This window comes from Polyangiaceae bacterium (genome assembly GCA_016715885.1).
Classification (GTDB): Bacteria; Myxococcota_A; Polyangia; order Polyangiales; family Polyangiaceae; genus Polyangium.
The window spans coordinates 980,413-1,038,083 of the sequence record JADJXL010000025.1 but is presented as its reverse complement, the minus strand read 5'-3'; the positions used below and the strand labels follow the sequence as shown (position 1 = coordinate 1,038,083).

Sequence of the window (57,671 nt, the reverse complement as noted above, 5' to 3'; positions counted from 1 at the left end):
GCCGACACCGCTCCGCCAAAAGCAACGCGTGCTTGTGCTGAAACGTCTGCGGACATCGATCCGCCCAACCCTCGAAATCTTCAATCGCCTCGTCGAGCCCCTCGGGCAAACCCGACGACCGAATCGACGTTGCAGCAAGCATCGACCAAAATTGATATTCAGGAACGAGAATTTGCACGCCGACGTCGGCAATCGATGGGCCGATCTCCACGCTTTCGGCGAGCGCTGCGTCGTATTCTTGGGCAACCACGAGCGATACGAGATCGACCACCCGACACGCGACATGGCCGAGACGCATGTTGCCCGCCCGCGTCGAGCCATTCGTTTTGCGCTGCGCCGGGCGGCCCTTTTGCTGCCCCACGAATCGCTCGATGGCGTCACACAGATCGCCCATTCCCTCGTCATCGCAACCTTGGCTCCGTATCGCTCGCCTCCGTCGCAATGCCTCGTCTGATACCTCGTCAAGCGATGTGCCCCCGAGCAGCGTGAGAAACGCAATCATTGCCGCGAGCCTGCACCCAGCACGCGCATCCCCGCACGCGAGCGCGATCTCGTACGTGCGTGCGCATTGCTCGATGCTCGTTTGAAGCGGATGCGTCCATATCGACATCGCTGCGGCAAACTTCATGCTCACCGCCGCGTGGTGTCGATACGCTCCGCGTCGTTTGCATAGGTCGAGCGCCACCTTGCCCAAACGATAACCCGTGCGATGGTCCTTTTTTCGGCCAATCACCGTCGCGCCAAGTGCCGCATGACCTACGCTCGATGCATCGGCATTGCCGTGAACGAGCGCTAGCCGCGACAGGTGACATGCAACGAGGTCCGCAGGTCCCGCGCCAATCGCCTGCGCGCTGGGATGCACCGTGAAAAGCATCTCGGTCGCATCGAGCGCATTCCTGTCCGTCATCCTCTCGAGATCCGCAATCTCTTCAATCGCACGGTCGCCTAGCGCCCCCCATACGCCCTCGAACGCTCGATCCGCCACCTCGCGCGACGGCGATGCCTCGAGGTGAATACCTAGCGGCGCGAGCGCGCGCGCGGCCAGCTCCATGGCCTCCTCATGCTGCCCCGAACGCGTAGCAAGCTCCACCAGGCAGCGCTCCGCCGCCCGCATTTGCGGCGCGCTCGGCACCCGATGCCCCAGCACTTCGAACACGCCTTTCGCCCGCGCACCATCGCCCATCGCACATGCGCATTCCAAACGCGCGAAATCGATTCGCGCCGCGAGATCCTCACAACCGGAAGACCACACATCGCCGCTTGGCACGAGCACTCGAGCTGCGTCATCGAGATACCCATCCGCGACTTCGTGCGCAGCCATCCTCATGGCCCGCTCCGCCGCATCGACGAGCACGCCGGCAAGTTGCACCCGCTCGGCATCGTCGCAACCCTCAATAGCCTCGGCGTCGAGCGCAATTCCAAGGTGTGCTGCTGCGACAAACCCAGCGTCGGAAGCGCTCTTGCGACTCGTTTCGAACGCGAAGGATTTGCCAAGCAAAAGATGCATCCGCCCGAGCGTTTGCGCATCCATCGCATACCGACAAGCTCGAGCGCTGCGAGCATCGACGAAGGCGTAAGACGATCCGTGTCGCGCGACGATGCCCGCGTCGATTGCAGGTTGAAGTAGTTCCGTGACGTCACGTGATGATGCTTCGAGCGCCGTTGCGATCGCGCCCGCGTCCGCGGTTCGTCCGTTGCATGCTGCAGCCGCGAGCACACGTCGAGTGCCTGCAGGAAGCCGAGTGGTGTGCGTGCCCGACGTCGGTTCGCCATCACCGCTTGCGTCTTGCGTCACGCCGATGTCGAATCGTTCGACCACATACTTTCGCCCTGCACTGAATGCCTTCCAGGCCGCATCATTTCGAGGTTTGTCTCCCGGATCCACCAGCGCAACGACGACCAATTGTCGAGTTTCCGTGTGCGCGAGGATTCGCGACAGTATCCGCAGGGTGGCTGCATCGGCTCGATCCGCGTCGTGCAGAAAAAAAACAAGCGGTCGCTCGGGCGGCGCGAGCGCAGCAAATACGCGAGCCAGCAGCGTCTCCAAGCGATCCATTGCGAAGCCGAACGTGAGTGGTTCGGGATCACTCGACGCCGGCGCGAATGGAGCGAGATCGGGGCAAAAATGCCCGAGCAACCGTCCCATCGGAGCGGCCGAGTGCGACAAACGATGTCGAATGGAGTTACCGAGCGATCCAGGCTCGATGGCAATTCGGGGCGCATGCGTTGCAAGTGCTCGAGCGAGCGGCCCGTAAGGCGGGTCGAGACCGACGATGTTTGCCTCGGCGGACATCGCCCATGCGCCGGTTTCCGCTGCTGTGGACCGCAAGTGCTCGACTGCGAGCCGTTCGGCTTCCGGCTTTCCTGCGCGAACGAGCAAGAGCAGCGGTTCGGCCGTTGCCCATGCGCGCTGCATTGCTGCGTCGAGCAGGTGAATCGTCGCATCGTCTTTGGCGCTCATCGCCTGCTCGGCTGCCGTGCGTTGAGATGTCGTCGATTCCACTGCTTTTACCTCGCGCTAAGTTCGCTTCGTCCGTCCCGCCGGTTGGCATTCCGCTGTCAGCAGGTCAGAAAATCTAAATTGGCGTATGGTATCCAACGATTCGGACGCGCGTCAATGGTGCCGACCGCCCCGGGATCCTTCTTGATCAAGTGTTTGGAATTGCTGTGTTTTTCGGGCGTGACGATCACCCGGAAGAGAGGGCTTTGGGCGCCGTTTCAGCGAATGGCCGCGGCCGTGGCGTCTGCGGATTTCGCGCGATCTTCGGCGATCTTGCGGTGATTGGGATCCGTCAGCAGACTTGCTGCCGTCCGGTAACGCCCCGCAACGTCGCGGAAATACGCAGCATCGGCGCCAATGGGGGCCGTGATGTGTCGAACGAGCGCTGCGTCGAATGCGGCAAACCCTGCGAGCGGTCCTTTTTGCGCCGCAACGGCATCGAGCGCTTTGACGTCGCCCATGCCCAACATCGGGACGGGCGCGTTGCGCACCATCACCGCTGCGTCCTCCGGACCATTGCGCAAAGCTTCGACGAGCGCGCTCAGAAACTTGTCTTCGCCTGTGCGTTCGCCTTCCGGAATGCCGGCGAGCAAAGCCGCGGCTTGATCGAAATCGAGCGCCCGCAAGTGCGTCCGGCCAAACTCGAGCCGCCCGCGAGCGTACAGGCGCCGCACGTCGGCGGACAGCTCGCCGTCTCGCAGCGCGATGCGATGGCCGACCGGAACGCCACGTTCGAGCAGCGCCCGGAGAACCACCGGGTTTTTCGCGCCGTCCCGCGGCAGCAGCACTCCCGCGTAAAACGTTGGCAATTTCATCGCGAGTCGCCCGTGCACGTCGGTCGGTTCGGCCTTTGCCAAAGGCGGCACGAGCAGCGCGTCGAGCGCATCGATGCGGCGTCCGCCATACAGCCGCGACAACAGCGCGCGTGCTCGATCGATGCGAGCGTCGCGCAGCACGCCCGTGAGCGCCAAGTCGCGCATGCCCACGAGCGTTGCATCACGACCGCGTTCTTTGCGGGGATCGAGCACTTGATCGAGCTGCGCGTAATAAATGTTTGCGCGTTCCGGATCCTTGGCAAACTCGTCGGGAACCGGTGCTCCGCGCACCGCTTCGACGATGCGCAGCTCGCCCATGCCCGCTTCGATGGCGGCGATGCCTCGCGCGTACGAAGCCAGTTTCAGGCCTTCTTTCGACAGCGCGTCGATCGCCACCGCTTGCGCCGTCATCCATTCTTTCATGGGACCTGCAATGAACTCTTCGACACGCTTGCGTTCGAACGGACGCGCAAGCTTTGGCGGAGCGCTCCCGGTTCGCGCCAATCGAGCGGCCGTCGCGAGGCCGCGCAGCGTCGCGTACATCGCCCCATCGATCCCTGCAGGCGGTTTGTCCACGAGCGGCTGCACGATCACGTCGCCGCATTCGAGCGGAGCCATTTCGGCGCGCAGGGCGCGCGCCATTCCGGCGGGCAAACCAGCGCAGCTCTCGAGCCCCGCGAGCTGGGCATCGCGTTTGTCCGCGGCGGCTTCGGAAAACGCCTTGTCGAGCGCGTCGAGCGCTTCGTCACGCGTCGTGCATGCGGGAGCTTTTGCCGCTTTGCGCGACACGAAAGCCGCGCACGTCTTCGGCGCTTCGATCAGACCTTTCGGCGCGGCGGACAGCGGCGTGACCGTGACGTCCATCGGCGCAGGTTCGGCGAGCTGCTCTTCTCGGTAGAGCGGTTTGGCAGGACTGGGTTTGTCCTGCTTGCCTTCGGTGTCTTGCTTGGCTTCGCCGGAAGTTTCCCCGCCCTTGTCGGCGGTGGCGTTTTCCGTGGTGTTCGTTGGCGTTTTGGGGCCGACCGTCGACGTCCCTGCACTCGTGGTGCAGCCGGTCATCGCGACGAGAAAAAGAGCGGGCAGGAGCTTGCGCATGGGTTTCGTTCCTTGCTTAGGCTGGTCGGCCTCCGGCGACAACATCGTCCTTGCAAGTGTTCCCGGCTTTCCCATGGAATTTTGATACAATCAGTCCAATGCGACCGAACTGCCCGACGAGCGCCGCCGCCGCGGTCCTCGCATTCGCCTGCACTCTTGCCCCCGGGAGCATGGTTGTGGCTCAGCCCGTTGCTTCGTCTGCTTCTGCTGCACCCGCGAGCGGTCCTCGCATGACGCTTGCCTTCGAAAAATACGCCTTGCCGAATGGGCTCGAGGTGATCCTGCACGAGGATCACCGCACGCCCGTCGTGGCCGTCAACATTTGGTATCACGTCGGCGCCAAGGACGAAGGCCCCGGTCGAAGCGGCTTTGCGCACCTTTTCGAACACGTCATGTTTCAGGGCTCGCGCAACGTCGGGGAAGACAAGTTTTTTTATTATCTCGAGCGCGCTGGAGCGAGCGACCGGAACGGTTCGACGAACTTCGACCGCACGAACTATTACGAGACCGTACCGTCGGGCGAATTGGGGCTCGCGCTTTGGCTCGAGAGCGATCGCATGGGGTATTTGCTCGATCACGCCAACGAAAAGACGTTCACCGAGCAGCGCGAGGTCGTCAAGAACGAGCGTCGGCAGCGCGTCGAGAATGCGTCGTACGGGTTTGTCTCGCAGTTCATTTATGAAACGCTCTTTCCGCTTGGGCACCCATATCATCGTCCAGTCATTGGTTTGCCCGAGGATCTCGATGCAGCGAAAATCGACGACGTGCGCTCATTTTTCCGTCGATACTACGTCCCCAACAATGCCACGCTGGTCGTCGCGGGTGATTTCCAACCAGCAAAGGCCAAGGAGCTCGTTGCGAAATATTTCGGTGGTTTGCCCCGAGGCGCTGATCCCGGCGTCATTCGAGGTCCTTTGCCGCCGCCCCCGCTGACCGCGCAAAAACGCATCGATATCGAGGCGGACGTGACCCTCCCGCGCCTCGTGATCAGTTGGGTGACGCCGCCTCATTACGCTCCGGGCGATGCGGACCTCGACATTGCGTCCGATATCTTGTCGTCGGGCAAATCGAGCCGCCTTTACAAGCGGCTCGTGTACGATTTGCAGATTGCCCAGTCGGCCATTGCGTATCAAGCATCATACGAGCTGGCGAGCGTCTTCGAGATTTCGGTGACGCTGCAGAAAGGCCGGAGTTTGGACGAGGCACTGGGGCTCGTGGACTCGGAGCTCGACAAATTGCGCTTTGCATTGCCGCCCGAGGACGAAGTGGCGCGTGCGCGCACGCGATCGCTCACGGGTCTCGTCTTTGGTGCCGAAAGAGTCACCGGACGAGCGGACACGTTGAACACGTACAATCGCCGCACGGGTGATCCAGGGTTTTTCGACAAAGACTTGCGGCGATATGAAAGTATTACGGCCGCAGACGTGACCAAGGCAATTCAAACGTATTTGCGTAAAGACAATCGGATCGTCACGTACGTTCATCCGACCGAGGGCGCGCCGCGCGCGGGGCGGCTCGTGACCAGGGGGCAATGAAATGCGGGTGAATCGATCGATTGTTTTGGCGATTTTCGGACTTTTGGCAATGGGTTGTGGCAATGCACCCATCGTCGTACCTCCCCCACAAGCTCCTCCGCCCGATCCGGTAATCATGAACAATTCCGCTGCATTACCAATGGTCGAAGATCCTTCCTTTCGCAAGGAGCCGCCGCAGCCCGAAGCGGACGTGCGCTTCGTGCCGCCGAAAATCGAGGAAGCGCATCTCTCCAATGGACTGCGCGTACTCGTTGCCGAGCGTCGTGACATGCCCATCGTTGCCATGCAGATTGTCGTTGATCGAGGTCTCGATCTGCAGACGCTGCCAGGCGTCGCCACGATGACGGCGACGATGATGCTCACGGGGACGAAATCGCGTTCGGCGCTTGCATTGAGTGACGATCTGGCTGCGATTGGAGCGCGATACGGCGCGTGGGCCAATCATGACGGAATGGGCGTGCGTGGACAAGCGCTTCGGGAACGATTTCCCGAGCTTTTCGCGATTCTCGTGGATGTCGTACGAAACCCGGCTTTCGATGGCGTGGAGCTCGAACGTGAACGAGCCAAACGCCTGACCACGTTGGCGGCGCAGACGGACGTACCCGATGTATTGATGGAAAATGCCGTCGAGGAGAAGCTTTATCCACTCGGGCATCCGTACCATGCGCCTTTGAATGGTGACGAGGCATCGACGAAAGCGATCAAGGCGTCGGATTTGGTGCGTCTTCACGAGGCTGCATTTCGGCCCGAGCACGCGACGGTGGCCATTGCGGGAGACATTGACCGGGCGTCGGCCGTGGCGCTCGTGGAAAAGCATTTGGGGAATTGGGTAGGAAAGGCGTTGCCAAAAAGGCGTATCCCGATCCTCGGCCGCTCGGGAAAGACGAAAAGCGCGTATTGCTCATCGATCGGCCGGGCTCTTCGCAATCGAGCGTGTCGCTTGCGCTGGTTGGCATATCGCGCAAGCACCCGGATTTCGATGCGGTCATGGTGCTCAATACGCTCTTGGGTGGCCAATTTTCGAGCCGCCTCAACATGAACTTGCGTGAAAAAAATGCCTACACCTACGGTGCATATAGCTGGTTCGATACGCGTCGAGTTGCTGGGCCCTTTACGGCGAGCGGGGCGATCATGACGCCCGCGACGGCGCCGGCCATTCGGGAAATGTTTGCCGAAATGGAACGATTGCGCAAGGAGTTGCCTCCGGCGGTGGAGCTCGAGAATGCCAAGACGAACCTCATTCGCAAGCTACCTGCTCGATTCGAGACGGCCAACGGGACCGCGCAAACGCTTGGAGCGTTATCCGTCCTGGGTTTGCCGCTCGATGAATTTGCGACGCGTCAGTCGCGCGTGGCGAAAGTGACTGCCGAAGACGTGCGACGCGTTGCGAATACATATTTGCGCGCCGAAGCGATGCGCGTGATCATCGTTGGCGATGCGTCCGTCGTGCAAAAGGAATTGGAAGCGCTCGATCTTGGCGGGATAGAAGTGCGACATCTGGTCGAGCAGAATCCGCCGTCGTCGCGTAAAGCCAACAAGCACTGAAGGCCTGACGCAGGCGAGGTTTTGTAACGAGGCTCCAATTCGACCTTGGGGGGTATGGGGGGGCCGAGCCTCGCCGTGCTTTGGCGCAAGCCAAAGCACCGGGAGGCGAGCCTCGGCCCTCCCATCGTAAACAAACCTCGCGAAGCGCGCGTCCCACGCGCGCGAAGCGAGCGCACAACTCTTGGCCCGGCTCCGAAATAGCAACCCTCCAAGCCCAGGCCCGGCTCCGAAGTAGCAACCATCCAAGCCCAGGCCCGTCGCCCAAGAGCAGAGCCTTGACAAACAACCGCATGGCCCAAGGACGCTCGTCGGACCGGTCGCGTAACAACTGCCAATGAACGGTGGCATGGGCGTGAAGCGTAAAACCACCCTGGGCGATGATCCCACCTGGTACAAGGACGCCATCATTTATGAAGTGCATTTGCGTGCCTTCAAAGATTCGAATGGCGACGGAATCGGTGATTTGAATGGACTTACCGATTCTTTGGATTATTTGCAGGATCTTGGCGTAACTGCCATTTGGATTCTTCCATTTTACCCGTCTCCATTGCGCGACGGTGGATACGACATCGCGGAATACACGAACATTCATCCCGCGTACGGCACGCTTCGCGACTTTCGCAGGCTCATGCGTGAAGCGCATCGGCGCGGTTTGCGGGTCATTAACGAGCTCGTCATCAACCACACGTCCAGCGAGCATTCGTGGTTCCAGCGATCGCGCCAAGCGAAACCGGGGAGCATGTGGCGAAACTTCTACGTCTGGAGCGACACGCCAGACCGTTATCGGGACGCACGCATCATTTTCAAGGATTTTGAAACGTCGAATTGGGCGTGGGATCCGGTGGCAAAATCGTATTATTGGCACCGATTTTATTCGCATCAGCCGGACTTGAATTTCGACAGCGCGCATGTCCAGGCGGCTGTGCTCGGCGTCCTCGACTTCTGGATGGAGCTCGGGGTCGACGGAATGCGTCTCGACGCCGTGCCCTATTTGTTCGAGCGCGAAGGGACGAACTGCGAAAATCTCCCGGAAACGCATGAATTTCTCAAAAAATTGCGCGCCCACATCGATGCGAAATGGGGCGGCCGTATGCTCTTGGCCGAAGCCAATCAATGGCCCATCGATGCGGCGGCGTATTTCGGCCAAGGTGACGAATGTCACATGAATTTTCACTTCCCGCTCATGCCCCGTATGTTCATGGCCGTCGAGCTCGAGGACAGTTTTCCCATCGTCAATATCATGGCGCAAACCCCGAAGCTCATGGATAGCTGTCAATGGGCCACGTTTCTGCGAAACCACGACGAGCTCACGCTCGAAATGGTCACCGACGAAGATCGTGACTACATGTATCGCGCGTATGCTCAGGATCGCATCGCCCGTATCAACCTCGGGATCCGCCGAAGGCTCGCACCGCTGCTCAAAGTACGCAGCAAAATCGAGCTCATGAACGCCCTGCTTTTATCATTGCCAGGCACGCCGGTCATCTATTATGGCGACGAAATCGGTATGGGTGACAATATTTATCTAGGCGATCGTGACGGCGTACGAACGCCGATGCAATGGAGCGCCGATGCCAATGCTGGATTTTCTCGTGCCAAACCGCAGCAGCTCTATTTGCCCGTCATCATCGACGCAGAATACCATTATCAATCGGTCAACGTCGAAGCTCAGCAGTCGAATACGTCGTCACTGCTTTGGTGGATGAAGCGCATTCTCGCGCTCCGCAAACAATTCAACGTTTTTGGTCGCGGAGACATTGAATTTTTGCACCCCGACAACGGCCGCGTCATTGCGTTTTTGCGACAATACGAAGACACCACGATCCTCGTCATCGGCAATCTGTCTCGGTTCGCGCAATTCGTCGAGCTCGATCTCACGCGTTTCCGCGGGCGCACGCCGGTCGAGCTCTTTGGTCGAACCCGCTTTCCCGTCATTGGAGATGCGCCTTATGTGCTTTCCATGGGGCCGCACGGGTTTTTCTGGTTCCTCCTCGAAGTCCCCGCCGCGATGGCGCAAATTGCAGGTGAACCACAAACGCTTCGCACCCGCGGTTCATGGCTATCGCTCATCGACGAGCGAAAACCCGAAATTGCGCGCGCTCTCGGGAATTACGTCAAGGAACAACGTTGGTTCCGGGGCAAAGCGCGCATCGTAGAATCCGTGAATATCGTCGACGTCTTTCGAATTCCCGATACGCGTCTACCTACCGTTTGGAGTGGAGAAAATGCGTACGCGGCGCTCGTCTTGCGGATCGAATACGCCGAGGGCGCGGCCGACACGTACTTCTTTCCCGTTGGTTTCGCGTCCGGTGCGCGCGCGGACGACCTCGCCAAGCGCCATTCGGACAGCATCGCTGCTCGGGTGATCCTCGACAAGGGCGATGAATCCGAAGGGGTCACGGGCATTCTATTCGACGCGCTGCTCGAAAGTGGTTTTCCCGAGGTCCTGCTCAAAAAAATCGCCGCCCAAAGAACGTTCGTCAGCGACCATGGAAAACTCGTCGGCGTTACTTCGAGAGTGCTGAAGTCCGCGCCGAACGTCGTCGATCTCGCGGCCCGCCCACTCGATACCGAGCACAATGCGGCGCTCGTTCACGGCGACAAGTTCGTATCGAAGTTCTTCCGGCTCATCGAAGAGGGACAAAGCGCCGAACAAGAAGTGGGTCGGTATTTCATGCGATTTCCGACGAGCCTTGGCATCTCGCGCATGGCCGGGACTCTCGAATACCGTGCACGAGGGCGCGAAGCCGCAATCATCGGCATCATCCACCAACACGTTCCGAATTGGGGTGACGCGTGGCAACTCACCCTGGATGCCCTCGACCGATTCTTTGATCGCGTCGTTTCCGATAGCGTGCGGCCGCGTTCGGCACCCGTGCTCCCGCGCTCGCCACTCGAACCCGTCGACGAACAGGCCAAAGCGGAGCTTCTGGAGCTCATCGGGGCATATTACGAGCGTGTGGAGCGGTTGGCCGCGTGCACGGCCGAAGTCCATTTGGCGCTTGCGAGCGAACGCGAGGATCCCGCTTTCGTTCCCGAGCCTTATACGCCCATGCACCAGCAATCCCTTTATCAATCCGTGCAGAGCAATCTCGCGCGAACGACCGCCACCTTGCGACGACGCATGGGCAGTTTTACCGAACGCGAGCGAGCCATTGCAGTCGCAATTCTCGAGCAGCAAGATGCAATCGCGACACGCTTGGGTACCATTACGAGCCGCAAAATCGTCGTGGATCGAATTCGATGCCATGGTGACTTCCATCTCGGCCAAGTGCTCTGGACCGGCGAAGATTTCGTCATCATCGACTTCGAGGGTGATCGGACCCGACCGCTATCCGAGCGACGCTACAAGCGTTGTCCATTGCGTGATGTCGCGTGGATGCTCCGATCGTTTCATTACGCAGGAAGGTCGGCACTCCACCGCGGCCGAACGCGTCCCGAAGACGAACCCATACTCCAAAATTGGGTGGATGCATTCGTAAAACTGGCATCCGCCGCGTACGTTCAGACGTACCTGAACAAGGTCGGAACGGCATCGTTCATTCCGGCGGTACGCGAGGACATTGCGCTGCTTCTGGACTTCTTCGCAGCGGAAAAGTGCCTCCGCGAAGTTTCGAACGAATTGCGGCATCGATCGGATTTTTTCGAATTCGCCCTCGAAGCGCTGCTCGAATCGGCCCAGCCGCGCGAGTAAGCCCAAAGTCTCAACGCTTTGCCGACATGAACGACAGAAGCCCGGAACACTTTTTTCCCGGTTCGAGGCCAAATGACATTTGGAAATCGCACATTGTTTTCGCCCGTTCCATTTCGTCGGGCTTGCCAGACAATATCGCTTTTGCCGCAAGGGGCTCGGCACGACGCGTGAGCTCGTCGCGCCAAGCCGTCGTTCCCACGAGCTTTTTGCTCTTCAATGCTTCCCGCAAATCGTCCGATACCTGCGTCGCCGCGCTCCACGCCGGCCCCGAACCCGCCGCAGCCGTCACGAAAATATCGAAAAACTTGTCTTTTGCAGGAGTATCTGGGCACGGCATCGCTTTGCGCGTGACCATCAGATCATCGGTCGTGAGATCGAGTTTCGTTGCGCGCGACAATAGCGCAGCCGCATCCTTCGCCGCTGCCAAGTCATCCGGTGTGAGTTTCCCCGTCTCGAAGTTTTTCGCCAGCGCCTCGCATGCCGCCTCGCGAGCTGCAACCGCACGCGCAGCCGTACATGTACTCATCCGTTCGTCGCGACGGCGAAGCTGCTCAGGCGTCGCGTGTGCAGCATCGTTGGCGGTGATCGCTTCGACTTTGCACGAATCCGCATCCGCAAGGATGCCCTCGACGCGCGCGCGCGCATCGCTGATCTTTTTCTTTGACCACAAAACAATTCCACCCGCCGACGCGGCCACGAGCACCACCGCAAGGACCGCGAACTTCAGCAATTGTCGACGCTTCAGCCTTCGCGCAACGAGCGGGCTACCTTCGAGAACGTCACCGCATTTCGCGATGAGCGCTTCCCATGCGCCAACTTCCGCGGCAAGCGCTTCCAGCGGCTCGTACAGCGGCTTGTCCCGGACAAACCGTTTGGCGATATTGCCAAGCGCAAGCGCCCCGCTTTGCTTGTAAACGTCGACGGCGGTGTTACGCGACAAACCCGTGAGCAGTCCACCTACGCTGATCGCTTGTTCGCGCCAAGCACGCGTTGCCTCCGCGTGCGCCGCATCGAGCTTGTCGAGCGCCGGCATCAGCGTATCCCATGCCAAAAGCCGCTCCACCTCGCTCGGCGGGAAACCAACACGGGCAGCCGCGTTGTCAATTCCCGCGCGCAGCCCCGCCAAAAGCTCGGCTTTCGCAAACCCCGCGATTCCTTCGGCGATGGCACCATCCTTCAAACGGCCCGCTGCTTTGTGAATCGGTGCCAAAGCAGACTCGACCAAGGCATCCCCGACATCCTTGCCTTGCATCATCGAAGCGGACTCTACAGGAACACGCGCCGCCGTACAAACTGAATGGATCTCGTATCACGCGGGTCGTTCATCGACACCTCGCCCGTGAACGCGCGGACAAAAAAAAGAGAGCCTGCTCTACGGTGGGGGGGATTGACCGGAGCAAGCTCTCGAGAAGCGTATATTGCAACCGGCGGGCCAACCTGAAGCATTGACATTTCAAGGGGTTGCGCGGGTGATTGGTAAACGCGGATCGCAGATTTGCACGATCGCCCCATTCGGGTTTGCAAAATCGCGATGCGTTCGCCTACCGTCGAGCCGTTCGCGCATCCATGATTTTGGCAAACGATCGCAACTGCATTTCTTCTTCGGTGAGCCCCGTTGCCGCCAATTCTTCGACGCTCACGGCGCCGCACGCCAGCCCGCGCAGAAAGTAATTGAGCAACCCTTGGCCCGTCGCCGCGTCGTCGAAAACATTGCCCACGAGCGTCGCTTGCGCTGCTTTGTCAATGAAGTTTCCGAGGCGTTCGGCGGCCGCTGAAAAACCGCTCAAGAAAAATGCATACAATGCCGCGTAACGAACGGGCAATTGCGCGGGATGCAAGTCCCAACCCTGGTAAATCCCAAGGCGCAAGGAACGTTGAATGTGCCCGTACGCGGTGCGCCAAGCATGATGCACCGCGGCCATGTTTTCACGCGCCTCTTGCGCGCTCAGCGATTCTCCGGGACGAGCGCGATGCGGACCTACGGGCATCACGTTCGTCGCTCCGTCGGAGAGGAATACGCCGGTATTCGCCAAGGTATTTTTCATGAGATGCGCCGCGAAATCACACGCGGGATGATCCATCGTTTGATATGCGGCCGTAATGCTGCACGATGCCGTGTAGTCGTACGTCCCGAAATGCGCTCCCGTGCAGCGGCCATCCGCGGCTGCGAGGAGCAATGGCAAGTTGATGCGACCAAAACGATCGAAAAATGTCGCCGTCAGCTCCACCATCATCTCCATTTTCAACGTTCGTGGAGCAAGACCCAAGCGTGTTTCCAATTTCTCGAAGAGTTTTACCAATGCCGATACCTGCTCCGGCACCGGAATTTTGGGTAATGTTACGACAAACCCATCTGGAATTCCCCCCGCTTCTTGCACGAGCGTCGTGACGAACAAATCCAACGTCCTCACCGAACGCATTTTCAGCTCTTCGTTGAGCGGCTTGATGCGAATTCCGAAAAATGGCGGCGCGATCCCTTCGCGCACGGCACGCGCAAGCTCCTTCGCCGTACGCACCGCCGTTTCGTCCTCTTCCGCGTCCGGCCGGTTGCCAAATCCATCCTCGAAATCGATACGCAAATCTTCGACGGCTTCGCGTCCGAGTTTCGCGCGCACGCGTCCGTACACCGTGAGCGCCAGCCACGCGGCACGATTTTCATGCTCGAACGCCTTCGGATCCGCGCCAAATCGCGCCTCGAGCGGCAATTGCGCCGCGCGCGTCACCGGCAATTCGTCGGCGCCCTCCATTCCCACCGCGCGCGCAAAACTGAATGCATCCGGCGCGTATTCATCGAGCGCCCGCAAGGCAAGCTCGCCAAGACGTACCGCCGTCTCCGCCTTGTAAAGCTGTGCGCCGCCATATACGGTATGTACGGGCTGACGCGTCGGCAAATCGCCTGGGAATGCTCGCGCATAGGCCAAATTCGCTTCGGATAGAGCGGCAAGCTCCGTGCGGGCTTCGTCTGCTAGCGTGCTTTGATAAACGGACATGGTTTCTCTACTCATGCAAGGGGTCGAAATGGGAAAAGCAATTCAGCTACCGCGGTAGGTGCTGAATCCGAACGGAGCGAGGAGCAGCGGCACATGGTAATGCTCGTCTTCGGCTTCCACTCGAAAAACAATCGTCGCCTCCGGGTAAAAGCTCCGGCGCCCGGTCGATTCGAAGTACCTGTCCAATGCAAAGGACAACCGGTACACGCCACGCTCGAGCGAGCCTGGCGCGAGAAGCGTCGAGCAGCGGCCATCGGTATCCGTTTCGCCCGATGCAATGCGTGTCCAGTTGCTGTCACTCTGTCGCTCGAGCACCAATGCAACACCTTTTGCAGGCCGGCCAAGCGCAGTATCGAGCACGTGTGTCGTGATGGGTGATCTCGTCATGCCAATTTCTCCAAACGAATTCGCGTAATCTTTAGCTGCTCGCGCGCGGCATTGTCCAATTCTTTCGCGCGCGTATTGGGGAGCCTCGCTTCGAGCAATGACAGCATTTCATCGGCGCTCTTGCCCGTCGCGCACACGATGAAAATGAAGCCGAATTTCGCCTCGTATTCCAAATTCAGCGCAGACAACCGCTCGAGCACTTCCTGACTCGCGCTTGCTACTCCTGCTTGTTCCTTGCTCGACCAATCGGCGCTCTTCGTTTGGTTTGTCGCAGCGAACTTGCGTCGCAACGCCTCCACGTCGCCGCCTATCTTCGGGTGCGCCGCGAACGCTTCCAATCGATCCGCTTCGGTCGCGTTCGACCAAACCACCTCCGCCGCGTCCCACAAATCGTCACCATTGGCATACGGCGCCGCTCGATTCACGGCCATTGCCCAATTCGTCGCGTGGCAACAAGTGAGCAGCGCGTCGAATCTCGCTTGGGCATCCAGCAGATTGAGATGTTGGGCTGCTTTTTCGAGGCTCATGTGCGACTCGGCTCCAAAGGTTTGCCATACACGCGCAAGCGACTTACGCCACCATCGGGGAAGATTTGCAGTTTTACATGGCTGAACGGGCCACGCGCCTGGATTTGATCACGGAAAAAGTGACGGTGGCTCGCGCTGAGCTTGCTCTCCGGCAGAATGCATTCCCAGTCTTTGGTCAGCATCAAGTCCGTGATTTTGGCGTGAGGCGCGTGAATTCCCCAAAGCGCACAGCGATCCGGATAGTTGCCTTTGAAGTGATTCGTGTCCACTTCGACGAGGCCCACCTGACCCACCTGACCCAAACGAAGCAAAATCCAATCGGATCCCGGCGTGCGACGCCGCTTCGTTTCCCAGCCCTGACCCATGTTCTTCGCTCGACCAGGCGCTATCAAATTGTTCATCGGGCCGAAAAACGCATCGCTGCACGCGAGCGCCAAACCACCATTTCGCAGCGCTGCCAAGTCCATTTCGCCTGAAAGCAATCCCTCGACACCGGGCTCTACGAATGGCACGCCAAGGCTCGGGGCTGCGTTGCCCCACAAGCGCAATCGAGCCACGCCGCCATCGGGAAAAATCGACAACCGAACGTGCGTGAAGGCCCTGTCCGATTCCGAAGCAAAAAGATTTTGCCTGCCCGGACCGAGCGGCACCTGCGGCAAAATGGGAACCCAACCATCGCGCGGGTTGTCGCTCGACGGCAATCCATTCAATGTTTCGTACATCGCTGCGGGATCGGCAATCGTGCCTTCCAGCTCCGCGAACGGTGGATGATTCCCCAGGAAAAACGCCGTATCGATGTCCACGGCTCGAATGCGCCCAGGCACGCCCAGACGCAAAATGCAGCGATCAGCGCCGAAGTTGTCATGCCCTTCGCCGCGTTTTCGCCGGCTCTCCCAACCATCCATCCATTTGCCGCGATCGGTGTATTCATCGGGCAAAAAGACGGCCGGCGCGTCTTTGACGAGGTTCGTTGCTTCGGCGAAAAAATCGTCATTGGTGCCGACGATTTCGGTCCCCAACGATTCCGAGGCAAGGTTCAAGAGGCCGGTAAAACCCACTTGGTGATGTTGCACGATGAATCATCTCCTCGAATTGATGCTTTTGCCTGCGGTGGGCCCGAAGTTGGGTTTGCCTTCGCCAATATCAAAGATGCGTCTTCCGCGAAGCCACGTTTCCATCACGCGACCACGCGCTTTGCGACCGACGAACGGTGATTGCTTGTGTTTGAAAAAAAGGAGATCGGGGCCGATTTCCATTTCGGCATCCGGATCCCAAACGACGAAATCCGCGTCGGCTCCACGGGCAATGCTGCCTTTTTTGCCAGACAACCCCGCCAGCTTCGCCGTGCGCTCGCTCATCCAAAGGCCCATCGTCGCAGGCTCGAATCCGCGAGCAAACGCTTCGTGCCAAACCGTCCCGAGGCCCAACGAAAGCGATGCAATGCCGCCCCAAGCTTGCATGAAGTCGCCCACGTCGAGCTTTTTCAATGCTGGCGCGCACGGCGAATGATCCGAAACGACGGCGTCCAGAACGCCTTCGCGCAGCGCTTGCCAAAGTTTGTCGCAGTTGTCTCGGTCCCGAATCGGCGGAGCGCACTTGTAGTTCGTTGCGCCATCTGGAATGTCCTCGGCGTGCAAACACAAATAATGCGGACACGTTTCCGCAGTGAGTGGCAATCCACTGGCTTTTGCTGCCTGTATCAGCGGAATCGCTGCCGCTGCCGAAAGATGCACGATGTGCACGGGGCACCCCGTTTCTCGGCACAAACGAATGAGCAGCTCGATGGCGGCGACCTCCCATTCCGGAGGCCGCGACGCAAGATAATGCGAATAGCGCCGAACGTCATTCGAAGCAGCCGCTGGCGCACCAACGTCGAGCTCGGCATGCGCAATCAGAGGTATGCCCGCCCGTTCGAGCTCCCGCATGGCGAGGCGCAGGTCCTCTTCGCCCACATGAGGAAATTCATCAATGCCCGAATCGATGAGAAATGCTTTGCATCCTCGCACGCCTGCTTCTGCGAGACTTCGCAATTCGTGCTGATTGTTCGGAATGGCTCCGCCCCAAAACGCCGTGTCGATGTACAGCTCATTGCCGGGGGTAGGGGAGCTCCCCGCGAGCGATGCGAGCTTCTGATCGAGCGCTCGCGTGCTCGTCGTCACCGGCGAACAGTTCAGCGGCATGTCGACGATCGTCGTAATCCCCCCGCTCGCGGCCGCCCGCGTCGCCGTCTCGAAACCCTCCCATTCGGTTCGTCCTGGCTCGTTCACGTGCACGTGCGTATCCACGAGGCCCGGCATCAGCACGTGATTGCCGACGTCGTGCACCGCGACATTCGGCCCGATGTCCGCGTGTGGCGGCATCACGGCTTCTATCCGCTCACCTCGAACGACGACGAGGGCACTTTCGAATTTGCCCCCGACGAGAACGCGTTCCGAACGCAGAGCAAACGCGTCTGATTCATGGCTTGGCGCGGTGGACATCGATCGCTCCCAAGTGGACGACGCACATGTACCTGGGAAAAACGGCGATGGCAACGGTACATGGTGGGTCTCGTGATCGCATTGTTGAACAACGTACAAATCGTTCGCATGCCCTGACGCGTGATGTCCGGCGTCAGGGCGTGTTAATTATGTATTTTGATTAACGTCTCCGTGTCGAATGCATACGTCGGTGAAGGAAAGCTGCCCAGTGGTTGCGTCATACTTTTGACTCTGTCACACTGAAAAATTATGGCAGACGACGCTTTTCGTCCGCTCGGGGGACGTTTCATACAGGAAATTGGAGCTCATACGATGGAGGTCGAGGGGGACCTCATTTTGATGCGTGTACGAGGCATGATCACGCTCGATGACATGAAGGGTTTTCTTGCGCTACAAGCCCGTGTGCGTCGCCAGTATGGCAGCGTGTTCGTGCTTTATGACAGCAGGGAAAGCACTGGGCTACACCCAGCCGCTCGCAAGTACGCAACGGATCACACCACGTTGGATACACGAGCCGATGCGGCGGCTTCTTTTGGGGCGTCGTTTGCGCTGCGCGTCTTGGTAAACATGCTCACGCGTGCCCAGGAAGCACTTCGTAGGGAGGGGACGCGCACGATGCTTTTCGACACCGAGGTTCAGGCGCGCGCGTATCTCGCACAAGAGCGCCAGCGTTTGCAACCTCACGCCGCTGCATGACGACGGCCAACGTCCTGGCCAACTTCGAAGAAACGTCGTAATCTCCGCCCGCCGAAGCGTTGCACGGGTCAAACCCTTGCGACGGCTCGTTTTTCCCCTGAAACCAGATTCCCTACAAGGGACGTTTTGGAGATTGCCGTGACTCTTCGTCGATCCGTTTTTTCCGCCTTCACGTTGGTGTTCGTCGGCAATGTCGCTGCATGTCAGCCGGGCAGCGCGGCGCCTGTAGAGACTGCCAAAGCGGCGCATACGCGGCTCGTCGACGAATCCACGTTGCCGAAGCTCCCGCGTTTCGAGGTGTCCGATATCGATGCCAGCAAGCCCATCTGCCAGGACCTTGATGCGCACGTGAATGGCAAGTGGCTTTCGCAAAATCCAGTGCCTGCCGATAAGACTACGTGGGGCAGTTTCGAGATGCTCGACGAGCGGTCGCTTGCGGTGCAGAAGCAAATCGTGGAAGCTGCGGCGAAAGCGGGTGCAGCTTCAGGTACGGTGCAGCAGAAGATTGGCGATTTGTTCGCCGCGGGGATGAACGAAGCGAAGCTTCAGGAAGACGGACTTTCGCCTGTCAAACCGCTCCTCGGCGAGATCGATGGGCTGAAAGATCCCGCGGGCATTTCTTCGTACTTGCGGAGTCGATTTGCCAAGGGCCAGCAGTTCGTCTTTGGATTCGGCCCCGCCGAAGATTTCAAAGATGCCAAAAACGTAATCGGGTATGCGATGCAGGCGGGTTTGTCGCTGCCCGAAAAGGCGTATTACTCGGAAGAGAAATACCAGGACAAACGGGATGCATTCCTTTCGCATGTCGAACGGATGCTCGTTCTCGGAGGGGTCGATGCTGCCGCGGCAAAAACGCAGGCCAAGGCCGTATTGGTTTTCGAGACGCGACTGGCTGCGGCTTCGATGTCGCCCGTCGAGATGCGTGATCCGGCAAATCTCTACAACTTCGTGACGCTCGATCAAGCCGACAAGGCCACGCCGAACTTTTCCTGGACGAAGCTTTTCGAGGCCCAGCGGCTTTCGGGGGTGAAGGGTTTTTCTCTTTCCCAGCCGAAATTTTTCGCGGAATTCGACAAGATGCTCGTCGACGTTCCCGCCGCCGATTGGCAGGCGTATTTGCGTTATCACGTTCTCGTCGAAGCTGCCCCGTACCTGAACGATGCCGTCGCGGATGAACGTTTTGCGTTTTATGGCAAGGTGATGCGCGGGCAGGAGCAGCAGAAGCCGCGATGGAAGCGGGTTCTCGACACGATCAACGGCACGATGGGCGAAGCGCTCGGTCAGATCTACGTCGAGCAGGTTTTTCCGGAAGAATCGAAGACGCAAATGTTGGCGCTCGTGAACAACTTGCGTGAAGCGTTGAAAGTGCGGCTCGAAAAGCTCGATTGGATGAGCGCCGAAACCAAAGCGAAGGCGCTCGAGAAGTGGAGCACGTTCACGCCGAAGATTGGCTACCCGGACAAGTGGCGCGATTACTCGGGGCTAACGATTCGCCGCGACGATAGCTACTTGACGAGCGTCCTCGAGGCCGCTGCGTTCGAGAATGCGTTTCAGATGAGCAAGATTGGCAAGCCGGCCGATCCCAAGGAATGGGCGATGGCGCCGCAGGTGGTGAATGCATATTACAACCCGCTGAAGAACGAAATCGTTTTTCCTGCGGCCATTTTGCAACCGCCGTTTTTCGATCCCAAGGCCGATCCGGCCTTGAATTACGGCGGCATCGGGGCGGTCATCGGGCACGAAATGCTCCATGGATACGATGACATGGGCAGCCAATTCGATGCGCAGGGCAACAACAAGAATTGGTGGACCGAAGCCGACATGAAAAACTTCAAGGCTCGGACGGGCAAATTGGTTGCTCAATTCGACGAATACGTGGCCATCGACGATTTGCACGTCAAAGGCGAGCTCACGCTGGGCGAAAACATCGCCGACCTCGGAGGGCTCACCGTGGCATTCGATGCATTGAACCGGGCGCTCACGAACGTGCGCGTGGCGCAAATCGATGGTTATTCGCAGGAGCAGCGGTTTTTCTTGAATTGGGCAACGGTTTGGCGGCGCAACTATCGCCCCGAAGAATTGCGCGTCAGGCTCAACACCGATCCGCACGCTCCTGCGCGCTTCCGTGCGATAGGCGCCCCATCGAACCTCGACGCATTCGCCAGCGCCTTCCAATGCAAGCCGACCGACCCCATGGTGCGCACCGGCGACAAGCGGCTCGTGATTTGGTGATTGGGTGATTTGAAAGCGGGCCAGTATCTGCACGCTCGCTTCGCGCGCGTGGGACGCGCGCTCCGCGAGGCTAGTTTACGATGGGGGGGCCGAGGCTCGCCTCCCGGTACTTTTGCTTCGCAAAAGTACGGCGAGGCTCGGCCCCCCCATACCCCCCGATTTTGCCTTGTTCCAGACGAAACGGTGGTCACCGCGGCCCGCCGCCTTTGCGCGTAACCCTCTCCAGCGCCGTTTTCGTCGACGGCGCAAGCTCCATTCCGTCATGCTCGCCCGCTACGAGCCGCTGCGCGCCCGCGTATGCAATCATGGCCGCATTGTCCGTGCAGCTCGCCACCGGCGGTACGAACAGCGACAGCTTCGCGCTCTTGCATCGCTCCGCCATTCGCGTGCGCAATCCACGATTCGCCGCAACTCCTCCCGCCAACACCACACGCCCGAGCCCTTCGCTGCGCGCCGCGAGCAACGTTTTCCCCACGAGCGTCTCCACGACGGCCGATTGAAACGCCGCACACAAATCGTGCAATGCTTGACCCTCGATGGGACGATCTACCGACGCAACGTAACGCGCTATCGAGCTTTTTAGCCCTGAAAAACTAAATTCTAGATTCTTGCGATACGCCGTCGTTTTGGGCAATGCATCCGCGGCACGCGATCCGTCCCCCGTGGCTGCGAGTTTGTCCACGATGGGCCCCCCGGGATATCCGAGACCCAAGAGCTTGCCCACCTTGTCGAACGCTTCGCCGGCCGCATCGTCTCGCGTCGCGCCGATCTCACGAATCGCATCGAGCCGCGGGGCGTCGACGCGGTAAAGGGCGGTATGCCCACCGGATGCAAGCAGCGCCAAATACGGATATGCAGGCACCTCCGTGGAGCTTTCGCCTCGCTGCAGAAATACCGCCAAAAGATGCCCCACCAGATGATCGACGCCGACGATGGGACGATCGATCGAGAAGGACAAACCTTTGGCCGTGGACAAACCCACGAGCAGCGCTCCTGAAAGCCCAGGTCTCGACGTGACCGCGATGCCATCGACGTCCGATAGCTGCATGCCTGCACGATCGAGCGCTTCGCGAATGACGGGCACGATCGAGCGCGTGTGGTCACGCGCGGCGATTTCAGGGACGATGCCGCCATAAGGAGCATGGATGGCAATTTGACTACGCACGACGTCGGACAACACGACGCCCGTGTCGGTCACGATGGCCGCAGCGGTTTCGTCACAAGACGTCTCAATGCCTAAAACCCGCATGAACCCTCTCGTTTTGCAAGCGAAAACAGGCCGAAAATCAGCTTTCGATGGTCGTCGTCTTCGTTCGTGCCCGGCCTCAATAGACGCACTTCGATACCTTCATCGGACCGAAGCGACAGAAACGCAAGCATCGCCGTCGCGGTAGGTTCGCGCGGAGATACGGAATACACGGCATTTCGCTCCCGTCCCTCGCCCATCTCGATGCGAGAAAGAGGATCGTGGGCCAGCGGCGGAATCGGTCGAAGAATGGCTTCGTCCAGCATTCGGCGCGCAGGCAATTCCGACGTTGGAGCCTCGAATGTGGAAACGCGCCCAGGAGAATCGGGGCCATCGAGCGCATCTGCGTCGAGCTCGAGGCGCATCTGAACGCGAGGGGACAGGCCCGCTCGAAATGCGCTGCCCAGCGTAATCGCACCACAATACGCTTCGTCAGGACGCGTCGAAAAGCGGCTGAAATCGTCACACGCCGTGCACGTCAGGCTTGCGAGCACCGCGGCGCCAGCGAGGCATGATCGGGTGGGGGGCGTTTGCATGGCGCGATTGTGACAAGGTGCGCTCGTCGCGGCCAGGTTTCCGACACGAATCCGCTGGCTTTGATAAGCTGCCCGCACGCGATGGACGACAAGCACCCGGTTCCCGCCTTCGACATGATGGAGTTTTTCCAGAAAGCACCCGCGCTCATGTGCGTGCTCGACATGGAAAATCGTATGCTGCACCCGAACGAAGCGTGGACACGCGTCACCGGTCATGCCGTGAAAGACCTGCACGGCTCGCTCGTCGACGAACGGTTGCATCCCGATGATCGCGATCCCGCACGGCGCACATCGCGGATCTCGCTCGAAGCGCAAGGCGCGATCGTTCAGGAGTCGCGGTTTCGCTGCGCCGATGGGACGTACCGCTGGATCGAATGGACCATGCGCGTCATCTTCGATCGCGCCCTCGTGTACTGCTGTGCGCGTGCGGTCGATCAGCCCAGGCGCGCGACCGTCACCGCCGCTCGAAGGCTCGAAACATACCTGCGTCGAGCACCCGTCGCGATGATCGAAATCGACACCGAACGCGGGATCACCGAATGGAGCACCGGCGCGGAGAAGATGTTCGGGTACGCGCGCAGCGAAGCCCTCGGCAAGGGACTCATCGACCTCGTCGTTCCCGAACATCTGCGCACGCAAGTGCGCGAGGTCAGCGCTCAGCTTCGAGAGAATCGATCCTCCGATGGGGGGCGATTCGGCGTCGGGACGAACGTCACCAAGGACGGTCGCTTCATCCACTGCGAATGGCATAACGCGCCGATCACCGACGACGACGGCAAGGTCCGCGCAATCCTCTCGATCGCCATCGACATCACCGAAGTCGAGAAGCAGCGGGCCCGCGCCGAAGAAAGCGTCGCGCGCTTCGACTTGCTCATGCGCGGATCACGCAGCGGATTCTGGGACTTCAAACCTCGCGATCCCAAAAATCCGATCGACGCGGATGCCCCGATCTTCGTGTCCGATGGCATCTTGCGCATTCTCGGCTTGAACGAAAACAACGCCCCGAAAACCATCGTCGAGCTCGGTCGCTACAACCATCCCGACGATCACGATCTCGTTGCGAACGAGTTTCATGCGCACCTCAGCGAGCGGCGCACCGAGTCGTACTTGGAGTACAGACTGCTGCACGCCGATGGTTCCATCGTTTGGGTCGGTTCGACGTGGTACGCGCTTTGGAACGACGAAGGCGGGCTCGTCAGGTTTGCCGTCTCGTGCTCGGACATCTCCGACCGCAAGCTGGCCGAAGCAGATCAGCGTGAAAAGCTGGCCCTCATCGAACGCCAAGCGATGGCGATTCGAGAGCTGTCCACGCCCATCCTCGAAGTGCACGAAGGCGTGTTGTGCTTGCCGGTCATCGGCGTCGTCGACAGCGGTCGCGCTGCCGAAATGATGAACCTGACGCTGGGCGCCGTCGTTGCGGAACAAGCGCGCTTTCTGATCATCGACCTCACGGGTGTCCCCGTGCTCGATACCTCGACCGCGGACAGGCTGCTTGCCATCGCTCGCGCCGCGGGCCTCGTCGGCGCGCAGACGGTCATCACCGGGCTTCAGCCGGCCGTCGCACAAACCGTCGTCACCCTCGGAGTCGGCATGGGTGAGGTCAAGACGCTACGAAACCTGAAAGATGGTCTGCGCTACTGTCTTCGCCATAAGCAGCAGCGATGACGCTCGACAATCGTTTGACTTCCAAAAGATTGTCCGGAACTACCCTTCGGCATGCGCCTGATTCGCGATGCCATCGGTACGGTCACGCCACGCGGCCACGATGCATCCGAGCAGGCTGAATCCTCCGCAGAAGACGCCGAACAGCGTGATCTGGTCGCGTCCAATGAGCCACGTCGTCGCGGCCGGTCCCATCGCTTGCGCCAAGCTTCCAAGCGACTGACTCACGCCGAGCACCGAGCCTTGTTCTTCTTCCGCAACCGCTTTCGTAATCAGCGTCGTGAGGCTTGGGCGCACCACGGCTGCACCGAACGACCCGACCACGACGAGCACGAGAAGCATCGCGATGTGGCGTGCTGGTCCGAGGAAAAAGTATCCGGCAGCCATCGACCCGAGACCCACCATGGCCAGGCGTTCTTCGCCAAACTTCTTGGCCAGCTTGCGCAGTCCGCCTTGAACGAGCGCGCCGATGAACCCGGACAAACCGAAAATCATGCTCGCCTCTTCAACGCCAAACTGAAAGTTGTGTTGAAGGTACAGCGCCAAACCCCCCGTCAAACCTGCAAAAGAAACGCTGAATAGGAAAAACTGGCCGAGCAGCGCGCGAGTTCGGGGACGCGTGAAAAACTGAACGAGCGCCGATGAACGACCCGTCACGGATTGCCGAACCGCCGGTTTGCTCGGTCGCAGCAGGAACACCGTGAGAAGGATGGCGAGGAGCGACAAACCCGCAGCCGTCAGCGTTGGAGCTCGATACTTGGCGAGTTTGTCCGCGTGGTCCGCGAACGACTTCGTCAAGAGCCCCGTGATGCCCGGACCGAGCACGAAACCCAGACCAAACGCGATCCCGAAAAATCCGAACGCCTGCGTGCGTTCTTCGTTCGCTTTGGTGACATCCGAAATGTACGCCTGCGCCGTGCTGAGGTTGCCCGCAGTCAACCCCGAAATGATGCGACCCACGAAGAGCATCTCGAGGCTCGGGGAAAACGCGAGCACGAGCCACCCGATGAGCGTGCCGAGCTGGCTGGCGAGAAGAACTGGCTTGCGGCCGACGCGGTCCGAGATGCGCCCGAGAATCGGCCCCGAGATGAACATCGCGATGGCGTAGACCGACGTCAAAAGGCCGACCTGAAAATCCGATGCCCCGTAATCCTTCGCGTAATACGGCAAGAGCGGCAGGATCAGCGTCAGACCGAGGACGTCGACGAAGACCGTGAGGAAGATGGGCAGCAGGGGAGATCGCATGAGCAGCTACGGCGTTTGGGCGCCAGGTTGACACATGTAGTGCAAACGTGCCCTTCCGTTGCGTGAAGTTTTCAAAATACCATCTGTGCCTGAAATCCCATCAGTGCCTGCATCTTCACCAATTCGCCGCTTCCAACCACTTTCGGCGGCCGCTTTTGCGCGCTGCACACCCGGACCACGCTTGCCGAGACATCGAGTTCGCCCCGGATCACTTGATCACGCGGCCCATCGAGCTCTGCACAAGGCTGGATCGCTCGCGCAACGGTCTCCAAGAAGCCGTTTTCGGCGGGGCGATCGCTGCGTGAAACGTTAGCGCGCTGAGCGCGCGTAATTCATTTGCCTGCGCAGGCAATGACTTCGGCGCAAGGGTATCGTTTGGCGCAATCGGTCTTGAATTTGGCGGGCGCTTTTTGGCAATCGAGGAAGGGATCGCCAGGCGTGGATTGATCGGATGCAATGGTGCAGGCGCTGAGGCGTGCGCACAATGCTTGGAGCTCGCCGTCTCGAGGCAAGTTTGCTTTGGGATCCGCGTCCCAGCGGAACGAGCCAATGGGCGTCGACGAAATGCCCTGAATGGGCGTACCACAAACGACCTGCGGCCTGCTCGATCGCACGATGGCCTTGTACATCGCCGCAAGTCGATTGCACGTGGCGCCGTCGCTGCATCGCGCAACCAATGCAAAGGCTCCATCGGTGTAGCCATAGGGCCCAATGTATACTTCGCCCGGAAGCGTTGGCATGTAGTTGACCACTTTGAATTGCTGATTGGCGAGCATGGCTTGGCGCGTCACGTGCCACGCATAATCGGGCCCGACGGATTTGGGTGCCGTCGCGAGGAGCACTTGCGGCGATGTGCAATCGTCCGCCACGGCTTTGATGGCGTCGAGTGGGTAGGTTTGTTGCTGCGGAGTGGCGACCGCCGGTTGGGTGCCCGTTGCGGGCTGGGCGGTGGCTACGGCTGCATTCGCCTTTGCCGTTGCAGGAACATTCGCTGGCGCATTTGCAGGAGCGGCATTCGTGGCCTTTGCTTCTGGAGTAGCCGCGCTTTTCGTCTCGGTCGTGGGTTTGACGTCCGAAGAGCCCATGTTGCACGCGGCAACGAAGAGCGCCGTCGTTGCAACAATCGTCTGAACCGCTTTGACCATGACCATTCTCCCTCCGCGACGCGGCATGACTACCGCTCGTCCATACCCGTCACCGATCTCACTTTTGCGGGTCGGCGTCAACGGGGTTGTGCTGCCTGGGCATGATATTGTCGAGATGGGTTCGCGCGATCCGTGGTATCGTCGTGCGCGATGAATGCCATCTTGCAATGTAGTCACTGCGGCGCGCCAGCTCGGGCAGGATCACCCACGTGCCATTATTGTCACGCCGTGCTCGTTTTGCCCATGGCCGGCAATATGCCGCACGCGCCGTCGGGCGCCGCCGCGGGCGTTCCTCACGGGGTCGTCGAGGCGCTCCGAAAAGGCAACAAGATCGAGGCGATCAAGTTCTATCGCGAAGCCACGAAGTGCTCGCTTTTGGAAGCGAAAAACACGGTCGAGGCGCTCGAGAAAAAGCTGGGGATGGGTTGATTCGACGGCGGGACTTTGGCTGCACCGCACGCACGCGCGGGGTTAAAACCCCGCGCTACACGATAAAAAGTCCCTCACTACCGTTCGGGACTGGCGTTGTGTGGTTTAGGGTCATCATTGTGAATCCCCAACGATTTCGCAGCAGATACCAATTCTCACAATGCATGATGACGCCAGTCCGAGCGCGGTAGCGCGAGGACTTTTCAATGTGTAGCGGCGGGTTTCAACCCGCCGCGTGGTCTTCTACGATGGATTCCCCGAACACAAGCCACTCAATATGCCTGCCCAACGTCGAACACATCGACGCGACCCGTTTCGATGGCATATTCGGCGCCGATGACGCATAGCCGTCCTTCGGCAATGCGTTGCTCCAGAACGCGGCTGCCGTGCCGGAGATGATTGACCGACGCGCGGATGTTGGCGCGCGTCGCTGCGGCGGCGAGGGATGCCGCATCGGGACGCCCTTCACGCACGAGCTCGGCAATTGAAGGCGAGATGCGATCGACGATGTCACGTACGTTCTCGGAGGATGCTTTGGTGCCATGAACGAGCGCGTCGATCGTCGCGGATATGGCGCCGCAACGCGAGTGTCCCATGACGACGACGAGCTCGGTGCCAAACGTCGCGGCGGCGAATTCGACGCTGCCCACGATGGAGGGAGCGACGATATTGCCCGCGACACGGACGACGAAAAGATCGCCCAAACCGCAATCGAAGACCAGCTCCGATGGCACGCGTGAATCCGAGCAGGACAAAACGATCGCAAATGGGGCCTGGCCCTGAATCAATGCGTCGCGCCGCGATTGGCTGGCCAGCGCTTCGACGCTGCGAACGTTGTGCACGAAGCGCTGGTTGCCCGATCGCAAACGGTCGAGCGCGTCTTGAAAGTGTACGGAGCGACGAGGCGTCGTGCTTGTCATCAGTGCATTCCTTTCTTCTGAGGCGCCGGCATGACGACGAGCGGTACGTCGAGCGCATGTGGTGCAAAACTACGTGCCGTCGCGACGAGCACGATGAACGCCGGAAACGCGAATGCGAGAAAGCCGAGCGTCTTCATGGCAGGCACCATCAGCGCGGCGCCCATACCGAATGCGGCGACTTTGCTCCCACGCAATGCCGCGAGCTGAAGCGACTTTTTCCGTTCTTCGCCCGTCGTGAGCCACGCCGTCGCCAAGTGCACGCCAAAGTCCGTGAGAGGACCGGTTGCATGGGTCGTGCGTACGGCAAGCGCCGTGCTCGAAGCCACGCTGGCATTCATGAGTCCCATGGCGAATGCGAGGGTGCAGAGCAACGCAAAATCCGTCGTTTCTTCGACTTGCCCGCCCGATACGCCAAATACGCCGAAATGCCCCGCAATGGCTGCGGCCGCGAGCACGACGGCAACGAGACCCAGCGCCACTGCATGAAGCGGGCGTTTTCCGCGATACGCACGCCCCTGGAGCAAGAGCACGGACGCCATTGCGCCGCCAATGAACGACACGAGCACGAGGCCGTATTCGGCCATGAGCGCCCATAAACCAACGTCGAGCCCGACGTTCGTCACGATGCCGGTCACGTGTGAAACGAATCGCCCCGACGCAATGAACGCGCCCGCATTGACCGCTCCAGCAGCCAGCGCGAGCAGCGCCCAACTTACTCCATGTCGAATCGACAAAACTTCCGACTGCGAATGCATCACGACAGACATGGGTCCCCCTTGAAAGGCCAAGCGACAAGCACTCCACCAACAAGCCACGATCGCCAGCCTGGATTTCTTTTCGGCTGGTGAGCTGTTCCGGTCATGCGGGCGAAACTAACGCGCAAAGGTCGTGTAGACCATGACGTAATTTCTACGTGACATGTAGACGAAACCTACACATACTCGGGCATGGAGTGGGTCAACTATCACCATCTGCTGTACTTTTGGGTCGTTGCACGTGAGGGAGGGCTCGTGCCGGCAGCGAAGCTCTTGCGGTTGTCGCACCCCACGGTGAGCGCGCAAATTCATGCGCTCGAAAACCAGCTTGGAGAAAAGCTTTTCGTGAAGACGGGGCGCAAGTTGGCGCTGACGGAAATGGGAAGGATCGTATTTCGGTACGCGGACGAGATATTCACGCTGGGCCGGGAAATGATCGACACGGTGAAGGGACGATCGACCGGGCAGCCGCTGCGTTTGGATGTGGGTGTGGTGGATGTGTTGCCGAAGCTCGTGATTCGCCGGCTTTTGACCCCGGCGCTCGAGCTGCCCGAGCGAGTGCGGCTTTCGTGCCAGGAGGATTCGTACGAGAAGTTATTGGCGGACTTGGCGCTGCATTCGCTGGACATCGTCATTTCGGATGCGCCGGTGCCGCCGGGATCGAGCGTACGGGCATTCAATCATTTGCTTGGGACGAGCGACGTGAGTTTTTTTGGCACCGAAGCGCTCACGGCCGAGTACAAGCGAGGTTTTCCTGGGTCGCTCGATGGTGCGCCCATGCTTTTACCCTTCGAGAACACGACGCTGCGACGATCGCTCAATCAATGGTTCGATCAGCACGACATCAAGCCGCGGGTGGTTGCGGAATTCGAGGACAGTGCGCTTTTGAAGGTTTTCGGAGGGGACGGTTATGGGCTTTTTCCTGCAGCGACCGTGGTCGAAAAGGAGGTGATGGCGCAATACCGGGTGGAGATCGTTGGACGAACGCGCGAAGTGAAGGAACAATTTTATGCGATATCGGTCGAGCGGCGTCTCGTGCATCCGGCCGTCGTCGCCATTTCGGAGGCTGCGCGAAAAGGTTTGTTTGCGAAGAGCATGATGTGAACGTCGTGAGCTCGAGAAAAAGCTGGGAATCGGCTGAGGGCCTGCTTTTCGGTTGCGCTTCGATTCACGACGTTTCGCGACGCCGTCGCCATCCGAAGAGCGAAACGCACCGCATGACGGATTGGCCCTCGACATCCGCCACCGATCTCGTGTATCCTCGACGCTCAAATGAAATCGCTTCGCCCCGATCCGCATCTCACCGCCTTGCCTTATGCCATCATTGCTCTTGCCCTGCCTTTCGGCTGCGCGGGCCCCACCTCGGAACCTCCACAAGGCGCGGGGGGATTCGCTGGAGGCGCGAGCGTCAGTGGGAGCAGTAGCGCGAGCAGCAGCAGCAGTGGCAGCAGCAGTTCATCGAGTGGAACTGGTGGCAGCGGAGGCGCCCCACCGGGCCTCGAATGCCCCACGACATTTACGTATTTGCCATCCGGAGCCGCGCAAAATGTCCGCATTGCCGGCGAATGGCACGGATTCGACCTTGGGACGTCCCCCGTCATGATGGCCAAAGGCGGCATCTACAGCGTTACGGTGAATCTACCTCCAGGGCTATGGGCCTACAAAATTGTTTATGATGCAGGCGGACAAACGCAATGGATTTTCGATCCATCACAAGGTCGCCGTAAATACCTGGGCGGTACTGAAAATTCGGCAATCAAAGTACCCGATTGCAGCAGACCATCGTTCGATGTAACAAAAAGCCAAGCTTCCAGGCCCGCGGCGGGGCAGGGGACATACAGTGCGGAGCTCGAATATCGAGACGGTGTCGATGGCGGCGGACCCGATACCGGCGGTTTTACTGCTTCACTTTTGCATGATGGCGCGAGCACGCCTCTTTCGGCAGGACAATTCACGGTCGATGCAAGCGGCAAAGTCACGATATCGCTCAAAGACCTCGAAGATGGCAAATACACGGTCGTCGCGACAGGCAAGACGAAAAGTGGCAAGACGAGCGAAGCGACGAGGCTGATATTCTGGGTCGAGCAAGAAACGTTCGCGTGGAACGATGCCATCATTTACATGGTCATGGCGGATCGATATCGCGACGGGGATCCCAGCAACAACGCGGCTCCCACGCCTGGCGCGGACGTTCGAGGTGACTGGCAAGGCGGCGATTTGCAGGGACTAACCCAATCAATCGCGGATGGAACCCTGGACAAACTCGGTGTTCGAGCCATCTGGGTGACTCCATTTGGGACAAACCCACCAGGAGCGTACCTTGCCGGCGACGGCGTTCATTTGGTCACCGGCTATCATGGATATTGGCCCATCAAGGGCCGCGAAGTCGATCCGCGGATCGGCGGCGAACAAGCATTGAAGGACATGGTCGTCGAAGCCCATAAACACGGAATCAGGGTGCTCCAGGATTACGTCATTCATCACGTGCACTCGGATCACGAATACATTCAAGCTCATCCGGAGTGGTTCATTTTGAACGGTTGCGTTTGCGGGACTGCTGGATGCGATTGGACCGAACACGCGCTCGACTGCAAGTTCACGGAATACTTGCCGAACATCGATTTCACGAATCCCGAGGCGAGCCAAGCTTTCGTCGACGACGCCATTTGGTGGCTCGACACCTTCGACTTGGATGGCTTGCGCGTAGACGCCGTCAAGCACGTTCCCGAAGCGGCGACGCGCAACGTTTCAGTCGAAGTCCGCGAGCAATTCGAAAAAGGCGGCACGCGGTACTTCCTCATGGGCGAAACCGCCATGGGATGGGACGATTGCAATGGCGAGCAAAGCGACTGCAATGCCCAGAATTACGACACGATCGCCAAGTACGTCGGCCCGTTTGGCCTCGATGGACAATTCGATTTCGTCCTCTATCATGGCGTTTCGTACCGTACGTTTGCTTATGGCGACAAAGGCATGATTCACGCCGATTATTGGGTCGATCATGGGCAAAAAAGGTGGCCTCAAAATGCAATCATGACGCCTTACATTGGCAGCCACGACACGCCCAGGTTCGTTTCCTTGGCGGATTATCGCGGCCAAGACGGAGCCCACGATCGCGGCATTCCGGGCAATCAATGGAACGACATCGCGCAGGCTCCGGGCGACGTCGAGCCTTATTGGCGTACGCGAATTGCGCATGCGTGGGTGCTTGGGCTTCCCGGCGCACCTCTGCTTTATTACGGTGACGAATATGGACAATGGGGTGGAGCCGATCCGAACAATCGATTGATGTGGCGTCCAGAATCGAGTTTGTCGGCGGATGAAGCCGCGACGCTCTCCTTCATACGTAAAGTCGGCACTGCAAAGCAAAACATCGCAGCACTACGTCGCGGCAAATACGTGCAAGTGCACGGGCTGATTGGGCTGGACGAAAATACGCTGGTGTATGGGCGATCCATTGCGCCCGGTCAAAGCGCGCTCGTGGGAATCACGCGCATGGCAACGCCGCAAACCGTGATGATCGACGCGAGCAGAGTGGGGTTTGTCCAGGGAACGGTATTGAAAGACGCCATGGGCGGGCCGAATGTGACCGTGGGCGCGGGAGGTCAAACGAGCGTGACGATTCCCGCGAGGGGAGCGGTCATTTTGGCGCCGTAATGGCGTGCCCAACTTCGCCTAAATCGCGACCGACTGACACCTTGTAGAGGGAGAAGTCCTGGTTTTTTCGTTCCTCGCGGTGGTTCCTGCTGTTTGAGCCCGCGCAGCGGGCGCGTTCAGGGGGACCGTGAGGAACGAAAAAACCAGGATTTCGACCGGGGCCGACATCCTCGGAGTCCGCCTCATTGCGCCGCGGGTTTCGCCCCCAATAACTCCCCAGCAATCGCCCGAATACGCGGCTCCGGGTCCTTCTCCGCAAGCTCACGCAAAACCGGCTCCGCCGCAGCTTTGTCGAGCGCCACCAGCGATCGCAACGCAGGCTCGCGCACGAGCGCGTAGTCGTCCATTTTTGCCATCGTCGCCAGCGTTTCCGCCGCCATCTTCGAATCCGCCCCTGCCCCGAGTCGCCCCAATGCTTCGGCTGCTCGCACGCGCAATGGCCAGCTTTGCGCCTCGCGACCCACCTTCGCAACCGCTGCCAACGTGTCCGCGTCCTTTACGTTGCCAATGGCTGAAAGCACTGCCCGACGAACGCTCTCTTCAGGATCGGAGAGCGCATCGACAATCGCCGACTGCGCTTCCTTTTCGGGACGTCGAGCAAGCAATTCGACCGCCCGCGTGCGCACTTCGATGGCCGGGTGCCGGACGAGCGCAACGAATGCTGGAACGACCGCGGCTCCAATGCGCTCGATCGTATCGGCTGCAGGCTTTTTCACGGACGGTTCGAGCACATCGTCGGCATCAATCAATGGCGCGAGCGTCGGCGTCGTTCCGCCCGCGAGCAATGCGTCTGCAACGACGCGAGCTCGATCGGGCGACGTCGATGCAGCTGCAATGGCTGCTCGTTCGAGCGATGGGCCGAGCGTCACGACGGCGCGAGCGCGATCGGGCGCCCGAGGAGGATCCGCGGCGAGTCCCGCGAGGATCTCGCGCATCGATAGGGATCCCGTGGGCACCGGGAGCGCGTCACCCGTACGCGTGAAGTTTTTCGTGGCCAAAGACGTCGCGGCGGAGGCCGCGGTTTGCCGCATCGATTCATCGGTGGAAAAAAGGTTTGCCGCAATGGAATCTGCAATGGCGGTGGTTTGTCCCGCGTCCATTCCTTTGGCCAAACGTGCGAGCGCAATGAGCGCCGCTTGGCGAAGGAGCGGATCATTGGAATCGGCAAGCGCGACGAGCAATTGCATGTCGTTCGCCTGCACGGCGCCCATTTCCGCAAGTGCATGCACGGCTGCCGCGCGTGCGGCCGCGCCCGCTTCGGGCGCTCGCGCGAGCGTCGACAATTGCGGCGCATATTTTTTATCGTGCGTGAGGCCCAAACCCAGCGCCGCAACCCCTCGAATTTCAGGGGAACTAGAAGACAATAGTTTGACCAATAGCGGCTCTGCCTTCTTGTCGCCCATGCGCGCAACGCCCCACGCAGCAGCCACCGCAATCGCGTCGCTCGGCAAGATCGCCGAACCTGCATCTTTGGGCGCAAGCATCGATTCGTATTTCGGCAAAATCGCCGGATCGCGCAATGCGCCGCACGCAATCATCGCACGTACGCGCAGCGTCTTGTCCGCTTGTCCCGTCGCATAATTGTAAAGTGCAGGTCCCGCGCTCTTGTTTTGCACGTATGCCAAAACTTCGATGGCGATTCTTTGTTGTGATTCCTTGTCGTCGGAGAGCGCATCCAAAAGCGGTTTTACTGCACGCGATCCAATCTTCGCGAGCTCCGCTTTGGCCGTCGTGGCAGCCGGCGACGAACCCCCTTCATGCCGAGCTTTCTGCACGAGCGGCAATGTCATCGTGCCATACAGCTCGACCAAGAGCCGTCGATAAATGGGCTTTTGCGGGTTGCCGACGGCGACGGGCAACAATTCTCGTTCGAGCGTGTCGAGCGTGTTTTTGCCCAAATTGATTTGCATGCTCAACCGCGCCGCACGCGCCACGAGCTCCTCGTCGGGGCTCGATCGAACCACGCGACGGAATAGCCGATCCGCTTCGTCCACTTGGCCGCTCGAAAGGAGAAGCTCGGCCAAATCGAAATACACTGGGAACAGTCGGTCGTTTTTCGCAATGGCTTGCCTGTATTCACCAATGGCGTGCACGAAATCCTGACGACGCCGGTACATATCCCCGAGCTTTTGATGACCATTCGCATCTTCGGGAGACAATTCCACGGCTTTCGCCGCATACCGTATCGCGTCGTCGTCGCGATACAGCTCGGCCGCGTATTGCGCCATTCGCTGGTAAAATTCACGCGCTCGTTTCGGATTGACCTCGACGAGCTTGGCCAGGACATCGATGGCGCCCAGCAAGTTCTGCTGCATGACGAGAATTCGTTCGAGCGCCAAGAGCGATTCTTCGTCGCCGGGAGCAAGCTGCGTGACTTTGCGCAGTGTCGCTTCGGCTTCGGGCAATCGATGCAATCGGCGCTGCACTTCGGCAAGAAGCCGTCCCGCTTCGATGTCCGGCGGTGTCATTTGAAAACGCGTTTGCAAGGGCCCCACGCGACTTGGAAGCTCGTGCGCCAATGACCATAACGTCACGATGTGCGTTCGTGCTTCGCGCGCGAGGAGTTTGTCCGTATCACCGGCGCTCGTGAGCAGCTCTTCCCAAATTTGACGCGCTTCTGCGTAACGCTGCGGAGCGCTCCCGAGCGACGCGGCTGTTCGTTCAATGGCAATGGCCAGGCTTTTCTTGTACCGCACATTGTTTGGCTCGAGCTGCACGGCTTCTCGCATTGCGGCGAGCGCTTCGAGCGGCATGTCGTGATCCAGGTACACTTCGCCCAGAACACTGGCTGCTCTGGCGCGATTGGGAATGATTTGTTTGATGCGCGCCCACGTTTCGAGCGCCTTTTTCTTGTCGCCCGCCTGATAATAACGATCCCCGAGATCAACCACGTAGGTGTGATCGCCGCCTGCGCTTTGCGCGAGTTTTTGCAAAACCTTGAGCGCTCGGTCTTTCTCTTCGACGCGTTCGTAAAAGTCAGAAATGGCCGCGAGGATCTCGGGTTCGCTATTTGCGCGCGCTTCGAGCTCCGTGAGCAATTTCAATGCTTTCGGACGATCGCCACGCTGAATCAATGTTTCGCACAATTCGAACACGAAATCCGGATTGCCCGGCGCTGCCTTGATGAGCGCTTCGTATTCCTTGATTGCAGCATCGAGCTCGCCCGCCGTTTGCAGCAAATGTACGAGGCGCAAGCGCACGTCGATTTGACGCGTATCCGCTGAAAGTACCTTGCGATAGGTCGCAATGGCCTTGTCGACGTCGCCGGTTTCTTCGTAAAGCCCTCCAAGCGTCGCGAGACGCTGAGCATCCGTCGGCTTTTCCGCTTCCAGAATGGGAATCAGCTCCGACAACTTTCCCTCGGCGCGGAAAGCATCGGTCATGATGAGCAAAATCTCTGCACGAACGCCTGCTGCACTTCCCGCAATGGCGAGCCCGCGCTTCAGCGTCGCGAGAGCTTCGTCCATTTTTTTCTGTTTGGCCAAGACTTGGCCAAGATCACGCAATGCAGGCGCCAGCGCTCGGTTATCACCCGCGGCCGCTTTTACCAATTCGCGGAATTCCACTTCGGCTTTGTCGTAAAGCCCGCGAGAAAGAAGCTCGCGACCAAGCTCCGCTTTGACGAAGAGCGACCCCTGCGAAACCCTGATGAGCGACTCATGGTATTTCTTCGCCGCTTCGTAATCTTTCAAATCGAGACACAATCCGAGCAGCGTGCGCGTCGTTTGATCCCAATCCGGACCAGGTTTCAAAAGCTTCAATGCTTTTTCGTACGTCGCGCGAGCATTCGATTTGTCACCACGCTCGGACTCGAGATGCGCAAGCGCCAGCATCGCATCCGGTACATTGGGACGCTCCGCAATGGCGGTTTGGTACATCTTGATGGCGTCTTCGGGACGGCCATCAATCTTGTAAATGCCCGCGAGCGCCACTTTGGACGCCCATGCGTCGGCTCCCGGCGCCGCAGCTCGTTTCTCGAATTCCTCGACGAGCTTTTTGATGTTGCCGTCGCGTTCACGATAAAGCTGCGACAACCTCTGCAGTGGAAATGGCGCACTCGGCTGCGAAAGCACAATCGCCGTGTAACGCGTTATCAATGCATCCGTCGAAGGCCCCTTGCCAGCCGCCCCTCCATCACCCGAAGGCGCAGGCTTCGGCTTCACCGGTTTGCTCGGACCAGGCTTGGGCTTGCGCGTGCGCCCCGTGGGATCGAAGTCCGCCGCGAGAGCCTCCGGGCCCGGACAAACCGCGCTGAAAAGGGCCGAACCGAGCAGCAAACACCCAGCAAGAACGTGTGCGCGCACGCGCCGAGAGTACCACGTAAAAGCGCGCAAGGCCGCTACGAAGACGCTCTTTCGCGCGTGCGCTCATCACCAACCAAGCGTCGAAAGCGCTCCAATCATCGCAAATGCGAGCAGTACCAGTGCGACAGCGAGCGCGACACGCAACACGGGACTTTCTTGGCGTGCAGTAGCGACGATTTGCGCGCGGTCACCTTGTCCTTGCGACGGAGCATCATCCGCCGCGCTCCCTAGATTCGCTTCGAGTTGCCTTTGCGCACGGTGCGACTGCACGAGCATCAGGAGTACCACGACAAACATCGCCGCAACGACCACCCACAGCGCCGCCCGTCGCGCTTTCGATGCCCGCGCACGCTCGAACAGCTCGGCATCCGCTGCACCATCGAGCAATCGTTCGAGCTGCAAGCTTCGTGCAACTTCACCCGAACGCAGCGGCCACGCAACCGTCGCCGCACCTTGCTCCTGAGGATCACCTGCAACGACGACGTGCGTCGCGACGTCCTGCACATGCTTGGGCAAGTCGAGCCGTCCTCGGTACATGTGGTGTGCGTCCGGAGAAACCGGCACGATCGCGCCGAAAATGCGCCCCGTTTCGTTCATCGCGGACACGTAGACGCGATCGCGCGGAGCTTGCGAGACGAACACGAGACCGTTTTTCGTCTCCGGCTCCATCCAAATCGCACCAGGAATCACCGGCAACGTGCCCTCCCATCGACCATCACCATGACCCGGATGCTTGCCCGTGATCGTCAGCTCGACGTGATGCGCCTCGGGCGTGACGACGATCGACGCCGTACCGTGTTCATCCGTGACGAACTTGCGCGGCTCGATTTTTGCCCCAGGAGCCGATGCTTCGAGCTCGATGCCGTCAAAGCCTTGGTTTGATGGTGATACGTGTTCGGCAAGACCAACTCGGATGTCGAGTACGTCGGGCAGCGGTGCTGCGAGCGCGCCGCGACGAACGGTGACGTACATCTCGAGATTGCCCGAGGTTTGTCCCGGAAGACTCAGCGGCGAAAGGACGAAGCGTTCGCTCGGCGGAGCGTGATGGAGGTCGATGTTGCCGTGAGCAAGGACGTGATCGCCGTGCGTGACGCGCAGTGAGATGGGGCCCGTGAACGGACGTGGCGCGTTGAGCAGCACTTCGCCGATGCCGTCTGCGCCTAGAGAAAGACGAACGGGCTCGAGCGGCGTGCCTGCGTCGGTTGCTTCGACGGAGATGTTTTCGAATGCGGCCTTTTCATCGACTCCGTACAGGCGCTCGGCGCCTTCGACGCGGAGCGCGAGCGTTTGAGTACTCGGCGTCGGCTTTCCGTACACGCGGACGAACGCGGCTTTTCGCGTTGCTCCCGGACCGAGCAGCACGGTCACTGTCACTGCGACGGCAAGCAAGGGGACGACGTAGGTGGCGAATCGGCCGAGCAAGGTGCGGAAAGGATACCGCGGCGGTTTGCGTTCGGGCCGCGCATCCGATAGAGCTTGCGGCTCGATGGCAGCGGAAAAAACCAAGCGGGCGAAGAAGTCGCAATCCGAAGCGGAAGAGGTCGTGCTGAAACTGCGATCCGATCCTCGTTCCGAGCGTCGGTTCGAACCCAAAGCAACGCCGATCGTGATCGCATCGATGGTGGCGCTTTCGGTTGCTGCGGTGATGGTTGGCGCAGGTGTCTACGGACAATGGTTCCGAGCGGAAGAGCTGGGTCCGCATCCGTGGGCGAAGATGCTCATGGCGGGCGGCGCTGGTCTGCTTGCGATCGCGGCGCTCTTCGGGCCTCGCGCGGCCGAATGCATACGCGTGGGCGATGCAGGTGTTGCGGCAGAAAAGGGACCGTCCGAGATCGAACGAATTGCCTGGTACGCCGTGAAGGAACTCTTGCTCGATAGCCGAGCGCTCACGGTGAAAGGTGCAGGCCTGTCGATCGTGATGCCTTTGCCGGCGCTTCGTGAGGCCGTTGGTGAGACGCTCCGTGAAGCGCGCGTGCGCATGCCGAAGTTGGTCGAGCGCGTCGATATGAACGGGCTCGACAAAGAAGGGGCGATGTCGGGTGAAACGCTGCCCCTCGAGATGCCTCAAGTGACGGGTCAACCGTGCCAAGCGAGCGGCAAGCCGATTCAGTTCGAAAGGGACGCGCGTTTGTGCGGGCGCTGCGGCGCCGTGTATCACAAGGACACCGTGCCCAAACGCTGCAAGTGCTGTGATGCTCGGCTGAAGTAGAATTCGTTGGAGCAGAAATGAAATGGGGCGCGATGATCGTGCCCCATTCAGCGTCAGAAAAACCGCGCTGCGTTTTCCCGCAAAAACTGCAAGTAAAACTCGCTGCACTCGTGCGAAGGGATCTCGCCGCTGTCGATGGCGGCTTCGAGTGCCTTCTTGATCTCGCCGATCTTGCGCGAAGGCGGAATGCCGAATGTCTTCATGATGTCGTCCCCAATGCCGCTCGGAAGCGGAGGCACGATGGCGTCGATCTCGCGAAGTTTTTCCACTCGTTCGGCAAGCTCGCTGATTTGACGAAGCCCTTTTTTCTTTTTTTCAGGACGCTTCGTCGTGATGTCCGCGCGCGAGAGCGCAAAGAGATCGTCGAGGCCGTCGCCCATTTCGCGGGCAAACCTTCGCACGGCGCTGTCGGTCCATGAGGGATCGTATTGGCTTGCCCGCAGGTGATGCAGGATGAGAAATCGGACCGAGCTCTTCAGCGAAGGCTCGGGCGCGAAGAGCGGCAGGCGACGATCGAGCCTGTCGAACATGCGAGCGCCCACTTCGGCATGACCAAAGAAGTGCACTTCGCCATCGGGCGAAATGGTGCGCGTCTTGACCTTGCCAATGTCGTGCAAAAGCGCCGCCCATCGAACCTCGATGCGCGGAACGGCTTGCCTCACGACTTGCTTCGTGTGTTTCCAGACGTCCTTGTGCCGCCACTCGCCGTCGCCAAACCCAACGAGCGCTTTGACCTCGGGAAGCACGGTCGTAAGGGCACCGCATTCGAGCAGCGAATCGAGGCCGAGCTCGGCATCGGGCGCCATGATGATGCGATCGAATGCACGACGAACATCGGGAAGGAAACGTTCGGCGGCTGCACGAAAGTCGTCCGTTTCGGCAAGTTGCACCGGAGCGGTGATCCCTCGTTCAGCACGTTCGGTCGCCCAAGCAAGGGCGTTCATGGCTCGCTCGGGATCCGGCGTTTTGGGCTTTGAATCGGAATTTTCGTGCACGCGGTAAAACTCGATGACGAAAGGTCGGAGCGTGGGGGGTTAGCGCGGAGCGCGGTGCGTGTCGAGTCGTGAAAAAACGTGTCAGGGCTTGAGAATCGTGGAGACGTTGAACGTGCCCTCGACGGGCGAAGACGGAACATCGCGCTTGGTACGTTCGATGCCCACGAGCATCCCAGGTTGCAGACCAAGCGGCAGTTTCGCACTGTCCCGAACGAGAATCCGCAGCATGGCGATGACCATGGGATGATGACCCACGATGAGCGTGTCGACATCGCGCTCGGCAAGCCCTCGCAACATGCTCATGGGCAAAGGTTCGTCGGCTTCGAGCTCTTGATGCTGGTCGAGCTGGACCGCGGAATCAGCGACGAAACGAGCCATGATTTCGGCTGTTTGGGCGGCACGAAGGTATGTACTCGAAAGAATCCACGGCAACTGGGCGCCATGGTGCGCGCGCAAGAGCGCCCCGACTCGTTCGATGTTGCGGCGGCCGTCATCGGTGAGAGGGCGATCGCGATCACGCCCAGTGGGCGATGAGTCGGCCGCATGGCCGTGCCGCATGATGTAGAGGCGCATGGGCGTCGGAGATTGACGCGCGAGGCTGGGGACAGGCAAGCGCGAACGAGTCAGTTCGACTTCGAAGGAGCTCGACCCGCTGCAGCCTCGGAACCCTTCTTCCCCGTCGCGGCAGGCGCGGCCGGAGCGGGCTCGCCCGCTTTTGCGTTCCGGCGGATGCCGTGCTTGGCAAGCACCAGCGTTTCAATCTTTTCGAGCGTTTCGGGATGCTGCTCGAGATACGACCGAGCGTTCTCTCGTCCCTGACCGATGCGATCGTTCTGGAACGAGAACCAAGCTCCACTCTTCTCGACGATGTTCGCCTCGGCCGCGAGATCGATGACATCGCCCGAGTGGCTGATGCCTTGTCCGTAAAGAATGTCGAACTCCACCTCGCGGAAGGGAGGCGCGAGCTTGTTCTTCACGACCTTCACGCGCGTACGATTGCCCACGACGGACGGCTCTTTGCCGCCGGCTGCCGTTTCCTTGATCTTGCCAATCGAGCGGATGTCGAGACGCACCGACGCGTAGAACTTGAGGGCATTGCCGCCCGTCGTGGTTTCGGGATTTCCGAACATCACGCCGATCTTCTGGCGGATCTGGTTGATGAAGATGAGCAGCACGTTGGATCGAGCCACCGTGCCGGTGAGCTTGCGGAGCGCCTGGCTCATGAGTCGGGCCTGCAACCCGACGTGGCTGTCGCCCATGTCGCCTTCGATCTCGGCTTTGGGAACGAGCGCGGCGACCGAGTCGATGACGATCATGTCGACGGCGTTGGATCGCACGAGCATGTCGGCGATCTCGAGTGCCTGCTCGCCGTAGTCGGGCTGCGAAATGAGCAGCTCGTCGGTCTTCACGCCGAGCTTCTTGGCGTACGTGACGTCGAGGGCATGTTCGGCATCGATGAACGCGGCCACGCCTCCGGCCCTTTGCGCGCTGGCGATCGCGTGGAGCGTGAGCGTCGTCTTGCCGCTCGATTCCGGTCCGTAGATCTCGATGATGCGACCGCGAGGATACCCACCGATTCCGAGCGCAATGTCGAGCGAGAGCGAGCCGGTTGGAATGGCAGGGACCTCGTCATGAAGGGCTTGGCCCTCCTTGAGGCACATGATCGCACCCTTGCCGTACTCTTTTTCGATGCTCGCCTTGACGAGATCCAGGGCCGCTTGCTTTTGCTTGTTGTTCTTGTCGTCGCTCATGACGTCCTCGAAAGGGCAGGGGTTGGGGCGCACTTCATTACGTTCGGCGCTACGAACCGTTGGTCGGGACAAGGCTTACTGTCCAGTTGTTCAGGAGGCAAGCTGAACATTTCATGGGTCGGACAGAGTATGTCCTATGTAGGCTAACCTGTTGAAAATTCTCAGAAAAGCCCAATCGAGAAGTGGAACGCGCCAAAGTCCTCCCACTCGCGGCGATTCAAGTTGATGCCGTAATCGAGTGCGACGGGCCCAACGGGCGTGAGGATGCGCAAACCCGCGCCGAGCGCGTAGCGAAGCGTGAAGTCGATGGCGGAGGGTTCCTTCCACAAGTTGCCCGCGTCGAGGAAAAATCCCGTTTGAAACGTGTCGTTCAGCGGCACGCGCAGCTCGAGACGCGGATTGATCGACAAGTCACCACCTCGAACGGGCACGTTCGCCAAGACGGCGGATCGTGTGGTTTGTCCCTTCTGCACGAGTCCGCGCGCAACGTCTTCGGGTACCAAGGCGTCGGCGAGAAACGCACGGATGGTGTCCACGCCACCCAAGAAAAACAGGCGATCTGGATAGGTTTGGCTCTGCGCGCCCAGTTGCCAGTTGTAGCCAGCCGCAAGGCTCATCGCGACGCTCGGACCACCCTTGGAAGCAAGCTCGAAGTACCCCGCAACGCGCCCGGACAAACGCAAGAAGTTGCTGTTGATGGACGCGATTTCGCCGATGGGAATTGCGTTGACGTACTCGGAACCGAGCGCAACGAGCGCGCCTTTGGTTGCGGCGAAAGCATTGTTGCGGCCATCCCACGCGAAGTTGAGACGTCCTGAAAATGCAACGGTCTCGCCTCGTGGAACGCGAAGCAGCGGGATGATGGGTGAATCAATGGCCGTGTCGTTGAAGACGTCGATCTCGTTCACCTCGGCCGAACCACCCAGGCGTACGGTGATGTTGCGCCTTGGCCTGTAAGCGAAGGTCGGCACGAGAGCTTGTCGGGAAATACCGAAGCCGCGTTGGTTGTCGCGAACGTCGATGCCGTCGACCGAGAAGCTGACGAGTGGCCCGAGACCGATTTCGGGAAACGTGAGAGACGCCGTGTTTCGCCGTTCGAGTTGCTGCCCGACGCTGAGGCGTTCGTAGTCGGCGCGTACGCCAGGATCGAGCACGATGAAGTCGAAGAGGTACGAAAGCTGAACGCGCAGCGTGAGGGCGATGGCGAGGCCGCCGATGTTGCGATGGCCGTATTCGACGGCAAAACGCAAACCCTCACCGGTCGAGAAACCGACGCGTGGATCGAGGTACTGCGTGATCTGTTCGGTGACGGTGATGACGACGCGCTTCTGCTTTTGCGGAACCTCGGGATCTTCGAGGCCCACCGATACGCTGGAAAATGTACCGAGCGATCCGATGCGTTGCTCACTCGTGCGTGCTTCGCGTTCGACGTAAGGACTGCCAGCGGTGAGCGTGAGGCGACGAAGGATGAGCTCTTCGCTCGTGCGCACGGCGCCGCGCACGACAAACCCTCCGACGATGACTTGATCTCGCTCGGTGATCGCAAAACGAGCTCGAGCGCGTGTGTGATCGGGGGAAGGCTCGATCGTCGCGGCAACTTCGGCGTACGCGTATCCACGGTTCCGATACGCTTCGAGGAGCCGCAAACGCGCCGCTTCGAGCGCAATGGTGGACAGAGGTTTTCCCAGCTCGAGCTGCGTGAGCTCGAACATTTGCCGTTCGGAAAAGACGCGGCTGCCCTCGAACCCAACGTCGTAAAGGATCGTTTGAGGTCCAAGGTGCATCGGAATGCGAAGCGTGACCTCTCGCGAACACTCGATGTGCTTCAGTGGATCGGGGCGGCACGAGAGCGACGTTGGAGGCTCGGACTCGGGCACGGGTAGGCCTGTGGGATCGAGCGAGCAACGCGCGACCAATGGCGTCGTCGGCAGCGGCAAGCACTGCCCAGCGGGCGAACGCGCATCGCATGTGGCGCGATCGATGGACACCGGACCGATGCTCGCGTGCAAGTACCCCCTGCTGAATGCGAGGTCCCGCAAGTGCTTCAACGCTCGTTCGTAGGTCTCCGGGGCGTATGTCGTGGTGGGGTTCAGATCGAGCGGTTTCGCGACGGGTCGGCCGGCCGTACGAGGACTGAAGAGCGAGAGCGCAGCGTTGGGATCCTTGAGCGAGAAACCCTTTTCGCCGGGCAGATCCTCGATGAGAAAGCTGTCGATCTCGCGGCCGACTTGTTCGGGGTTCCATGACTTCGGCAAGCAAGGAAATACGCGCTTGGCCACGCGTACTCGAGAACCTTCGTCGATCGTGAGCACGATGTGGTGCACGGGATCATTAGGTCCGCCACGCTCGGTTGCCGTCACGGTGGCGTCCAAGAAACCGCGCTCGACGTAGTACCGCACGAGTTTGTCGATCAGGTCCTGGGTTTTGAGCTCCAAACCCTTCACTTGCGTAATCGTCAGCGCGAGCTCGACGCTGTCGATCGAGTGATTGCCTTCGAACACGGGCACGATGCGTGGACCAGGATCGACTTCGACGTAGAGGTCGCTGCCGCCGTTCGATTCGCGAACCTGGTGCTTCACCTGCGCGCGTAAGAAACCGCTTTCGCGCAAGCTCTCCGCAAGCTCGCGGTCGGCTTCGTCGAGCAGCGGTTCGTCGATGCGCGCACCGATCCCCATGCGGTACTTGCCGCTGACATCCCCGAGTTCGCGCGCCATTGGCTTTGCAACTTGGAAAAACCTTCGCGTGATGGTGCGTGGTGTGCCCGGATCGATGTCGAGACGGAGCACCACGTGCGTGGGGACGTCGGTGTCCGAGATGTCGGCCGTTACTTTCGCTTTGGGATGCCCGTGCTCGGCGTAGTAACGGCGCACGCGTTCGGTGATTTCACCAAGTGCGGGCTCGGTGATTTCGCTGCCGTCGCGAATGCGTGCAGCGTCGAGCGTGGCGGAGCGGTCGAGTGTGGCGCCGGCGAGCTGGACGGATGACACGATGCGCCGCGGTAAAACGTGGATGCGGAGGACGACGCCGCCGCTTTCGGGCACGGCTTCTGTGGAAATGCGGGCAAATTGCCCAGTTTGTCCCAGCTCGCGCATCGCTTTTCGAGAAGCTTCGGCTCCGAAAGGTTCGCCTGGACGAACGCTTTCGACGCGGGCCGCGGCGCGGAAACGTGTGCCGGTACTAACGATTTCGACGCGCCGAATGGGTTTGCCCACGAGCGCACGGATGTCCGGTGCGGGGCCGAGCACTGGGACGGCCAGCGCCCCTTGTGGCTCTTCCCCCGATGTGACGGCGCGTTCTCCCGGCGTCTGCGCATGAAGCGGTCTCACTGCCGTCGAACAAGCGAGTAGGCACAGCGCGCTGAACGTGCGAAGAGCGAGCGACGGAAAAACTTGGCGCGAAGAACGCACGTGAGGCACTGGCGAGCCATGGCGCTCGGCCCTTGGGTCGGCGCCCGTCCCGATGCTACCGTCCGCCGCTGATGCTCGCAAAACAGGTAAGGCATGGCTGATTCGACAATGCTGATTGGGGCCGTCGCCTATGACCCGAAGGTCGTGACCTTCTGGGAGGGCATGCGAGAGCACTTCCAAGCTCACGGCCTCACCATCGATTTCGCACTGTTCTCGAACTACGAGCGGCAACTCGAGGCCCTCCTGCACGGGCACATCGACATCTCTTGGAGCTCGTGCATTTCGCACGTGCGTGCGAAGAGACGCACCGACGGGAAGGTGATCGGTGTCGTCATGCGCGATCGCGACAGGGACGCGTGCGCGAAGATCCTGATCCGGCGCGAGATCATAGTGAAAAAACTGGCCGATCTGCACGGCAAGACGCTCGCCGTCGGTTCGCGTGATTCGGCCCAAGCGCGCATCATGCCGCTCTACTACCTCAAACAAGCCGGCGTGGATCTCAGCCAAGTCAAGCTCATGGCCTTCGACACCGACATCGGCAAGCACGGAGACACCCAATCGAGTGAGCTCGATGTGCTCGCTGCCGTGCATGAAGGACGCGCTCAAGCAGGCATCGTCGGAAGCCTCGTGTGGCAAGCCGAGCAAGCTGCGGGGCGCATCGACTTGCGCGTGCTCGACGTCTTGTGGACGACACCCACGTTCGATCTGCGCATCTTCGACGCTCTGCCAAGCCTGCCCCCGGACAAGATCGAAGCGTTCCGAAAGATCTTGCTCGAGATGAACTATGCGAATCCGAAACATCGACGCTTGCTCGATCTCGAAGGGCTGAGGCGCTGGATGCCGGGACGCGAACAAAGCTTCACCCCGGTACGCGCAGCTCTGGATGATTTGGTTTCGTAATACCTGATCACTCGAACTCGATCCGCCAGCGAAGGTCGGCGCCGAGGTTGCCGAGCGGCGAGCTCGAGACGTCGTTGGTGTTGTCGTACGCGCCCTGCAAAATCATGCGGCGCCCAAGCCGCCACTCGATGCTCGAACGCACCTCGCGGTTCTCCGTGATGCCCGTCGTGACCGTCGCACGAACCTCGTCCGTGATGCGTTTGCCAAGCGTCACCGTTGGTTCTGTTCGTCCCGTACGCGACGAGTACGACGTGCCAAACCTGAATTCATCGATGATCGGCACGATGGTCTTGACCGCTTTGTCGGCACCCGTGATCGCTGCGAGCGCTTCGAGGCCCACGCTTTCACCAAGTGACGAAGCAAGACCTCGGTCCATCTCGGCGCGCGTGAGCCCAAGCGTCAACAGCAAGACGATGTCTTCCTGACTGAGTGACGGCTCGCTCGTCAGATCGAGCTTGAGGTTTTCCTCGTCGCCGTGCGCGTACAAGTTGATGCGCCATTGCTGACCAAGGCTCGCCGTTGCAGCGGCACTCGTGCTCGTGTCGGCAGCCGCGGTGCTCGCACCAGCCGTCGATGCATACCGGCGATATTCCGTTTGAGCTCGAACGTCCACCTTCGGAGCCAACCGCAAGGGATCGTCGAAACGAACCAAGCCTTCACGCACCGTGAATTCGTTGCTTCTCAAACGAAGTTTCGAATCCGGCAGGATGCGGAGCAGGCCCCGCGCGCCATAACGCTGGTTCGTCCCGGAAAGCGCAAGACCCGGCGGCGCGATGTCGAGCTGCATGTCGACGAGGTTGTTCGATAGCCGCAAGGGCTTCTGCGCAACGACGTTCACGTCGAAGCGAAACGTGTCGTTCTTCGGATCGTACGTCGTCACGGTCGTGCGCCTCGTCCCACTCGCGAGTTGGTTCAAGTCCAAACTGAGCGCGATGGGACGCGAGTAGAGGAACGACGTGAGCGTGACCAAGCCTTTTATTTCCGGAAGGTTTTTCCCTTCGGGTTCGTCCTCGCCCGTCGACGGCTTGAACGAAGCTTCGAGGTCCGCGTCGGCGGTCATGTTGATCCCGTCGGCAAGCGGGACCTTCACACCGCGCATCACGATGGATGCCTCGGCCTTGCCAAGCTCGAACCCGCGAATCGGCACGCGTCCCGTCACGCTCATCTCGCCGCCGCCTACCTTCGCGGTGCCCTTCAAGATGCGCGCTTCGCTGCTCGTCACGGCGACGTCGAAATCCGCGTCGTCAATGGATACGGGGACACCGCGTAGCGCGAGCTCACCATCGCGAAGGCGCGCCGATCCGCCGTAGCGCAACGCCGACGGCGGGCCCTTGATGCGGAGGTTTCCATCGACGGACCCTCGTGCGCGATGAATCGACGGAATCCCCGCGGAAAGGTGCGACAAATCGAGCGGCCCTACCTGCAAGCCTAGATCGAGCTCGGGTGCGGCAATGAGGCGCGCGACGTTGCCTTCGATGGTGACCGGCGCAGACACACCGGCCACATCCACGACGAGCGCAATCTTCGGCAGCGTGAGCGTGTCGTTGTCGATGAGGATCGGCCCAGGCGTGCCCGCAAGCGCAACGCGACGCCCACCTCGTTCGAGCTCGAGCGCCGTGAGCGCCATCGACACGCGCGTTCTCGCCAGATCGTCGAACGGGAGTTTGGCGATGTTGAACGACGCATCGAGTTTGCCGTGGGGCGGCGTCGCACTGAACGCGACACCCGGAAGCAAGTTCGCCAGAGCGCCAAGATCGAGCGCTTGCGTCGTGACTCTGCCCGTGACGACCTTGTGCTTTTGCCGCGTCATGCGGACGTCGTCGAGCACGATCTGGCCACCGGCGAGCTTGCCGCTCACGCGAAAATCGCCCGAAGACAGGTCGCGATCGTACTCGGCACGATCGAACGGGGCCGTGCGCGGATTCCTGCAGCGCGTCCATCCAATGGTTCGGCCGGACGAACCTGCGGCGGTCATCGCTACGTCCATCTGCGACGCCGGGAGCGAAGCCGATCCGATGCGGATGGGTGTCATGCGCACGTCGGCACGAGCCTCGAGCTGGCTGACTGTGCCAAAGAGCTCCGCGACGCCCGAGATGGATCCATCGAAAGGTTTGCCCCAGCGGCCGAGGGCGTCGACACGATCGATGGGAATGCCCGTCGCGATGGCTTGCCCCGTCACGCGTCCGCCAGGACGAACCGTCGCGCCGGCAAGGACGGTGCCCGCTCCTTTGCGAAGCGACGCGGAATGGACATCGAGTCGCATGCCGGCCGCGGATGCTTCGAAGTCGTCCCAATCGAGGTCGACGTCGGCGTCACCATCGTCGAACTGCTCGCCATAAAGCGAAGCGCGTTCGAGATGCATCTTCGTCTTCACGCGAAGGCGTCCCGTGCCGCAACGATCCTCGGGGCCGCCGCTGACGAAATGCAGCCGCGCCGTGCCGCTTGCATTCGTGTCGAGATCAGCAAAACGAGGGTCGTCGCCGATTCCTACGATGTCGTAAAAATCGTGCGCCCACAGATGGGGGGCCGCGCGCGTGTCGATGTCCGCATCGACGATGATGCCGGGGATGGCATCGAAATCGATGTGCACATTGGGAACGGCGATCCTGCTGTCGCCCTTGCGAAGATGCGCATCGACGACGTGAATGTCGAACGGTTCGAAGAAGATGCGTGCGCGCTCGACGTCTCCAAACGAAAAGATCGAAAAGTTGAAGTCCGTGATCGAGCCGTTGGCTTCGATCTTTGGGCGACTGAACGGTCCTCGTCCGATGGCCGTAATTTCCGCGATGCCGCTCATCGGAATGTTCTTGAGCGGCGTCAGCTCCGACAGATCGATCCGCGTGCCCTCGAATAGTTGGGCATCCAAATAACTACGAAACTGGAGCGAAACGCGCGAACGCAGGACCGACTTCGGGCTTTCGATGAGCAGGTCATCGATGATGATGCCCGTGGGACGAACCATGAAGTTGGCGCGCAGATTCGCCTCAGCGAGCGCGAGCATGTGCCCACGCGCTGGATCCGTCGTGGGTCGATCGAAGATCTCGAAGTTCTTTGTGACGAACTCCATGGGACCTTCGAGCGAAAGCGGAGAAATCGTCCCGCTGAACTTGTCGAAGTGACCCTTTTCCAGCGTCCACGTGATCCACGACTGCGGATGCACGCCAAGGTCGCGCAAGATCCCTTCGAGGTTCATGTTGCGGATATCGACGGGACCGGCGGACGCCGGTATGCCAGCGACGAACGGTTCGACCTTCGCTTCGCCGATCGTGGCTTCCCCGTTTGCCCAGGTGACGTTCACCTTGGACAACCGGACGACGTCGTCCGCAATCGACAGATCGGCGTCGAGCGTCGTGGCGAAGACTTTGCCGCTCAGTCCAGGCTCGGTCGCTTCGAGGCGACCGGAGACATGCGGAAGGGTCGTCGAGCCGTCGTGTTTGATTTCGACATCGAGCCCCACGGAGCCCGTGACCCAAGGCAAGTCGACGAATCGGTGCGCGAGCGCGATGGGCAGACGCGTACGCACGCGGCCGCTCATCGGAGGTGGTATGGCCAGAGGCGCATCCGAAGGCTGCGGCGCAGGGGCAATCGAGCTTGCGTAAAGCGGAACGTCGACACGGAAGGCGCCGAGGTTCAGCTCGACGTTGCGAGCGTCTTCTCGGGCGAGGGCACAACCAGGGTTCGTCCCGGCATCCGGATCGAAATCTGCGGCGCCACGAAGCGTCAGCCTGCGGATCGTCAAGCCTGCGTGATCGACGTGCACGCGTGCATCGAGGCGGCACAGCGTGTCTTCATCGACCATGTCTTCGTGGTCCTGACGTCCCGGCATGGGGTGTGTCCGGACAACCGTGGACAACCCAGCGCGCAAGGCAATTTCAAAGGCGCCGTCTTCTTCCGCGGTGACGTCGAGGTCGACTTCGCGCGTGTCGATGCGAGTGCCTTCGATGGTTGCATCGATGCGTGCGTCCGTGACGGCCAGTGCGGAGAACGGTGCGCGCGTCGAGCGTTCGTCACTCGCGCTCGTGGCGGGCAGTTTCGGGTGCAAATTTGCAAGCTCGCCGTTTGCCACGACGAAGCGCAATCGCGGCCCTAGGACTTCGACTTCTCCAACGTCGAGCTCGCCGTTGAGGAGTGAGAAGAGTCGGGGCCGAATGCCGATGCGTTCGATGGTCGCAACGGGGCTACCTCCATCGTCGGCATCGACGACGACGTCTTCGAGATCGATCGCGAGAGGCCAAGCCTGCAAGGAGACTCGATAACGCGCAGCAACACCGAGCTCGCGTTCGATGAGAGCCGCGGTTTTACGTGCAGCCCACGCGCGTACGGGCGAGAGGCGTACGAGTGCGCCGAGCGCGAGCGGGAGTGCGCCGATGAGTGCGAACACGATGCAGAGTGCGAACGCGAGTACGCGACCACGATCTCGGCGTCCTTGCCGAGTCGTGCGCCGGTTCGTCGCAACGCTTCCTCCGATCATGGCTTCCGAGCTTACCTTAGCGCCGTGCGTCGTGCCGGGGTCGGTGGCGGAATGTGCAGTCGCGCTTTACGCCGCAAAAAAATCCTGAAACATGCAAGACGTGCGAGGAATCTTCGAGCCATGACGCGCATGCGTTGCGGCTCGTGTTCGGAGGACCGATGCGATCGACGATTCCGGCCACGCTCTTGGCGCTTGGCTGCTGCTTCATCTACTCATTTCACTCGACGGGCTGCGCTACGGACAATTCCAGTGGGCCGGGAGGCAGTGCAGGTGCCGGGGGCGACGCGGGAGCCGGTGGCAGTGCCGGTGCCGGTGGTTCGGCTGGCGCTGGTGGAGGCGGGCCCGTATGCGTGCCGCTCGACGAGATCTGCGACGGCAAGGACAACGACTGCGACGAGCAGGTAGACGAGGACTGTCCGTGTGTCGATGGTCAGACGCAGTCGTGTTACGCGGGTCCCGACGGCACCGAGGGCGTCGGGGCTTGCGCTGCGGGACAGCAGACGTGCGATACGACCGGGACGTGGGGACCTTGCGTTGGGCAAGTCGTTCCGAAGGCAAAGGAACTTTGCAACCTCGTTGACGACGACTGCAATGGCGTCGCCGACGACATGGGCATGACGATCTGTGGGGTCGGTGCTTGTCAAGTGACGGTTGCCACGTGTGAAAATGGACAGCTCACCGCGTGCGTTCCGAACCCCCCGTCGCTCGAGGTTTGTGACGGCATCGACAACAACTGCAATCAGCTCGTGGACGAGACGTTTCCTGACAACGGTAAAACATGCGCGGTGCCTGACAAATTCGGTCCATGCGTGGCGGGAAAGACGACGTGCACGGCTGGCGTGCAGGAGTGCGTCCCGGACATCATGCCGGATGCGGAAACGTGCAACGACATCGATGACGATTGCGACGGCACCGTCGACAACAACATCCCTGGGACGGGCTTTGATTGCGGCACGGGGTATCTCGGGGTTTGCGCGGCCGGCCAAATTCAATGCAAGGGAGGCTCGATCGATTGTTTCCCGCTGACTCCATCGTCGACTGAAAAGTGCAATGGCCTCGACGACGATTGCGATGGCACGGTCGACGAAGACAATCCCGGTGGAAACGTAATTTGTGATACGGGCAAGCCGGATGTGTGTGCAGCCGGGACGACGCAATGCCAGAGCGGTGCGCTTGTTTGTCTGCCGAATTTCGCGGGCGAGGTCGAGGTATGCAACGGTATTGACGACGATTGCGACGATTCGGTGGACGAAGGCAATCCGGGAGGGGGCGTTGCATGTGGTTGTAATGGCACGCGCGCCTGCCTCGATGGTAAATTGGTTTGTCAGGGTGGACCGACGGTGTTCATCGAGGAGGATTTCTCGAATGCATCCGGCTGGACGCTCGATGCGGAATGGGACATCAAGGCACCGCCGGCCATGGTGGCATGCGGTGATCCCACGATGGACACGTCGCCGACGATGGACAACATGATGGCGGGTGTCAACGTTGGGGGTTGTGCGGCAACGACGCTGCACGGTTACTATTACCTGACGAGCCCGGCGTTCGACGCGAAGGATGCTCCCAAGGTCATTTTGAGTTTCCAGCGGTGGCTTCGCACCGACTATACGCCGTACATGAACAGCGTCGTGCAAGTCTTCAATGGCGCGGCATGGTACACGGTGTATCAAAATGGCGCAGCATCGGTCACGGATACGGCGTGGACGAAGATGACGTACGACATCTCGGCGTACAAGAACGCAAATATGCGTATTCGCTGGGGATTCAATGTGGGATCGGTGGGTGCCGTCGCGAGCGGTTCGTGGAACATCGACGACGTGCTCGTGATGGCAGGAACGTGTCCGTGATTAGAGCAGGGCTTGCAATTCGAATCCCGGGGGGGTATGGGGGGTGTCCGCGCCTCGCCGTGCTTTTGCGAAGCAAAAGCACCGGGAGGCGAGCCGCGGACCCCCCCATCGTAAACTAGCCTCGCGAAGCGCGCGTCCCACGCGCGCGAAGCGAGCGTTCAAGTCGTGGCCCGGTTTCAAACCCTCTAATTCACCATGTATGTCGCAATGACGGGCGCGTGATCGCTCGCGTCGTCGACGTCCGCCCCGTGGCGAATGGTGACGGATGCCGCATCGAGCATCGGGGCCAGGATGGGGCTTGCGAATTGATGATCGATGAGCTCGAGCTTTCCCTGAAACTCGTATGTCCAACGATTGGCCGCGGGCATCGATTGCGTGATGTCGACGTATTGCGTGGTGCCGTCGCCGCGCACGGCCAAGTAAGGAGGGGAATCCGGCGTGTCGTTGAAGTCACCCAAAATGACGATCGCTCGTGATGGGTCCTCTTTTGCAAGCCCATCGGCAATGGCGCGCGTGTGCTGGGCTTCGGCGAGCCGCTGAATCGGATCGTCGTTGCTCTTGGCTTTGAAATGCACGCCGAGAAATACCATCTTGCGCCCATTGAAGCTGATGTGGATCTCCGCGCAATCGCGCGCATAATAATAGTTGGGACCCTGCGTGCCGTTCAGCGGAAATGCGTCAGACTTGTGACTCACCGCCGAATCGATGGGGAATTTTGACAATACGGCAATATCCACGCCGCGATAATCATTGCCGTCGACAAGGCTCGAGGCGACGTATTTGCCTCCGAGCTCGGTCTCGTTGAGATCGTCGAGCACCGCCTTGTTTTCGACCTCCTGCAATACGGCGACATCAGGATCGAGCAGCGTGATGACCGACCCGACGGCTTTTCGATGCGCAGCGTATTCGGCCGCGCTGACAATCGTCTCGCCCGGTGCGCCACTGTCGTCCTTGTCGTTCTCGAGGTTGTGTACGTTCCAATTGAGGACGCGAAGGGGGAGCGGATCGTTCGGCACGACCATTCCACCCCCGCCACCGGTGTTGTCTCCACCTGCACCGCCACCACCCGTGCTCTGACGGATGGTGGGGTCTTCGCCGCAGCCAGCTCCAAGCGCAGCGGTGACGACGGCGGTCAGCAAGAGAGCGCGCAGCGCTGATGAGTACTTCGTTGCTTGGCGGGTGGCTTCAATGTCGAAGGAACGGGTCGAAGGTGAAGAAGTGCGCTTCATCATTCGAGTTTCAGGCTCGCGCGCTTCCGGCGCAAGCACGACGTGCAAGTTTGGATTTCTTTGATTGAGGAACGAAAAAAACACCACGTGCGTGTCGCCGCGCGACGCTCAGATGTGGCCAGCATTGCCATGTCCAAATGAGTGTTGAAGTTTCCATGCTTTACGTCGGCGTGCATGGATGAGACGATGTGAATTCGTCACTTGCTTTTGCGGCGTCATTGGTGAGGAGTCTGCGATGCGTATTTCTACACGAGCTCATTTTGCGGGCATTGTTCTGTTGGTTTCGGGTCTTGTCACGGCGGGATGTGGTGGTGACGGGACGGTCACCGCGACGGGTAGCGGTGGGGCAACGGGAGGCATGGGTGGCGCCGGCGGCGAGGGTGGCAATGCTGGGACAGGTGGCGGCGCGGCATGCACGGATGGTGAGACGCAGCCGTGTTATTCGGGGGATCCCGGGACAAACGGGGTAGGCACGTGCACCGGAGGTACCTCGACGTGTTCGGGTGGACAATGGGGTGCATGCGCCGGCGAAGTGCTTCCGACGGCTGAGACGTGTAACGGCGCGGACGACGATTGCGATGGGCAAATCGATAGTGGCATTGCTCCGATTACGTGCGGGATGGGCATTTGCCAGGTGACGGTCTCCGGTTGTGATGACGGAATGATTCCTTCGTGCGAGCCAGGCCCTGCCGACCCTGCCGAGACATGCAATGGGGCTGACGACAATTGCGACGGGCAAATTGACGAAGGGTGCTCGTGTACGGACGGACAAACCCAATCGTGTTATTCGGGGGGCGAGGCGACCAAGGACGTCGGGGAGTGCAAGTCGGGAACGCAAACGTGTGTTGGTGGGCAATGGGGGGCGTGTGAAGGCGAGGTATTGCCATCGACCGAGGTTTGCGATGCGCTCGACAACGATTGCAATGGGTCATCGGACGATGCATTCACGGACTTGACGTGCGGCGCGGGCGCGTGTTTGGTATCGGTAACCGCATGCGTGAATGGCGTGCCGCAAACGTGTACGCCGGGGGCACCCAAACCGGAAACGTGCAATGGCATCGATGACGATTGTAACCTTTTCATCGACGACAATTTAGGCACGACGACGTGCGGTGTCGGCGCGTGTGCCGTGACGGTGCCAGCGTGTGCGGGCGGGATGCCGCAAACGTGCACGCCGGGAATGCCTTCGCCCGAAGTCTGTGACGGCCTCGACAACAACTGCAATGGTTCCGCGGACGAGAACAACCCGGGCGGCGGTGCTGCCTGCATGACGGGTGAGCCTGGGGTGTGTGCGACGGGCGTCATGGCGTGCACGGGGGGCGCGCTTCAATGCGCGCCGACGCAGATGGCATCCAATGAAACGTGCGACAACAAGGACAATGATTGCGACGGTGTGGTCGACGATGGCAATCCAGGCGGCGGGATGCCGTGCAACACCGGTCAACTCGGCGTCTGCGCGGCGGGAACGACGACGTGTAGCAACGGCGGCATCGTTTGCACGCAAAGCATTCAGTCTTCACCCGAGACCTGCGACGGCCTCGACAACAACTGCAATGGTGCATCGGACGAAGGCAATCCGGGTGGCGGGGGCATGTGCACCGTTCCGGGCAAACTAGGGCCGTGCGCGCAAAGCACGTTGGTTTGTCAAAATGGATCGCTTGGGTGTCCGCAGGTGGTGTTTGCCACGCCCGAGCTTTGCAACGGAATCGACGACAACTGCAATGGATCGATTGACGAGGGCAACCCCGAGAGCGGCGGTTCGTGCTCGACGGGTTTGCCCGGTGCGTGTTCTCCCGGGACGTACACGTGTATGGGCGGCGGGCTCGTTTGCATTCAAACGACCACGTCGTCACCGGAGATTTGCGACAACAAGGACAATGATTGCGATGGCATGACGGACGAAGGCAATCCGGGGGGAGGCGGGGCATGCAATACGGGGCAACCCGGGGTATGTGCGGTGGGTACGGCGGCGTGCACGGGCGGTGCGATTGTCTGCAATGCCAATCAAACGGCGCAACCCGAAGTGTGCGACGGTCTCGACAACAACTGCAATGGTTCGACCGACGAAGGAAACCCCGGCGGCGGCGTTTCATGCAATACGGGATTGCAAGGCATTTGCGCGGCGGGCACTCGCGCCTGCACGGGCGGAACGCTCGTGTGCAATGCAAACCAAGCGGCACAACCCGAAGTGTGCGACGGTCTCGACAATGATTGCGACGGCACGGTCGACGACGGCAATCCCGGAGGAGGCAGTGCGTGCACGGTGCCCGGACAGCAGGGCGAATGCGCCATTGGCACGTTGACGTGTTCCGGCGGTGCGCTCACGTGCCCGCAATCGGTCATGGCGGTTGCGGAGGTGTGTGGCGACGGCAAGGACAATGATTGCAATGGCGTCGTCGACAACGGGTGCTCTCAGTTGTGCGACATCAACGGTGCGGCCTTGCCGCTACCCATCGTCGTGCATCCGTCCAACTTCTTCGGCGGCATCGACTTCGACGGAAACTGCGACATCCTCGTGACCGGAGGCTTCAACAATGCGTTTTACCGGGTCAACAAGACGACCGGCGCGGTCACGACCTTGACGAGCGGAACGCTCACGTCCTCCATCGTCGGCGTTGCGTATCGCAAGAGTGACAACCTCATTTACATTGCGACCGACACGTCGCCGAGACTGTATTCGATGCCCGTGTCCGGCGGCAATCCGACGCTCATCATGACCTTTCCGACCACCATGACGGACATCGCCGTTGCCCCCGCGGGATTCGGCGCCCACGCCAACAAGCTCATTGGTTCGGGTTACAATGGCAATGTTTATGTCATCGATCCTTCCACGGCCACGACGACGGTGATTGGAACCGCGGCGGGGGCGCCGACCTTTAGCGACCTCGCATTCGCTCCGGATGGTTCGTACGTTTACTTGGCCAATTCCACGAACAGTCGCATCGATCGCATGACGCCCACGGGCGTGTTCACCACATTCGTGACTGGCTTGAGTCAAATCGATGGTTTGACCATTGATTCCGATGGTTCGCGCCTCTGGGCCGCACACTACACGACGGGAAATACCATCTCGCAGGTGACGATTCCGGGGGCGGTGGTGACCACCGTCAGCACCACGGCGCAGCTCGACCCCGGGTGGTATACGACAGGATTGCTCGTCGATGCGAGCGACGAAGTCTTCCTCAAGTCGTCGAATGGTGCGAGCGCGACAATCCGCAAGGTTCCCTGACGTGATTCGTCAGACGTGAACGCTCGTGGCAGGTGTGAGCCGATACGTTCCGCCGTCTGCTCATTTCCGTGATCCACTCTTTACACTTCACGCAAACCGTGAGACGATTTCTTGCGGCTTCACGATGGCCGATTCCTTTCATGCTTCGAGGAGTTTCCCCCATGCGTAAACCAATCCGCGCGACGATGGTCGCTGCTCTCTCTGTTCTCTTGGGGACTTTTGCGCTCGGTTGCGGAGAGCCTGGGGGCACGACGTCGACCGGCCAAGGAGGCGCGGGCGGTGGTGGTGGGCAGGGGGGTGACGCTGGCCAAGGTGGTACGGCGGGTCAGGGCGGCGGCGGGTGCACCGATGGTGAAATGCAGGCGTGTTATTCGGGGCCAGCGGGCACGGAAGGCACGGGGCAATGCAAGGGAGGCTCGGCGACGTGTACCGCGGGGCAATGGGGCAGTTGCAGCGGTGAAGTTTTACCGGGCGATGAAAGTTGCAATGGCATCGATGATGATTGCAACGGACAAACCGATGACGGAATGGAGCCCATTACGTGCGGAATGGGTGCTTGCCAGGTCACGGTGGATGGTTGCGTCGACGGAATGGTGCCGGCGTGCGAGCCAGGCGAGCCAATGCAGGAAACCTGTGACGGCACCGATGAAGATTGCAATGGTGAAATCGACGACGGTATCGTTTGTCCGTGCACGGTCGAAGGTGAAATGCGGTCGTGTTATTCGGGCGGCATGGGTACGGTGGACGTGGGGCAATGCAAGGCCGGCTCGCAAACGTGCACGAATGGCGCGTGGGGACCTTGCGAAGGCGAAGTGCTTCCGTCGATGGAGGTTTGCGACGGGCTCGACAACGATTGCGATGCCGCGGCCGATGAAAACATCGCCGACGTCAATTGCGGTGCCGGGGCGTGTTTGAAGACGGTTCCGGCGTGCGTCAATGGCATGCCGCAGACGTGTACGCCTGGCGAGCCCAAGGCTGAAATCTGCAATGGCATCGACGACGATTGCAACCTTTTCATCGACGACGGGCTTGGCACGTTCACGTGCGGTACGGGCGGGTGCATGGTCACCGTGCCTGCGTGTGCGGGAGGGATACCGCAAACGTGCATGCCGGGCATGCCGATGGCTGAAATCTGCGACAACATCGACAACAATTGCAATGGCGTCACGGACGAAGGCAATCCGGGGGGCGGGATCACGTGCAATACGGGTTTGTCGGGTGCGTGTGCCCAGGGTACG

General features: G+C 60.3%; 37 protein-coding genes (2 of these 37 only partly in view). 15 read left to right on the top strand and 22 right to left on the bottom strand.

The genetic code is table 11. From position 1 onward, the window contains the following. Together IPM54_39155 and IPM54_39150 are read right to left on the bottom strand one after the other, a co-directional pair. Positions 1-2,503: the 5' portion of a GAF domain-containing protein gene (locus tag IPM54_39155; protein MBK9265795.1), read on the bottom strand. Its footprint begins 1,310 nt before the window's first position; the window shows 2,503 of its 3,813 coding nt (coding positions 1-2,503); its start codon is at positions 2,501-2,503; its stop codon lies beyond the left edge, outside the window. Positions 2,504-2,718: 215 nt separating this feature from the next. Then, positions 2,719-4,410 carry a hypothetical protein gene (locus IPM54_39150; protein ID MBK9265794.1) on the bottom strand — a complete coding sequence of 564 codons (1,692 nt, stop codon included), beginning with the start codon at positions 4,408-4,410 and terminating at the stop codon, positions 2,719-2,721. A 98-nt stretch (positions 4,411-4,508) separates the two neighbouring features. Between IPM54_39150 and IPM54_39145 the strand changes: the two genes are divergently transcribed. From IPM54_39145 to treS, 4 genes are all read left to right on the top strand, one after another. Beyond that, positions 4,509-5,945, top strand: coding sequence for an insulinase family protein (locus IPM54_39145; GenBank protein ID MBK9265793.1), 1,437 nt, complete (start codon positions 4,509-4,511; stop codon positions 5,943-5,945). 7 nt (positions 5,946-5,952) lie between these two features. Beyond that, positions 5,953-6,984, top strand: coding sequence for an insulinase family protein (locus IPM54_39140; GenBank protein MBK9265792.1), 1,032 nt, complete (start codon positions 5,953-5,955; stop codon positions 6,982-6,984). Beyond that, a complete protein-coding gene (locus IPM54_39135; protein MBK9265791.1) occupies positions 6,933-7,490 on the top strand; it encodes an insulinase family protein in 558 nt (185 codons plus the stop codon). Before IPM54_39140 ends, IPM54_39135 begins: the two co-directional genes overlap by 52 nt. 346 nt (positions 7,491-7,836) lie before the next feature. Continuing rightward, positions 7,837-11,184, top strand: a complete 3,348-nt coding sequence (treS, locus tag IPM54_39130; GenBank protein MBK9265790.1) for a maltose alpha-D-glucosyltransferase — start codon at positions 7,837-7,839, stop codon at positions 11,182-11,184. Between the two features lie 10 nt (positions 11,185-11,194). Here treS and IPM54_39125 read toward each other — a convergent pair whose 3' ends face one another. From IPM54_39125 to allB, 6 genes are all read right to left on the bottom strand, one after another. Then, entirely contained in the window at positions 11,195-12,439 is a 1,245-nt protein-coding gene (locus IPM54_39125; GenBank protein MBK9265789.1) for a hypothetical protein, read from the bottom strand. Positions 12,440-12,725: 286 nt separating this feature from the next. Beyond that, entirely contained in the window at positions 12,726-14,174 is a 1,449-nt protein-coding gene (locus IPM54_39120; GenBank protein MBK9265788.1) for a phosphoenolpyruvate kinase, read from the bottom strand. 42 nt (positions 14,175-14,216) lie between these two features. Further along, positions 14,217-14,561 (bottom strand): hydroxyisourate hydrolase, encoded by a 345-nt coding sequence (gene uraH / locus IPM54_39115; GenBank protein ID MBK9265787.1) that lies wholly within the window; start codon positions 14,559-14,561, stop codon positions 14,217-14,219. Continuing rightward, entirely contained in the window at positions 14,558-15,088 is a 531-nt protein-coding gene (gene uraD / locus IPM54_39110) for a 2-oxo-4-hydroxy-4-carboxy-5-ureidoimidazoline decarboxylase (GenBank protein ID MBK9265786.1), read from the bottom strand. The genes uraH and uraD overlap by 4 nt, the downstream gene beginning before the upstream one ends. Then, complete coding sequence (alc, locus tag IPM54_39105; GenBank protein ID MBK9265785.1) at positions 15,085-16,161, bottom strand: allantoicase; 1,077 nt, start codon at positions 16,159-16,161, stop codon at positions 15,085-15,087. Before alc ends, uraD begins: the two co-directional genes overlap by 4 nt. Before the next feature lie 6 nt (positions 16,162-16,167). Then, entirely contained in the window at positions 16,168-17,568 is a 1,401-nt protein-coding gene (allB, locus tag IPM54_39100; GenBank protein ID MBK9265784.1) for an allantoinase AllB, read from the bottom strand. Between the two features lie 249 nt (positions 17,569-17,817). Here allB and IPM54_39095 point away from each other — a divergent pair, with 249 nt between their 5' ends. After that, positions 17,818-18,264 (top strand): hypothetical protein, encoded by a 447-nt coding sequence (locus IPM54_39095; protein MBK9265783.1) that lies wholly within the window; start codon positions 17,818-17,820, stop codon positions 18,262-18,264. Between the two features lie 174 nt (positions 18,265-18,438). Then, on the top strand, positions 18,439-20,496 hold the full coding sequence (locus IPM54_39090; protein ID MBK9265782.1) for a M13 family metallopeptidase: 2,058 nt from the start codon (positions 18,439-18,441) through the stop codon (positions 20,494-20,496). Between the two features lie 187 nt (positions 20,497-20,683). Here IPM54_39090 and tsaD read toward each other — a convergent pair whose 3' ends face one another. Both tsaD and IPM54_39080 read right to left on the bottom strand, forming a co-directional pair. Then, entirely contained in the window at positions 20,684-21,745 is a 1,062-nt protein-coding gene (gene tsaD, locus IPM54_39085) for a tRNA (adenosine(37)-N6)-threonylcarbamoyltransferase complex transferase subunit TsaD (protein ID MBK9265781.1), read from the bottom strand. Then, positions 21,733-22,224 (bottom strand): hypothetical protein, encoded by a 492-nt coding sequence (locus IPM54_39080; GenBank protein MBK9265780.1) that lies wholly within the window; start codon positions 22,222-22,224, stop codon positions 21,733-21,735. The genes tsaD and IPM54_39080 overlap by 13 nt, the downstream gene beginning before the upstream one ends. A 135-nt stretch (positions 22,225-22,359) precedes the next feature. On the opposite strand from IPM54_39080, the gene IPM54_39075 reads away from it, so the two are divergent. Beyond that, on the top strand, positions 22,360-23,943 hold the full coding sequence (locus tag IPM54_39075; GenBank protein MBK9265779.1) for a PAS domain S-box protein: 1,584 nt from the start codon (positions 22,360-22,362) through the stop codon (positions 23,941-23,943). Positions 23,944-23,982: 39 nt separating this feature from the next. Here the strand turns inward: IPM54_39075 and IPM54_39070 are convergent, their stop codons facing one another. Both IPM54_39070 and IPM54_39065 read right to left on the bottom strand, forming a co-directional pair. Continuing rightward, positions 23,983-25,185: an MFS transporter gene (locus IPM54_39070; GenBank protein ID MBK9265778.1), complete on the bottom strand. Its 1,203-nt coding sequence runs from the start codon at positions 25,183-25,185 to the stop codon at positions 23,983-23,985. Between the two features lie 332 nt (positions 25,186-25,517). Next, positions 25,518-26,330 (bottom strand): hypothetical protein, encoded by an 813-nt coding sequence (locus IPM54_39065; protein MBK9265777.1) that lies wholly within the window; start codon positions 26,328-26,330, stop codon positions 25,518-25,520. A gap of 150 nt (positions 26,331-26,480) precedes the next feature. Between IPM54_39065 and IPM54_39060 the strand changes: the two genes are divergently transcribed. After that, positions 26,481-26,759: a hypothetical protein gene (locus tag IPM54_39060; GenBank protein MBK9265776.1), complete on the top strand. Its 279-nt coding sequence runs from the start codon at positions 26,481-26,483 to the stop codon at positions 26,757-26,759. Between the two features lie 272 nt (positions 26,760-27,031). On the opposite strand, the gene IPM54_39055 is transcribed toward IPM54_39060, so the two are convergent. Next, a complete protein-coding gene (locus tag IPM54_39055) occupies positions 27,032-27,679 on the bottom strand; it encodes a carbonic anhydrase (GenBank protein MBK9265775.1) in 648 nt (215 codons plus the stop codon). Next, complete coding sequence (locus tag IPM54_39050) at positions 27,679-28,446, bottom strand: DUF1275 domain-containing protein (protein ID MBK9265774.1); 768 nt, start codon at positions 28,444-28,446, stop codon at positions 27,679-27,681. The genes IPM54_39055 and IPM54_39050 overlap by 1 nt, the downstream gene beginning before the upstream one ends. A 180-nt stretch (positions 28,447-28,626) precedes the next feature. Here IPM54_39050 and nhaR point away from each other — a divergent pair, with 180 nt between their 5' ends. Together nhaR and IPM54_39040 are read left to right on the top strand one after the other, a co-directional pair. After that, positions 28,627-29,538, top strand: coding sequence for a transcriptional activator NhaR (nhaR, locus tag IPM54_39045; protein MBK9265773.1), 912 nt, complete (start codon positions 28,627-28,629; stop codon positions 29,536-29,538). 168 nt (positions 29,539-29,706) lie between these two features. Continuing rightward, positions 29,707-32,091: a glycosyl hydrolase gene (locus tag IPM54_39040; GenBank protein MBK9265772.1), complete on the top strand. Its 2,385-nt coding sequence runs from the start codon at positions 29,707-29,709 to the stop codon at positions 32,089-32,091. Positions 32,092-32,273: 182 nt separating this feature from the next. Here IPM54_39040 and IPM54_39035 read toward each other — a convergent pair whose 3' ends face one another. Continuing rightward, on the bottom strand, positions 32,274-36,395 hold the full coding sequence (locus tag IPM54_39035; GenBank protein MBK9265771.1) for a HEAT repeat domain-containing protein: 4,122 nt from the start codon (positions 36,393-36,395) through the stop codon (positions 32,274-32,276). A gap of 66 nt (positions 36,396-36,461) precedes the next feature. Further along, the gene (locus tag IPM54_39030) at positions 36,462-37,901 is read right to left on the bottom strand and encodes a hypothetical protein (GenBank protein MBK9265770.1); all 1,440 of its coding nucleotides are present in this window, start codon (positions 37,899-37,901) and stop codon (positions 36,462-36,464) included. Between IPM54_39030 and IPM54_39025 the strand changes: the two genes are divergently transcribed. Further along, positions 37,882-38,604, top strand: coding sequence for a hypothetical protein (locus IPM54_39025; GenBank protein MBK9265769.1), 723 nt, complete (start codon positions 37,882-37,884; stop codon positions 38,602-38,604). The two genes, IPM54_39030 and IPM54_39025, sit on opposite strands and share 20 nt — an antisense overlap. A gap of 53 nt (positions 38,605-38,657) precedes the next feature. Here IPM54_39025 and IPM54_39020 read toward each other — a convergent pair whose 3' ends face one another. The 4 genes from IPM54_39020 to IPM54_39005 all read right to left on the bottom strand — a co-directional run bounded on the left by IPM54_39020 (position 38,658) and on the right by IPM54_39005 (position 44,676). Next, positions 38,658-39,548, bottom strand: coding sequence for an HDIG domain-containing protein (locus IPM54_39020; protein ID MBK9265768.1), 891 nt, complete (start codon positions 39,546-39,548; stop codon positions 38,658-38,660). 132 nt (positions 39,549-39,680) lie between these two features. Then, the gene (locus tag IPM54_39015; GenBank protein ID MBK9265767.1) at positions 39,681-40,172 is read right to left on the bottom strand and encodes a histidine phosphatase family protein; all 492 of its coding nucleotides are present in this window, start codon (positions 40,170-40,172) and stop codon (positions 39,681-39,683) included. A 50-nt stretch (positions 40,173-40,222) separates the two neighbouring features. After that, complete coding sequence (gene recA / locus IPM54_39010; protein ID MBK9265766.1) at positions 40,223-41,350, bottom strand: recombinase RecA; 1,128 nt, start codon at positions 41,348-41,350, stop codon at positions 40,223-40,225. Between the two features lie 161 nt (positions 41,351-41,511). Further along, positions 41,512-44,676, bottom strand: a complete 3,165-nt coding sequence (locus IPM54_39005; protein MBK9265765.1) for a BamA/TamA family outer membrane protein — start codon at positions 44,674-44,676, stop codon at positions 41,512-41,514. Between the two features lie 174 nt (positions 44,677-44,850). Here IPM54_39005 and IPM54_39000 point away from each other — a divergent pair, with 174 nt between their 5' ends. Then, positions 44,851-45,657: a PhnD/SsuA/transferrin family substrate-binding protein gene (locus IPM54_39000; GenBank protein MBK9265764.1), complete on the top strand. Its 807-nt coding sequence runs from the start codon at positions 44,851-44,853 to the stop codon at positions 45,655-45,657. Between the two features lie 7 nt (positions 45,658-45,664). Here the strand turns inward: IPM54_39000 and IPM54_38995 are convergent, their stop codons facing one another. Continuing rightward, entirely contained in the window at positions 45,665-50,128 is a 4,464-nt protein-coding gene (locus IPM54_38995) for a translocation/assembly module TamB domain-containing protein (GenBank protein MBK9265763.1), read from the bottom strand. 158 nt (positions 50,129-50,286) lie between these two features. On the opposite strand from IPM54_38995, the gene IPM54_38990 reads away from it, so the two are divergent. Then, a complete protein-coding gene (locus IPM54_38990; protein ID MBK9265762.1) occupies positions 50,287-51,975 on the top strand; it encodes a hypothetical protein in 1,689 nt (562 codons plus the stop codon). A 185-nt stretch (positions 51,976-52,160) separates the two neighbouring features. On the opposite strand, the gene IPM54_38985 is transcribed toward IPM54_38990, so the two are convergent. Further along, positions 52,161-53,291, bottom strand: coding sequence for an endonuclease/exonuclease/phosphatase family protein (locus IPM54_38985; GenBank protein ID MBK9265761.1), 1,131 nt, complete (start codon positions 53,289-53,291; stop codon positions 52,161-52,163). Between the two features lie 148 nt (positions 53,292-53,439). Between IPM54_38985 and IPM54_38980 the strand changes: the two genes are divergently transcribed. Both IPM54_38980 and IPM54_38975 read left to right on the top strand, forming a co-directional pair. After that, a complete protein-coding gene (locus tag IPM54_38980) occupies positions 53,440-56,433 on the top strand; it encodes a hypothetical protein (GenBank protein ID MBK9265760.1) in 2,994 nt (997 codons plus the stop codon). 161 nt (positions 56,434-56,594) lie between these two features. After that, positions 56,595-57,671: the start of a hypothetical protein gene (locus tag IPM54_38975; protein MBK9265759.1), read on the top strand. It continues 1,137 nt past the right edge of the window; the window shows 1,077 of its 2,214 coding nt (coding positions 1-1,077); the start codon lies at positions 56,595-56,597; its stop codon lies off the right edge, out of view.

Excerpts from the sequence above, each read along its gene's own strand:
- IPM54_39150 (MBK9265794.1), bottom strand. The coding sequence starts at position 4,410 with ATGCGCAAGCTCCTGCCCGCTCTTTTTCTCGTCGCGATGACCGGCTGC.
- IPM54_39145 (MBK9265793.1), top strand. The coding sequence starts at position 4,509 with ATGCGACCGAACTGCCCGACGAGCGCCGCCGCCGCGGTCCTCGCATTC.
- IPM54_39135 (MBK9265791.1), top strand. The coding sequence starts at position 6,933 with ATGGTGCTCAATACGCTCTTGGGTGGCCAATTTTCGAGCCGCCTCAAC.
- treS (MBK9265790.1), top strand. The coding sequence starts at position 7,837 with ATGGGCGTGAAGCGTAAAACCACCCTGGGCGATGATCCCACCTGGTAC.
- IPM54_39125 (MBK9265789.1), bottom strand. The coding sequence starts at position 12,439 with ATGATGCAAGGCAAGGATGTCGGGGATGCCTTGGTCGAGTCTGCTTTG.
- IPM54_39120 (MBK9265788.1), bottom strand. The coding sequence starts at position 14,174 with ATGTCCGTTTATCAAAGCACGCTAGCAGACGAAGCCCGCACGGAGCTT.
- uraH (MBK9265787.1), bottom strand. The coding sequence starts at position 14,561 with ATGACGAGATCACCCATCACGACACACGTGCTCGATACTGCGCTTGGC.
- uraD (MBK9265786.1), bottom strand. The coding sequence starts at position 15,088 with ATGAGCCTCGAAAAAGCAGCCCAACATCTCAATCTGCTGGATGCCCAA.
- allB (MBK9265784.1), bottom strand. The coding sequence starts at position 17,568 with ATGTCCACCGCGCCAAGCCATGAATCAGACGCGTTTGCTCTGCGTTCG.
- IPM54_39095 (MBK9265783.1), top strand. The coding sequence starts at position 17,818 with ATGGCAGACGACGCTTTTCGTCCGCTCGGGGGACGTTTCATACAGGAA.
- tsaD (MBK9265781.1), bottom strand. The coding sequence starts at position 21,745 with ATGCGGGTTTTAGGCATTGAGACGTCTTGTGACGAAACCGCTGCGGCC.
- IPM54_39075 (MBK9265779.1), top strand. The coding sequence starts at position 22,360 with ATGGACGACAAGCACCCGGTTCCCGCCTTCGACATGATGGAGTTTTTC.
- IPM54_39070 (MBK9265778.1), bottom strand. The coding sequence starts at position 25,185 with ATGCGATCTCCCCTGCTGCCCATCTTCCTCACGGTCTTCGTCGACGTC.
- IPM54_39065 (MBK9265777.1), bottom strand. The coding sequence starts at position 26,330 with ATGGTCAAAGCGGTTCAGACGATTGTTGCAACGACGGCGCTCTTCGTT.
- IPM54_39060 (MBK9265776.1), top strand. The coding sequence starts at position 26,481 with ATGAATGCCATCTTGCAATGTAGTCACTGCGGCGCGCCAGCTCGGGCA.
- IPM54_39055 (MBK9265775.1), bottom strand. The coding sequence starts at position 27,679 with ATGACAAGCACGACGCCTCGTCGCTCCGTACACTTTCAAGACGCGCTC.
- IPM54_39050 (MBK9265774.1), bottom strand. The coding sequence starts at position 28,446 with ATGTCTGTCGTGATGCATTCGCAGTCGGAAGTTTTGTCGATTCGACAT.
- nhaR (MBK9265773.1), top strand. The coding sequence starts at position 28,627 with ATGGAGTGGGTCAACTATCACCATCTGCTGTACTTTTGGGTCGTTGCA.
- IPM54_39040 (MBK9265772.1), top strand. The coding sequence starts at position 29,707 with ATGAAATCGCTTCGCCCCGATCCGCATCTCACCGCCTTGCCTTATGCC.
- IPM54_39025 (MBK9265769.1), top strand. The coding sequence starts at position 37,882 with ATGGCAGCGGAAAAAACCAAGCGGGCGAAGAAGTCGCAATCCGAAGCG.
- IPM54_39020 (MBK9265768.1), bottom strand. The coding sequence starts at position 39,548 with ATGAACGCCCTTGCTTGGGCGACCGAACGTGCTGAACGAGGGATCACC.
- IPM54_39015 (MBK9265767.1), bottom strand. The coding sequence starts at position 40,172 with ATGCGCCTCTACATCATGCGGCACGGCCATGCGGCCGACTCATCGCCC.
- recA (MBK9265766.1), bottom strand. The coding sequence starts at position 41,350 with ATGAGCGACGACAAGAACAACAAGCAAAAGCAAGCGGCCCTGGATCTC.
- IPM54_39000 (MBK9265764.1), top strand. The coding sequence starts at position 44,851 with ATGGCTGATTCGACAATGCTGATTGGGGCCGTCGCCTATGACCCGAAG.
- IPM54_38995 (MBK9265763.1), bottom strand. The coding sequence starts at position 50,128 with ATGATCGGAGGAAGCGTTGCGACGAACCGGCGCACGACTCGGCAAGGA.
- IPM54_38990 (MBK9265762.1), top strand. The coding sequence starts at position 50,287 with ATGCGATCGACGATTCCGGCCACGCTCTTGGCGCTTGGCTGCTGCTTC.
- IPM54_38980 (MBK9265760.1), top strand. The coding sequence starts at position 53,440 with ATGCGTATTTCTACACGAGCTCATTTTGCGGGCATTGTTCTGTTGGTT.